Source organism: Paenibacillus sp. ALE3 (genome assembly GCF_054113405.1).
Map to the genome: position 1 here is coordinate 330,172 of NZ_CM134214.1, position 57,671 is coordinate 387,842.

A 57,671-nucleotide genomic window follows, 5' to 3' on the forward strand; every position below is an offset into this window, starting at 1 on the left:
CAACGCTGTTTATGGTGCTGCTTGCGGCGTATAACGTCCTTCTGCATAAATATTCAGGTCAGGAAGACGTGATCGTCGGTACGCCGATTGCCGGAAGGAACCATGGAGATGTGCAGCCGTTGATCGGGATTTTCTTAAACACGCTGGCTATCCGCAGTTATCCGGCTTCGGAGAAGACATTCCTGTCATACCTGAACGAAGTCAAAGAAACGACCCTCCATGCCTTCGAGCATCAAAACTATCCGTTCGAAGAATTGGTGGACAAGGTGCAAGTCACCCGTGATTTAAGCCGCAATCCGCTCTTCGACACGCTGTTTACGATGCAGAATACGGAAAACGAGGAATTTGAGCTGGAAGGGCTTCGCCTGATTCCTTATCCGAGTGCATTGGATACCGCGAAGTTTGATATCAGCTTGGATGTGGGCGAGGAGAACGGCGGCTTGGATTACAGCTTCGAATATGCGACGGCTCTCTACAAAAGGGAGACGATCGAACGGCTGGCGAAACATTACGAGCAGCTGCTCGAAACGATCGTAAGCCGTCCAGATGCGAAGATTGCCGAGCTGAACTTGCTGACGGCAGAGGGAAAAGAGCAAATTCTCGGCGCGTTCAACCCGGCGCAGCCGGAAGCGGCTGCTGCGGCCGCGTTCCATCGGCTGTTTGAGGAACAGGTGGAGCGCACGCCGAAAGCGGAGGCCGTCGTGTACGAGAACGACCGGCTGACGTATGCGGAGCTGAACGAGTGGGCGAACCGCTTGGCGGCTACGCTGCGCGCAAGCGGCATCGGCCGGGAGACGATCGTCGGCATTCTCGCCGAGCGTTCGGTGGACTTGCTGGTGGCCGTGCTGGCCGTCTGGAAAGCGGGCGGGGCGTATGTGCCGCTGGACCCGGATTATCCGGCGGAGCGCGTGCGGTTCATGCTCGAAGACAGTGGAGCGAAGGTACTGCTGACGCAAACGGCGCTGCGAGAGTGTGCTGAAGCCTGGCTTGACGAAGAGGAGCTGGCGCTGGCGGCGGTGCTGTACCTGAACGACGAAGCGTCGTACAGCGAGGAGCGGGCGAATGCGCCGATTGGCTCCGGCATAGTCTCCGGCAAGCTGACGGATGCTGTGGACGACGGCGATGAGAGCCATCAGAATATTGGCACCGACAGCTTCCATGAAGCCCGTCCGGAGGATCTGGCTTACGTGATCTATACGTCGGGAACGACGGGCAAGCCGAAGGGCGTGATGATCGAGCACCGCAGCCTGGTGAACACGGCGGCGGGCTACCGGCGGGAATACCGGTTGGATCAGTTTCCGGTGCGGCTGCTGCAGCTCGCAAGCTTCTCGTTCGACGTGTTCGTGGGAGATATCGCGCGGACGCTGTACAACGGAGGCACGATGGTGATCGTGCCGAAGGACGACCGGATCGATCCGTCTCGTCTGCACCACTGGATTGAGCGGGAACGGGTCACCATCTTCGAATCGACGCCGGCGCTGATCGTGCCGTTCCTGGAGTACGTGCACGAGCAGCAACTGGATATGAGTCGGTTGGAGCTGTTGATCACGAGCTCGGACAGCTGCAGCGTGGCGGATTACCGGACCTTGCAGGAACGCTTCGGCTCGTTGTTCCGGATCATCAACGCATACGGCGTGACGGAAGCGGCGATCGACTCCAGCTTCTACGACGAGGAGCTGGCGAAGCTGCCGCAGACAGGCCATGTGCCGATCGGCAAAGCGTGGCTGAATGCGAAATTCTACATCGTGGACGCGCACCTGAATCCGGTGCCGGTCGGGGTGCTGGGCGAGCTGGTCATCGGCGGAGTCGGAGTGGCGCGCGGGTACTTGAACCGTCCGGAGCTGACGGAAGAGAAGTTCGTAGACAGCCCGTTCGCCGCGGGCGAGCGGTTGTACCGCACGGGAGACTTGGCGCGGTGGATGGAGGACGGGAACGTGGACTTCATCGGCCGGATCGACAACCAGGCGAAAATCCGGGGGTACCGGATCGAGACGGGCGAGATCGAGTCGCAGCTGCTGCGGGTGGAAGGCGTGCGTGAAGCGGTGGTGCTGGTTCGAAGTGACGCGAACGGGCAGAAGGCGCTATGCGCGTATTACACGCCGGATACCGGAGCGGAGCTGGCAGTGAACGATCTGCGCGGCGCGCTGGCGCAGGAGCTGCCGGGGTACATGATCCCGTCGTACTTTGTGGAGATGGAGCGCCTGCCTCTGACGCCGAACGGAAAGATTGACCGGAAGGCGCTGCCGGCGCCAGAAGGGGAAACGGGAAGTGGAACGGAGTACGTCGCACCGCGCAATGAGCTGGAAACGAAGCTGGCGGCGATTTGGCAGGAGGTGCTGGGGCTTGCTAAGGAGATTGGCGTTCACGACAACTTCTTCGACATCGGCGGCCACTCCCTGCGAGCGACGACGCTGGCGGGCAAGGTATTTAAGGAATTAAACGTCAATCTGCCACTGCGCGACGTATTCCGTCACTCGACGATTGCGGCGATGGCCGAGGCGATCGCCCGGATGGAACGGCGGGAGCATGAGGCCATTCCTCAAGCGGAGGAGAGAGAGTACTACCCTCTGTCCTCCGCGCAGAAACGGCTGTTCATTCAGCACACGCTGGATGGAGCGGATCAGCTTTACAACATGCCGGAGTTGGTGCAGGTGGAAGGCGAGTTTGATTTAGACCGGTTGGAAGCAGCCTTGCGGAAATTGATAACACGGCATGAATCGCTGCGCACCGGTTTTGAAATCGTGAAGGGCGAAGCGGTTCAGCGAATTTACCCGCAGGTTGATTTTGCTATCGAGCATCATCAAGCGGATAAAGAGGATGCGGCTCAAATCGAGCAGATCGTCCGCAGCTTCGTTCGTCCGTTTGATCTCGGCAAGCCGCCGCTGCTGCGCGCCGGGGTCATCGAACTGGAGCCGAACTTGCACATTCTCCTTTTCGACATGCACCATATGGTGTCCGACGGCGTATCAATGGCGATTGTGATCGATGAGTTCTCGAGTTTCTACGCCGGGGAAGAACTGCCGCCACTGCGCATTCAATACAAGGATTATGCCGTTTGGCAGCAGTCGAAGGCCCACCGAGAGCGGATCGGGCGGCAGGAAGCTTACTGGCTGCAAACCTTCGAAGGCGAGCTGCCGACGGCGGACCTGCCGATGGACTACGAACGGTCTGCGGCTCGCAGTTATGAAGGCGCCCATCTGGAGTTCGACGTCGAAGCTTCTCTCTCTACGCGGCTGCGCGAATTGGCGGCCGAGCGTGAAAGCACGCTGTTCATGGTGCTGCTTGCGGCTTATACCGTGCTGCTGTCCAAGTACAGCGGGCAGGAGGACTTGGTCGTGGGCACCCCGGTGGCGGGAAGAACGAACGCCGATTTGGAACCGGTCATCGGGATGTTTGTCAATACGCTGGCGATCCGCAATCGTCCGTCGGGCGACAAAACGTTCTTGTCCTACCTGGAAGAAGTGAAGGAAACGGCTTTGGGAGCTTTTGAGAACCAGGATTATCCATTCGAGGAGCTGGTGGAGCGTTTGAATGTGAAGCGGGAGCCGGGCCGCTTTCCGCTGTTCGATGCCGTTTTCGACTTGCAAAATATCGAAGAACGAGACGCCGAGCTGGAAGGGGTCAGCCTGAAGACTTACGAGCTTGACCATTTGGAAGAAGCGAAGTTCGATCTGACGCTGTTTATGTATGAAAACAACGGGGCGCTGAGCGGGGGCTTCTTCTACGCCACCAAGCTGTTCAAAAAAGCGATGATCCGCACCTTGACCGAGGATTACCTGCGGGTACTGTCTCAAATTGCGGAAAATCCACAACTCGAGCTAAGCCGGATTGAATGTCATAAACCGGCGGCAGGCGCAAAAAGTGCCGTCGATACGATCGAATTCGCGTTCTAATCCTACAAGCGCGCCTCCGCCGTCAAATGAAAGCGGCGCGCATCCCAAGGAAGACGGCGAACAACGTCCAAGCCCGTAAACGCGCAGGCCGAAAGCAAGCTTTTTCGGACCTGCGCCGGGGCATGCGGTCACTTCATTTTAGGGGAGATACGAATGAAATCTTTGTTTGAAAAGGAAGAACGATACTGGAGCGGCAAGTTTGACGCCGATGACAGCCTGAGCTTCCTTCCCTACAGTCAATCCTCCAAATTATCCGCCGACGGGGAAGCTGCGGCCGAGCCGGGCTTGCTTCACCGTACTCTGCCGAGCGAACTCTCGGAGAGAATCATTTGCCTCGCCAACGGTTCGGATTTGGCTTTGTACATGATTGTTTTGGCAGGAGTAAAAAGCCTGCTGTTCAAATATACCGGGCGGGACCAAGTGCTGATCGGTATGCCTTCTTATAGCGCAGACCCCGACGGGACTCCGCCGCCGCATGACATCTTGGTGATCAAGACGTCCGTAAGCCGCCAGACTACGCTGAAAACGCTGCTCGGGGGCATCAAAGCCTCCATCGGCGAGGCGCTGGAGCATCAGCACCTGCCTTTTCGGAAAATGGTGGAGCCGCTCCATCTGGACTATACGGGGGACGGCCTCCCGGTCGTCAACACCGTCGCATCCTTCGCCCCGATTCATCCGGAACCGCTGGTTAACCGGGTGGCGGCCGATACGGTTTTTCGCTTCGACCGCCAAAACCACTCCATCGAGCTGGAAATAAGCTTTGATGGGCAGCGGTACGAGCGGGCATTTGTGGAACAGGCGGCCGACCATCTTGTTCGGCTGCTGTCCGTGCTTTTATTTCAGCCGGATCTGGAGCTCGGACAAGCCGATGTGCTGTCCCCAGACGAGAGGGAGACGCTGCTGAAGCGATTTAATGACACCGAAACCGAGTTCGAGCGGGGGAAAACGATTTACGGCTTGTTCGAAGAACAGGCGGAGCTTTACCCGGACAACGTGGCCGCCGTCATGAACGAGCGGCAGCTGACCTACCGCGAGCTGAACGAGCGATCCAACCGCCTTGCGCGGAAGCTGCGGGAGGCGGGAGTAGAAGCGGACCAACTGGTAGCGATTCTGGCCGAACGCTCGCTCGATATGATTGTCGGCATTCTGGCGATTCTCAAAGCGGGCGGAGCATACGTGCCTGTCGATCCCGACTACCCGGAGGAGCGCATCCGCTTCATGATCGAGGATTCGGGCGCGCCGTTATTGCTGATTCAAAAGCATCTGCACGAGAAGACCGACTTCGCAGGAACGCGCCTCGAATTGGACGATTTCGTTTGGGGCGACAGAGGGGCGGACTCCGCCGATGCGCTGGACGCTTCGAACCTGGAGCCGATTTCCGGGCCGGGCAACCTGGCCTATGTTATCTACACGTCGGGAACGACCGGCAGACCGAAAGGAACGCTGATCGAGCATAAGAACGTCGTGCGGCTCCTGTTCAACGACAAGAACCTGTTCGACTTCGGGCCGTCCGACACGTGGACGCTGTTCCACTCGTTCTGCTTCGATTTCTCCGTCTGGGAAATGTACGGAGCGCTGCTGAACGGAGGCAAGCTGGTCATCGTACCGCCGCTCACGGCGAAAAATCCGGCCGATTTCCTGGCGCTGCTGGGCCGCGAACAGGTCACGATTTTGAACCAGACACCAACGTACTTCTATCAGCTGCTGCGTAAGGTCTTGGCGGACCATCCGTACGATCTGCGGATTCGCAACGTTATCTTCGGGGGCGAAGCGCTGAGTCCGCTGCTGCTCAAGGGCTTCAAGACGAAGTACCCGGAGACGAAGCTGATCAATATGTACGGCATTACCGAGACGACGGTTCACGTGACGTATAAGGAAATTACGTGGGTCGAAATAGAGGCGGCGAAGAGCAATATCGGCAAGCCGATCCCGACGCTGAGGGTGTACGTCCTTGATGAAAACCGCCGCCCTGTGCCGATTGGCGTAGCGGGCGAAATGTACGTGGCCGGGGAAGGCCTTGCGAGAGGATACCTGAACCGTCCGGATCTGACGGCGGAGAAGTTCGTCGATTCCCCGTTTGCGGAGGGGGAGAAGCTGTACCGCTCGGGCGACTTGGCGGCTTGGCTGCCGGACGGCAACATCGAATACCTGGGCCGGATCGATCATCAGGTGAAAATCCGCGGGTACCGGATCGAGTTGGACGAAATCGAGACGCAGCTGCTGAAGATCGCCGCCGTGCAAGAAGCCAAGGTGCTCGACCACGACGACGCGAACGGCCATAAGCAGCTTGTCGCTTATTACGTCGCGGAAACGAGGCTGGCGGCGAATGAACTCAAGGAGGAGCTCGCCAAGCAGCTTCCGGGGTATATGATTCCTTCGCACCTCGTGCAGCTTTCGGGGATGCCGCTGACCCCGAACGGGAAAATCGACCGCAAAGCACTGCCCGCGCCGGAGGAAGCCGCGGCTGGAGGAGCGGAATATGTCGCACCGAGAACGCTGCTCGAAATGAAGATCGCACGCGTCTGGCAGGATACGCTTGGCGTTCCGCAGGTCGGCGTAAAGGATAACTTTTTTGAGTTGGGTGGCAATTCGTTAAGTCTGATGAGGCTCGTTCAAGCCGTTTACGATGAAACGGGTATCGAGATACCTTTGAACCGCCAATTTCACAATGTAACAGTTGAAGCCATGGCTTTCGGCGAGTCGGATCTCGGCCTGGATAAAGGGGGAGACTCCTTCATTAAGCTGAATAAAGCAGGAGATCTGAACGTGTTCTGCTTCCCTCCGGGCAGCGGTTTCGGCATCGGTTACCGAGAGCTCGCAAGCAGGCTCGACGGCCGGTTCGTGCTCTACGGCATTGATTTTATCGACGATGCCGTCGATTACGAGGCCATGCTGAACCGTTATGTGGACGAGATCGTCCACATCCAGCCGGAAGGACCTTACGTGCTGCTCGGCTACTGCTTCGGAGGCAACCTGACGTTCGAGGTAGCCAAAACGATGGAGAAAAGAGGGTATTCCGTAACGGACGTGCTCATGGTGGACTCGTGGATTAAGGACACGCTGACGCCTTCCGAAACGTCGGAGAAAGAGCTTGAAGAAATGCTTGCGGATTTCGACGAAGAAGAGAAGGAATTAATGAGCAACCCGCTCGTGCGGGAGCGGGTTCATCGGAAGGTCAAAGCGACCTTGGCGTACGAAGCGCAGCTTATTAATTCCGGTACGATCCCGGCCAGGATTTACGAACTGATTGCGAAGGACAGCGAAGCGTTCCGCCTGGAGCACCAATTGCCTTCCTGGCGGGGGGCAACGACGCAAGCTTACGCCGATTACCGGCTGGAGGGCGCGCACGAGGAATTGCTGGAACTCGCGCGCGTGGAAGAAACGGCCGTTGTCATCCGGGACATCTTAGAGCAAGTCAAGCGGCAGATCGAAGCGGAGGCCGGGGTACTGCATGGAAGCTGACCGCCAGCCGTCTGTTCTAGAACAAGGCACAGCGGCGCCTTCCAAACGCCAAACCGCTTACGCCGCCTGGAAAGCGTTCCGCTGGCTGATGTCCTATGTAAGCCGTCACAAAGGCTGGATGATCGTCGGTGTCTTGTCCGCGATTGCCGCCGCCGTTATTGAGATATGGACGGGAAGTTTGATCGAGCAGCTGACCACCCAGGCCGAGAAGGGGGCGGGGCCAATCGTTCTGCAAATCGTGTACGCGGTCTTTGTGGTCATCTTGATCGGTGTGCCGGCGAAGTTTTTCATGAGCTTCGGCGTGGAGCGAAGCAGCGCCTCTGCGGTGCAGGATATCCGCAACCATGTCATGCGTCATATCGGCAAACTCCCGGTCTCCTATTTGGAAAAGCAGCACTCTGGCGACGTATTGTCGCGGATCAACAACGACCTGCAGCTCATCCAGCAGTTTATGATTCGGGACCTCGCCCAGTGGTTTTATCATCCGCTGTTGTTCATCGGCTGTTTCGCTTATTTGATCTACCTCCAATGGGAGCTGATGCTGTACAGCCTGCTGTTATTTCCTGTAGCGCTGCTGGTTTCCCAATGGATCGGCAAGCAGTTGGAGCGGTTGACGGAGGAAGCCCAGGCGAACATGGGCCGAATGAACGTCAACCTCCAGGATACGCTTGGGGGTATGCCTATTGTAAAAAGCTACCTGCTATCCGGCATGTTGTCTCGCTCCTACCAAGTGCTGCTGCAATTGACGGCCCAAAAAAAGCTGGCCGTGAAAAAGCGGGAGGCCTGGGTCAACCCGCTGCTTTCGACGCTGATGATCAGCCCGATCATTTTCGCCGTCAGTTACGGAAGCTATTTGATCTACAAAGGGCAGCTAGGCGCGGGAGAGCTGATCGCCTTCCTGTACTTGCTGAATCTGTGTCTGGAGCCGCTGGAGCATATTCCCGAGCTCATCACGCGGACGTTCGAAATGGCCGGTGCCCTGAGAAGGGTCTCTGAAATCGTCGAGCAGCCGACCGAAACGGAAAATGGCCGTTCGCTTCTGAAAGCGAGCGCCGCCCCCATCGAGTTTCAGAACGTAACCTTCGGGTATGAGGAGAGCTCCCCGATCCTACGGAATGTTAGCTTCTCGGTGCCGGAAGGGAAGACGATCGCGCTTGTCGGAGCGAGCGGCGGAGGGAAGAGCACGGTGTTTAAGCTTGTATGCGGCTTTTATACGCTTCTGGAGGACCAGGGCGAGATCCGCGTGTTCGGCAGCCTGATCCACGGCGCCGACCCGGAGCAGCTTCGGTCGCATTTTTCCGTGGTAACCCAGGATTCATATTTGTTTAGCGGCACGATCGCTGAAAATATCGGCTACGGGCGGGAAGTAGCGTCGATGGACGAGATTATCGAAGCCGCCAAAGCCGCTCAGGCGCATTCCTTCATTATGCAGCTTGAGGGCGGCTACCAGACATATGTCGGAGAGCGCGGAGGCTTTTTGTCCGGCGGGCAGCGCCAGCGCATTGCAATGGCCCGGGCTTTTCTGAAAGATGCTCCCGTTCTGCTGCTGGACGAGCCAACGTCGGCTCTTGATCCGGAGTCGGAAAGCGCGGTTCAGGAAGCGCTGGGCGTATTGATGAAGCAGAGAACGACGATGGTTATTGCCCACCGGCTTTCTACAGTACAAAACGCCGATGAAATTTGGGTCATGGAACAGGGGAGTATTGTTGAAAAGGGCACTCATGAACAATTGCTGAAGATGAAGGGACTGTACGCCCAGTCGTACTATCAGGAATTTACCGAGTCTGCCGAACGCAGGGAGGTGGCGTACACATGAAAAAGGGCGGATGGCTCTCGCAAGTGAAAGAACTCGGCTACTTGCTGATGTTTATGAACCGCAAGCGCAAAACCCAGTACGCCATTGGCCTGGCCGTGACGGCGCTCACCCAGACATTGTTCCTGATCGCCTTCAGCTTGGTCGTACATAACTTGGTTGATTTCGCCGTGTCCCGAGATACGTCCCTGATGGTGGAAGCCTTTATTATTTTGGGCGCGGCCTTGTTCCTGGAAAATGTGATTTCTCCCTGGTTCATTTACTTATACCAGCGCAGTGTCGAGCTGACTGTGCTGAATATCCGAGAACGTCTTTATGACAAGCTGTGCCGGGTGCGGCCGAGATTCCTGGAGCAGACGCACCATGGGGACTTGCTGTCGCGGGTGAACAACGACGTAACGACCGTTGAGTTTACATTCTCGCAGGTTTACTTCGTTTTGCTGCTTCAAGTTGTCTTTTGCATCGGCTCCATTGTCTCCATGGTGTTGATCGATTGGCGGTTTGCCGGCGTATCCTGCGTCATTCTGCTGCTGTCCTCCGTGGTCAGTCTGAAATTTGCGCGGGATATTCGCGCTTTGTCCGAACAAGGCTTGCAAACGCTCGGTAAAATGACCGAAAAATTCAAAGATTTTATGGGCGGCATTCAAATTGTGAAGCTGTTCCGCATCCGCACGATTTACGGCCAGTACGAGGCGTTGAACGAACAAATGACGCAGACGCTTCGGCAAACCGCGCAGAAGAACGGCATGCAGGCTGCGGTGAATCATTTTATCAGCTACGTCACGTTCTGCGGCATCATCGTCATCGGCAGTCTTCTTTATGCCTACGGACTGATGGGAATGGGAAGTGTCGCCGCCCTGGCGGTTCTGCAAGTGAATCTGACGCACGCCTTGTTGAACTTGGGGATGGTTCTGTCGATGACCCAAAATTCGCTCGCGGGCGCTCACCGGATTCAAGAGGTACTAAGAGAGGAAGAGGAACCGGATCGTTTGGGATCTCCTCACAGCGAGCTCGTGTCGGAGGCTGCGGTGGAGTTTCGCGATGTGGAATTTTCCTATCAGGCGGATAAAAAGGTGCTTGTCGACATCTCCATGCAGGTGTTTCCCGGCCAGGTCGCCGCTATCGTGGGGGCCAGCGGCAGCGGCAAAAGTACGCTGATCAAGCTGCTGCTCGGCTTTTATCCTGTGGACAGCGGAGAAATCCTGCTCCAAGGCAAACCGTTCGGCCATTACACGCTGGACGAAATCCGCAGGCAGATTGCATACGTTCCGCAGGAGCCGTTCTTGTTTACCGGCACGATTGAGGAAAACATCCGCTACGGCAACCCGGATGCAACGGATGAAGAAGTGATCGAAGCGGCCAAAGCAGCGTACGCTCACCATTTCATTCAGGAACTTCCTGAACAGTATAAAACGCCGGTGGGGGAGAGAGGAGCGTCGTTGTCGGGCGGACAAAGGCAGCGAATTGCGATCGCCCGGGCGATTCTCAAAAACGCCCCGATTCTGCTGCTGGACGAAGCGACTTCCGCACTGGATAACGAATCCCAGCATTGGGTACAGCAAGCCCTGAACGTATTGATGAAGGGGCGTACCACCATTCTGATCGCCCACCGTCTCAGCACTGTGGAACATGCGGATTTAATTACCGTCATGAACCAAGGGACGGTCGTCGAGCGGGGCCGCCATCAGGACCTGCTGGCGCTCGGGGGTTATTACGCCCGGCTGTACGGCTAGACCCGCTTTACGGCGGGCGGCTTCCTGCTTGCGAATGCGACAGAGTTTTTTAGTAATCCAAGGTATGACTTTATAACCGGTAGTTACCAGAAAACGTAGACACGAAAAAGGAGGAAGAGTCCGAAGGAGCCGTTCCGGGAGTGGCCTGCGCGGTTCTTCTAAGAGTGACTAAGTGACATCTAGGTACAAAGCCTATCTATAAAGAATCTCTAAACCGGGAGTGTGTCGATGTGAGAGAGAATACCAACGAGAAATATGGATTAACGCAAGCCCAGCGCCGAATATGGTTCATGGAAATTATGAATCCGGGAACGTCCATCACGATGCTTTCCGCGACCTACCAGATTACGGGCGAGATCAACACACAGCTTCTGGAGCAAGCGGCGGCAGAGATCGTCAAAACCTATGACGTTTTCCGAATCCGCATTAGCGGGGATTTGCAAAATCCAACGCAGTGGTTCGAAGAGCCGGAGAATGTCCAAGCTAGGATAAGCCGCCTCGAAATAGGCACAACCGAACAATTCTATGCTTGGGTGAAAGAAGTAAGCGAAAAACCGGCCAGCGTGTTCGACGAACACCTCCACCAATTTACGATTATCCATTTTGCGAACGGCCAAGTATGGCTCAATTTGACGGTAAATCATATTATCGCCGACGGCTTGTCCGTCAATGCTTTGCTGCATGCGGTGATGGAAAAATACCTGGAACTGCGCAAAGGCACCTTCAGCAGTTACCAGGCCCCTTCCTATCTGGATTATATTTCTGCGGAGCGTGAATATGAGCAATCGCAGCGTTATCAAAAAGGCAAGGAATACTGGCTGACGAAGTACAACACTTTGCCTGAAACGACCGGCATTAAATCGTATCCGCCATTCTCGATCGGCAGCGAATCCAATAAACTGGCCATCACTTTGGACGGTTCCCGGTATGAACGCATTCTGGCCTTCAGCGAACAATATCAGGTCAGCTTATATACGTTATTTCTGTCCGCCATGTACGTCTTATTGTACAAGCTGACTGACAGCACCGATGTTCCGGTCGGCACGGTTTTCGCCAATCGCACCAGCAAGAAGGAAAAAGAAACGATCGGCATGTTCGTCAGCACCGTGGCTACGCGGATTCGTCTGAATCCAGACAGGCACGTGCTTTCCTTGATCCAAACGGTTTCCAAGGAAAATACGGCGGATCTGCGGTATCAGAAATACCCTTATAACCAATTGATCCAGGATTTACGCGAACAACACGGCCGCAACGATCTTTCGGGGCTGTTCCGTACGTCTCTGGAATATCTGCCTTTGAAAATCGTGGAGTACGAAGAAATCAAGGTACGCCTGGAGGCTCACTTCGCTAGGCACGAGATGGACGATTTGCTGCTGCGCTTCGACCATATGCTGAATGAAGGCCATGTAATTCTCCATGCTTCCTATCGTACCGGCCTGTTCGAGACGGCTGAGATTGATCGGATTATGGAACAGTATGTAACCGTTCTGGACCAGTTTCTTCAGAATCCCGAACTGCCGGTACGCGAGATTTCTCTGCTGAGCGATGAGGAGAGACACCGCATTCTCAACGTTTTTAACCCGCCGGTTGCAGGGCTTAGCGAGGGAGAAGCGTTTCATCGGTATGTTGAGAAGTTTGCCCGGGAAATTCCAGATCATCCGGCAGTCGTCTACATGGACAAACAGCTGACCTACGGCGAATTGAACGAACGCGCCGAGCGGCTGGCTTCTCTCCTTCGCGAACAGGGCGTGGGAAGGGAGACGATTACGGGGATCTGGGCGGAGCGTTCGGTGGAACTGCTGGTCGGGGTGCTCGCCGTTTGGAAAGCCGGCGGAGCCTATGTACCGCTTGACCCCGATTATCCGGCAGAGCGGATTGAGTACATGCTCAGCGATAGCGATGCATCGGTGCTGCTTACGCAGCGTCATCTGTTGGAGCGGGCCAGAGGTTGGTTGGCCGATGACCGGCTGAAGCTTCAAGCTGTCTATGCCATGGACGATGAACAGATTTATAACGGGGATGCCTTAGCCGTGGAATTTGAATCTGCCGGCAGCGCCCCGCAAGACTTGGCTTATGTGATTTACACCTCGGGTACGACGGGACGCCCGAAAGGCGTCATGATCGAGCACGGTAGTCTCGTGAATACGGCGGATGCGTACCGTCGCGAGTACCGGTTGGATCAGTTTCCGGTGCGGCTGCTGCAGCTGGCCAGCTTCTCGTTTGACGTGTTCGTCGGAGACATCGCGCGGACGCTGTATAACGGAGGCACGATGGTGATTGTGCCGAAGGATGACCGGATTGATCCGAACCTCTTATACGGCTGGATTCGGGACCAAAACATTACGGTATTCGAATCGACGCCTGCGCTCATCCTGCCGTTCATGCAGCATATTTATGAAGAAGGGCTGGACGTTAGCTCCATGCAGTTGCTGATTACCAGCTCGGATGCTTGCAGTGTCACCGATTACCGATTGCTGCAGGAAAGATTCGGCGGACAATTCCGCATCATCAACAGCTATGGCGTTACCGAAGCGGCCATTGACAGCAGTTTTTACGGTGAGCCTCTGGATAAGCTGCCGCCGTCAGGTCATGTGCCGATCGGCAAAGCTTGGCTGAACGCCCGATTTTACATTGTCGATGCCGCATTAAAGCCGGTTCCTGTAGGGGTTCCGGGCGAGCTTGTCATCGGCGGCGCCGGGGTGGCGCGCGGGTACTGGAACCGTCCGGACCTAACCGCCGAGAAGTTTGTGGACAGCCCGTTTGTGCCGGGCGAACGTCTGTACCGGACAGGCGATTTGGCCCGCTGGCTGGAAGACGGCAACGTCGACTTCATCGGCCGGATCGACTATCAGGTGAAAATTCGCGGGTTTCGGATCGAACTCGGCGAAATTGAAACGACCCTGCTGCGTTTCCCGGGCGTCAAGCAGGCTGTGGTGACCGACCGTACGGATGAGCAGGGGCAGAAGTATTTGTGCGGCTACGTGACGGCGGATGCTTCCTTGCAGCTGAGCGATCTGCTGTCCCAATTGAAGCAAGAGCTGCCGGCCCATATGGTCCCGGCCCGGTTGGTGTCTCTAGATAAGCTTCCGCTCACGCCGAACGGCAAAATTGACCGTAAAGCGCTGCCTGAACCGACCGGAGAGGTAGAAGCAGGCCGTGAGTATGTGGCTCCTCGCACAACGCTTGAAACAAGACTTGCTCTCATTTGGCAGCAGGTGCTGGGTATTGCGCGAGTTGGAGTCCAAGACGATTTCTTTGACTTGGGTGGTCATTCCTTGCGGGCCTCCACGCTGGTTTCCAAGATTCGGAAAGAGCTGCAAGTCGAGGTTCCGCTGCGGGAAGTTTTCCGCTACACCACGATCGAACAGCTGGCCCGAAGAATCGGCGGTTTAAGGCAGCAGGAGACGTATGAGATTACAAAGGCGGCTGAGGCCGAGTACTATCCGGTTTCATCCGAGCAAAAGCGTCTGTACGTCCTGCGCCAGCTTGACGGGGCCGAGCGCAGCTACAATATGTCGGCGGCGCTTCTTCTCGAAGGCAAGCTGGACCGCACGCGCGTCGAGCACGCGTTCCGGGCGCTGATTCAGCGCCATGAGACGCTGCGTACCGGGATCGAGCAGGTTCAAGGCGAGCTTGTTCAGCGCATCTATGATGAGGTGGAGTTTGCTGTTGATTATTTCCAGGCGAGCGAGCGGGAAGTGGACCAAGTGGTGGAAGCTTACTATCACCCGTTTGATCTGACCAAACCGCCACTTCTCCGCATCGGCCTGATCGAAGTCGCCGAGGATCGCCACATTCTGCTGTTCGATATGCACCATATCGTCTCGGACGGCATTTCGACAGCGCTGCTCTTCGACGAGTTCAGCCGCCTGTATCGGGGAGAGGAGCTGGCCCCGCTGCGCATTCAATACAAAGATTATGCCGTTTGGCAGCATTCCGAAGCTTACGGGCAGATGCTCCAGCCGCAGAAGGAGTATTGGCTGGAACAGCTGTCGGGCGAGCTGCCGGTCTTGGAGCTACCGACGGACTTCCCGCGGCCTGCGGTGCAAAGCTTTGACGGCCGAACCGTGAAGTTTTATATCGGGAAAGATCGGACGGAGAAGCTGAAAGAGCTGGCGGCACGGACAGGGACGACCCTGTACATGGTGCTGCTGTCGGCTTACACCATCCTTATGCATAAATATTCGGGTCAGGAAGATCTGATCGTAGGAACGCCGATTGCCGGAAGAACGCAGGAAGAAGTGCAGCCGATCGTAGGGATGTTTATCAACACGCTGGCCATTCGCAGCCGTCCGGAACGTTCCAAGCCGTACCTTTCGTACCTGGAAGAAATCAAGGACATCACGCTCGGGGCTTTCGAACACCAAAATTATTTGTTCGAAGACTTGGTAGAAAGTCTTCACATTCCGCGCGCGACCGGCCGGAATCCGCTCTTTGATACGTTCTTCTCCCTCCAAAATACGGAGAACGAGCAAATTGTCATCGAGGGGCTGGAGCAATCGTTTTATCCGCTGGAAAACCGAACATCCAAGTTCGAGCTGCTCCTGGACATTTCGGAGCTGGACGGTCAGCTCGAATGTCGGTTGGAGTACGCTACGGCTTTGTATAAACAGGAGACCGCGGAGCGGTTCGCCAGACATTATGGCAAGCTGCTCGAAACCATCGTAGCAGCGCCGGACGGGGATATTGCCTCGCTGGAAATGCTCACGGAGGAGGAAATCCGCGAGCTGGTGCGCGGTTTCAACGATTCGGAGGCGGACTACCCGCGGCAGCAGACGATTCACGGCTTGTTCGAAGAACAGGCGGAGCTTTACCCGGACAACGTGGCCGCCGTCATGAACGAGCGGCACCTGACCTACCGTGAGCTGAACGAGCGATCCAACCGCCTTGCGCGGAAGCTGCGGGAGACGGGAGTAGAAGAGGACAAACTGGTAGCGATTCTGGCCGAACGCTCGCTCGATATGGTCGTCGGCATTCTGGCGATTCTCAAAGCGGGCGGAGCATACGTGCCTGTCGATCCCGACTACCCGGAGGAGCGCATCCGCTTCATGATCGAGGATTCGGGCGCGTCGCTATTGCTGATTCAAAAGCATCTGCACGAGAAGACCGACTTCGCAGGAACGCGCCTCGAATTGGACGATTTCGTTTGGGGCGACAGAGGGGCGGACTCCGCCGATGCGCTGGACGCTTCGAACCTGGAGCCGATTTCCGGGCCGGGCAACCTGGCCTATGTCATCTACACGTCGGGAACGACCGGCAGACCGAAAGGAACGCTGATCGAGCATAAGAACGTCGTGCGGCTCCTGTTCAACGACAAGAACCTGTTCGACTTCGGGCCGTCCGACACGTGGACGCTGTTCCACTCGTTCTGCTTCGATTTCTCCGTCTGGGAAATGTACGGAGCGCTGCTGTACGGAGGCAAGCTGGTCATCGTACCGCCGCTGACGGCGAAAAATCCGGCCGATTTCCTGGCGCTGCTGGGCCGCGAACAGGTCACGATTTTGAACCAGACGCCAACGTACTTCTACCAGCTGCTGCGTGAGGTCTTGGCGGACCATCCGTACGATCTGCGGATTCGCAACGTCATCTTCGGGGGCGAAGCGCTGAGTCCGCTGCTGCTCAAGGGCTTCAAGACGAAGTACCCGGAGACGAAGCTGATCAATATGTACGGCATTACCGAGACGACGGTTCACGTGACGTATAAGGAAATCACGTGGGTCGAAATGGAGGCGGCGAAGAGCAATATCGGCAAGCCGATCCCGACGCTGAGGGTGTACGTCCTTGATGAAAACCGCCGCCCTGTGCCGATTGGAGTAGCGGGCGAAATGTACGTGGCCGGGGAAGGCCTTGCGAGAGGATACCTGAACCGTCCGGATCTGACGGCGGAGAAGTTCGTCGATTCCCCGTTTGCGGAGGGGGAGAAGCTGTACCGCTCGGGCGACTTGGCGGCTTGGCTGCCGGACGGCAACATCGAATACCTGGGCCGGATCGACCACCAGGTCAAAATCCGCGGGTACCGGATCGAGTTGGACGAAATCGAGACGCAGCTTCTGAACGTCGAGGGCGTGGAAGAAGCGGTGGTGCTCGCCCGTCAGTACGGCGGGGGCGAGAAGGCGCTTGTCGCCTACTTTGTGGCGGACCGGACGCTGACGGTCAGTGAAATGAGAACCTCGCTGGCCCAGGGAATGCCGGGGTACATGATCCCTTCGTACTTCGTGCAGTTGGAGCGCATGCCGCTGACGACCAACGGCAAAGTGGACCGCAAAGCGCTGCCGGAGCCGCAAGGTGGCTTGCAAACGGGCGTCGAATACGTAGCGCCGCGTAACCGGACGGAGTCCCAGCTTGTGAAGATCTGGGAGGAAGTGCTGGGCTACTCCGGCATTGGAGTCTTGGACAATTTCTTCGAGCTCGGCGGCCACTCCTTGCGGGCGACGAACCTTGTCAGCAAGATTCGGAAGGAAATGAACGTCGAACTTCCGCTGCGCGATGTGTTCCGCTGTATGACGGTAGAGTCGATGGCCGGGGCTATTGCCAGCTTGGAAGAAACGCGGCACAGCTCGATTCCGAAAGCGGAAGAGAAAGCGTACTATCCGGTTTCCTCCGCGCAAAAAAGGCTGTACGTCCTGCACCAGCTGGATGGCTCGGAGCTGAATTACAACCTCCCAAGCGCCTTGCAATTGGAAGGGGCTTTGAACGAGGCCAAAGTGGAAAAGGCGCTGACTACTTTGGTGGCCCGGCACGATATGCTGCGCACCGGTTTTGAAATCGTGAATGGGGAGCCGGTTCAGCGTATTCATCCGCTCGTAGCTTTCAAAGTCGAGAAGCTTCAAGCAAGCGAAGATCAGGTTGCGGCCATTCTTGAAGGCTTCATTCAGCCTTTTGACTTGACCCAGCCGCCTTTGCTGCGCGCCCTGCTGATCGAACTGGAAAAAGAGAAATTTCTGCTCGCGCTGGATATTCATCATATTGGTTCCGACGGCCTTTCCATGGACGTGCTGCTGCGCGAATTCGTGCGGCTTTACAATGGGGAGGAATTGCCGGAGCTGCGGATTCAATACAAGGATTACGCCGTTTGGCAGCAATCCGAGGAGCAGCGCCAGCGTATCAAGCGGCAGGAGGAATACTGGCGCGGGGTATTCAGCTCCGAGCTTCCGGTTCTTGAGCTGCCTCTCGACTTCTCCCGCCCGGCCGTTCAGCAGTTTGACGGTCAAACGCTCACGTTTACGCTGGATGCGGAGAAAAGCGAAGCTCTCAAACGGCTTGCCGGCGATTCGGGGGCGACGCTGTACATGCTTCTGCTAGCTGCGTACTCCGTATTGCTTCATAAATACGCGGGACAGGAAGATATAGTGGTTGGCACTCCGATTGCCGCCCGTTCTCACGCCGACCTGCAGCCGATTATCGGCATGTTCGTCAATACGCTGGCCCTTCGCTTGGCCCCGGTGGCGGAGCGGACGTTCCTGGATTACTTGCAGGAAGTGAAGGAAACGACGCTTGGAGCTTACGAGCACCAGGACTATCCGTTCGAGGAGCTGGTGGAAGCTCTTCAGGTGAGCCGGGATTTAAGCCGGAATCCTCTGTTTGACACCATGTTCTCTTTGCAAAAGCACGAAAGCTTGGATTTAACCATGGAAGGCTTGCAATGGTCGCTGTTCGACATCGAGGAAAAGACGGCAAAGTTTGATCTTAGCCTTGATATCGTGGAAGCCGATAACGAGCTGGTTTGCAAGATCGAGTACGCTATCTCGTTGTTTAGACAGGAAACGATGGTACGGCTGGCGGGTCATTACGAGCAGCTTTTGGCGTCGATCCTGGCTCAGCCGGGAGCGCGGATTTCGGATTTGGATATCTTGACGGACAGCGAAAAGCATGATTTGCTGGTCGGGTTTGACGTGTCGTCTTCGGCTCTTGCGAAGCAACCCGCCGCAGAGGGTACAGGTTTGGAAGCGGATGAGTCGTGGAGAGAGAGAACGTTCCACGAGCTGTTCGAGGAGCAGGCGGAGCGCACTCCGGGAGCGCTGGCGGTTGTCTACGAAGACAGCAAGCTGACGTATGCGGAGCTGAACGCCAAAGCGAATCGTCTGGCGTATGCACTGCGGGAGCGCGGGGTGAAGCCGGAGCAGGTGGTCGGCATTCTGGCCGGCCGTTCGGCGGAGCTGTTGATCGGGGTGCTCGCCGTATGGAAAGCGGGTGGCGCTTATGTGCCGCTCGACCCGGACTATCCGGCGGAGCGGATCGAGTATATGCTCGCGGACAGCGGGGCGTCGGTGCTGCTCACGCAGACCCGCCTGCTGGAGCAGGCGGAAGCTTGGTGCAGCGACGGAGCTCTAGTGCTGCAAACGGTGCTTGCGCTTGACGACGCTGCGACGTACAGCCTCGGCGCGTCGGAAGCGGCTGTGGGCGTACAAGCTTTGGGCGAAGCAGGCGCAGAGGCGGAGGCTTTGGCGCAAGCGGAAACGGCTGCTGCCGAAACGTCCGCCACGGCAGAAGCCGAGAAGAACGTACTAGCGGCGGATCTCGCATCGAATCCGGCGAATGTGAACAAGCCGCGCGATTTGGCTTACGTGATCTATACGTCGGGAACGACGGGCAAGCCGAAGGGCGTGATGATCGAGCACCGCAGCCTGGTGAACACGGCGGCGGGCTACCGGCGGGAATACCGCCTGGATCAGTTCCCGATCCGGCTGCTGCAGCTCGCAAGCTTCTCGTTCGACGTGTTCGTCGGCGACATTGCGCGGACGCTATACAACGGCGGCACCATGGTCATCGTGCCGAAGGACGACCGGATTGATCCAACCCGCCTCTACGGCTGGATTCGCGACTACGCCGTGACGGTGTTCGAATCAACTCCGGCGCTGATCGTGCCGTTCATGGAGCATGTGCATGCCGAGGGTCTGGACCTCAGCTCGATGCAGCTGCTGATCACAAGCTCGGATGCGTGCAGCGTAGCGGATTACCACACCTTGCAGGAGCGCTTCGGCTCGCAGTTCCGTATTATTAACAGCTACGGCGTAACGGAAGCGGCGATTGACTCCAGCTTCTATGACGAGCCGCTGAAGAAGCTGCCGAAGACGGGTAGCGTGCCGATCGGCAAAGCTTGGCTGAACGCCAAGTTCTACATCGTGGATGCGAATCTGAAGCCGGTGCCGATCGGGGTGTTGGGCGAGCTGGTTATCAGCGGAGCGGGTGTGGCCCGCGGTTACTTGAATCGCCCGGATTTGACGGCGGAGAAATTCGTAGACAGCCCGTTCGCCGCTGGGGAGCGGCTGTACCGGACGGGCGACCTGGCGCGCTGGATGCCAGACGGCAACGTGGACTTCATCGGCCGGATCGACAACCAGGTGAAAATTCGCGGCTATCGGATCGAGCTTGGTGAAATTGAAGCGGCCATGAAAAATTTTGCCGGCGTGCGTCAAGCGCTTGTCATCGACCGGACGGACGAGCGGGGGCAGAAATATTTGTGCGGGTATGTCGTAGCGGATTCCAGCTTCGATCTGGAAGGGCTTGTGGCCCATCTGGACGCCGCGCTGCCTTCCCATATGGTGCCTTCGCGCATCATGCGCCTGGATCAATTGCCGCTTACGCCGAACGGGAAGATCGACCGTAAAGCGCTGCCTGTACCGGAAGGAAGCATTCGTGCCGAGGCTGCATACACGGCGCCTCGTACTCCTGCCGAGCAAGCACTTGCGTCGGTCTGGCAGTCGGTGCTGGGCGTGGATCAGGTCGGCACGATGGACAATTTCTTTGCGCTCGGCGGCGATTCGATCAAGGCCTTGCAGGTATCGTCCCGTCTTTTGCAAACGGGGTACAAGCTGGTCATGAAAGATTTGTTCCATTACCCGACGATTTCCGCCCTTAGTTTGCAGCTGCAAACGGCGGAGAGAACGGCAAGCCAGGCCGAAGTGACGGGAGAGGTCATCTTGACCCCGATTCAGCGCTGGTTCTTTGAACAAAATCCGGCCGACGTGCATCACAGCAACCAGGCGTTCATGCAGTTCTCCAAGCAAGGCTTTGATGAAGAAGCTTTACGCCAAGCGGTGCGTCAGCTTGTCGTGCATCACGATGCTCTCCGTACGGTTTACCGCCAAACCGAGAACGGCTATACCGCCTGGAACCGCGGCGCCGGGGAGAACGAAGCGCTGTTCGATCTGGAAGTTGCCGATTTCAAGGGAGTCGGCGACGTGAAAGAAGCGGTAGAGGCTAAGGCAAATGACATTCAAGCGAGCATCGATCTGGAAAACGGTCCGCTGGTGAAGCTCGGCTTGTTCCGCTGCGACGACGGCGACCACCTGCTCATCGCGATCCATCACTTGGTCGTAGACGGCGTATCCTGGCGGATTCTGCTTGAGGATTTTGCTGCCGGCTATGAGCAGGCGTTGCAAGGGCAGCCGATCCGTCTGCCGCTCAAAACGGATTCATTCCAAACGTGGGCGAAACAGCTCGCTGATTATGCGAACGGTCCGGCGATGGAAAGCGAGAGAGAGTATTGGCAGCATATCGAGCAATTGACCTATGAGCCGCTTCCGAAAGATTTTGAACAAGGCAGATCCAAGCTGAAGGACAGCGGGCTCGTGACCGTTCGCTGGACGGCGGAGGAAACCGAACAGCTGCTGAAGCAGGCACACCGTGCTTACCATACGGAAATGAATGATTTGCTGCTTGCCGCGCTTGGCCTCGCGATACAAGCTTGGAGCGGCCGGGAACGCGTGCTGGTGAATCTCGAAGGCCACGGCCGGGAAGATATTTTGCCGGATGTGGACATTACGCGCACGGTAGGCTGGTTTACAAGCCAATTCCCTGTCGTTCTGGAGCCGGGTCACGCCCAGGCGCTAGGTCATCAGGTGAAACAGGTTAAAGAAAGCTTGCGCCGCATTCCGAACAAAGGAATCGGCTACGGCATCCTGCGTTATTTGTCGGCGCCGCGTGACGGCGAGCGCTTCGCTTTGGAGCCGGAGATCAGCTTTAACTATTTGGGTCAGTTCGACCAGGATTACGAAAGCAGCGGCTCGCGGCCGTCTCCGTTCAGCCCGGGCTCCGATTCAAGTCCGAATGCAGTGATGGATTATGTCCTCGATATCAACGGTATGGTGTCGGAAGGAGTGCAGGAACTCACGATCCGTTATGGGGAAACCCAATATAAACGGGAAACGGTAGAGCGCCTGGGCACCCTGCTTCATTCGAGCTTGCGTGAAGTCATCAGCCATTGCGTATCGAAAGAGCGGCCGGAGCTTACGCCTAGCGACGTACTGCTTCAAGATGTGACAGTGGAGGAACTGGAGCGGCTGGCCGAACATACGGCGGCGCTCGGCGAACTGGAGAATGTATACACCCTGACTCCGCTGCAAAAAGGGATGTTGTTCCATAGCCTGCTGGATGCCGATTCGGAAGCTTACTTCGAACAGGTGACCTTCGATCTGTACGGAAGCCTGAATGTCGAAGCCTTCACCCAAGGATTGGATACGCTGGTGCAGCGGAATGAGGCGCTGCGGACCAACTTTATTACCGGCTGGAGAGACGAGCCGATTCAAGTGGTATTCCGCGAGCGGAAGTGTGAAGTGTACTTCGAAGATATTCGCTCGGTAAGCGATGAAGACCCGGAGAAGACGATAGCCGATTACATCAGCGCGGATAAAGCGAACAGGTTCGATTTGGCCCGAGGCTCTCTTATGCGCGTGACAGTTTTGCGCACGGGCGACGAGTCCTACCATGTGATCTGGAGTCACCATCACATTTTGATGGACGGCTGGTGCATGTCCTTCATGATCAAGGAAGTGTTCGACACCTACTTCGCGTTCCAGGAGAAGCAGACGCTGGAGCTTCCTCCGGTTACCTCGTACTCCCGGTATATCGAATGGCTGGAAGCTCAAGATGCCGCGAAAGCTTCGCGTTACTGGTCCGAGTATTTGGCGGGTTACGATCAGCAGACCAAGCTGCCCCAGAAGAAAACGCAGCTGAAGCAGGGCCATTTTGAAGCGGCTGAAATCGATGTGGAACTCAGCAAGGAACTGACCGGGCAAATCGAGCGGGTGGCGCGCCAGCAGCAGGTGACGCTCAATACGTTCATGCAGACCGTATGGGGACTGGTTTTGCAGGTATACAACAACAGCGAGGATGTCGTATTCGGCTCCGTCGTATCCGGGCGTCCAGCGGAAATTCCGGGCATCGAAAGCATGATCGGCCTGTTTATTAATACGATCCCGGTCCGTATTCAAGGCAAAGCCGAGGAGACGGTAGCCGATATCTTGAGAAAAACCCAGGATCAAGCGCTGGCATCGGGAGCTTACGAAACGTTCCCGCTGTTCGAAATTCAGTCGCTGAGCGAGCAAAAGCGAGACTTGATCAACCATATCATGGTCTTTGAAAATTATCCGATGGAAGAACAGATTGAGCAGGTCGTCGGCGGAGACCAAGAAGCGCTGAAAATCGCTAATATCCAGTCGCCGGAGCAAACGAACTACGACCTGGACATTACCGTCATTCCGGAAGAGCATATTTTGCTGCGGTTTACGTACAATGCGCTGACGTTCAGAGAGGAAGACATCAGGCTGATCCACGGTCATTTTGCCCAAGCACTGGAGAAGGTTGCGGCTAACCCGAACATCCGCGTGAATCAGTTGGAGCTTTTGACACCGGCGGAAAAAGAGAAAATTCTTGGCGCGTTTAATCCGGCGCAGCCGGAAGCGGCTCCTGCGGCCGCGTTCCATCGGCTGTTTGAGGAACAGGCGGAGCGCACGCCGGAAGAGGCGGCCGTCGTGTACGAGAACGACCGGCTGACGTATGCGGAGCTGAACGAGCGGGCGAACCGCTTGGCGGCTACGCTGCGCGCAAGCGGCATCGGCCGGGAGAAGATCGTCGGCATTCTCGCCGAGCGTTCGGTGGACTTGCTGGTGGCCGTGCTGGCCGTCTGGAAAGCGGGCGGGGCGTATGTGCCGCTGGACCCGGATTATCCGGCGGAGCGCGTGCGGTTCATGCTCGAAGACAGCGGAGCGAAGGTGCTGCTGACGCAAACGGCGCTGCGAGAGCGTGCCGAAGGCTGGCTCGGCGAAGAGGAGCTGGCGCTGGCGGCGGTGCTGTACCTGGACGAAGAAACTTCGTACAGCGAGGAGCGGGCGAATGCGCCGATTGGCTCCGGCATAGTCTCCGGCAAGCTGACGGATGCTGTGGACGACGGCGATGAGAGCCATCAGAATATTGGCACCGACAGCTTCCATGAAGCCCGTCCGGAGGATCTGGCTTACGTGATCTATACGTCGGGAACGACGGGCAAGCCGAAGGGCGTGATGATCGAGCACCGCAGCCTGGTGAACACGGCGGCGGGCTACCGGCGGGAATACCGATTGGATCAGTTCCCGGTGCGGCTGCTGCAGCTCGCAAGCTTCTCATTCGACGTGTTCGTGGGAGATATCGCGCGGACGCTGTACAACGGAGGCACGATGGTGATTGTGCCGAAGGACGACCGGATCGATCCGTCTCGTCTGCACCACTGGATTGAGCGGGAGCAGGTCACCATCTTCGAATCGACGCCGGCGCTGATCGTTCCGTTCCTGGAGTACGTGCACGAGCAGCAACTGGATATGAGCTGGATGGAGCTGTTGATCACGAGCTCGGACAGCTGCAGCGTGGCGGATTACCGGACCTTGCAGGAACGCTTCGGCTCGTTGTTCCGGATCATCAACTCATACGGTGTGACGGAAGCGGCAATCGACTCAAGTTTCTACGACGAGGAGCTGACGAAGCTGCCGCAGACAGGCCATGTGCCGATCGGCAAAGCGTGGCTGAATGCGAAATTCTACATCGTGGACGCGCACCTGAATCCGGTGCCGGTCGGGGTGCTGGGCGAGCTGGTCATCGGCGGAGTCGGAGTGGCGCGCGGGTACTTGAACCGTCCGGAGCTGACGGAAGAGAAGTTCGTAGACAGCCCGTTCGCCGCGGGCGAGCGGTTGTACCGCACGGGAGACTTGGCGCGGTGGATGGAGGACGGGAACGTGGACTTCATCGGCCGGATCGACAACCAGGCGAAAATCCGGGGGTACCGGATTGAGACGGGCGAAGTCGAAGCGAAGCTGCTTAGTGTAGGTGGCGTGAAGGAAGCGGTCGTCGTCGTCAGGGAAGATCAAGAAGGTCAGAAAGCTTTGTGCGCTTATTATACAGCGGAAGAAGGCTTGACGGCGTTGGACCTGAAGCGGGCGATTGCCAGCGAGCTGCCGGGGTACATGATCCCGTCGTACTTCGTGGAGATGGAGCGCCTGCCTCTGACGCCGAACGGAAAGATCGACCGGAAGGCGCTGCCAGCACCGGAAGGGGGAGCAAGCGTAGGCCGCGAATACGTGGTGCCGCGCACCGAACTTGAGGCGAAGCTGGCCGCCATTTGGCAGGATGTGCTTGTTCGGGAGAAGGCGGTAGGCGTAACGGACAACTTCTTCGACCTCGGCGGACACTCCCTGCGGGCGACGACGCTTGTCAGCAAAATGCATAAGGAGCTAGGCGTTGAATTCCCGCTTCGCGACGTATTCCGCTACTCGACGGTTGAGGAAATGGCCGCGGCTATGGAGCGGCTGGAGATCGGCTCGTTCACGGCTATTCCGGCTGCGGAACCTAGCGAGTATTATCCGCTCTCTTCCGCTCAGAAACGTCTCTATATCTTGAACCAGCTGGAAGGAGCCGAGCTGAGCTACAACATACCGGGAGCTATGCTGCTCGAAGGGGAGCTCGACCGGCAGCGGTTTGAAGAAGCGTTCCGCGGGCTCGTAGCTCGTCATGAAACGCTGCGTACCGGCTTTGAGATGGTAAAAGGCGAAGCGGTTCAGCGAATTTACGAAGAAGCCGCCTTCCAGGTGGAATATGTGCAGATCAGCGGGGAGCAGGCGGAAGAAACGGTGCGCCAATTCGTTCGTCCGTTTGATCTAGCGAAGCCGCCACTTCTGCGGGTAGGCCTTGCCGAACTGGCGCCGGACCGGCACATTCTAATGTTCGATACGCATCATATCGTATCCGACGGCGTTTCGATTGACGTACTGATCGAAGAGTTCGTCCGCTTGTACAGCGGGGAACAGTTGGAGCCGCTCCGCATTCAATACAAAGATTATGCGGTATGGCAGCAATCGGACGAGCAGAAAGCTCAGCTTGCCAAGCAGGAAGCCTACTGGCTCGACATGTTCCGCGGAGAGCTGCCGGTTTTGGAATTGCCGACGGACTATCCGCGCCCGTCTATGCAGAGCTACGAGGGCCGCACGCTGCAATTGTTTATGGATAGCGAGAAAAGCGAGGGTCTGAAACGGCTTGCAGCCGAGAACGGCGCAACGCTTTACATGGTTCTGCTTGCTGGTTATACAATATTATTGCATAAGTATACAGGGCAAGAAGACGTGGTGGTCGGTACGCCGATTGCGGGAAGAAATCACAGCGACGTTCAGCCGCTGATCGGGATGTTCGTCAATACTCTGGCCATCCGCAGTTATCCGGCTGCCGGTAAAACGTTCCTTGACTACTTGAAGGAAATCAAGGAGACGACGCTGGGCGCTTTTGAACATCAGAATTATCCGTTTGAGGAACTGGTGGATAAAGTGAACGTAGCTCGCGATTTAAGCCGCAATCCGCTGTTCGATACGATGTTTGCTTTGCAGAATACAGAGAATTTGGAAATCCAGCTTCCCGGACTCCATTTGTCGACGTATGCCAGCGAAGAAATTGTTTCTAAATTCGATCTCAGCTTGGACGTCACGGAGATCGAGGAAGGCTTGGAATATCTGTTTGAATATGCTACTGCTCTTTATAAAACCGAAACGGTGGAGAAATTGGCCGCTCACTACTTGCAGCTGCTTGAATCCATTCTCCGCAACCCGTCGGCGACTATTGCCGAGCTGGGCATTTTGACACCGGCGGAAAAAGAGCAGATTCTCGGCGCGTTTAACCCGGCGCAGCCGGAAGCGGCTCCTGTGGCCGCGTTCCACCGGCTGTTTGAGGAACAGGCGGAGCGCACGCCGGAAGAGGCGGCCGTCGTGTACGAGAACGACCGGCTGACGTATGCGGAGCTGAACGAGTGGGCGAACCGCTTGGCGGCTACGCTGCGCGCAAGCGGCATCGGCCGGGAGACGATCGTCGGCATTCTCGCCGAGCGTTCGGTGGACTTGCTGGTGGCCGTGCTGGCCGTCTGGAAAGCGGGCGGGGCGTATGTGCCGCTCGACCCGGATTATCCGGCGGAGCGCGTGCGGTTCATGCTTGAAGACAGCGGAGCGAAGGTGCTGCTGACGCAAACGCCGCTGCGAGAGCGCGCCGAAGCCTGGCTCGGCGAAGAGGAGCTGGCGCTGGCCACGGTGCTGTACCTGGATGACGAAGCGTCGTACAGCGAGGAGCGGACGAATGCGCCGATTGGCTCGGGCATGGTCTCCGGCAAGCTGACGGATGCTGTGGACGACGGCGATGAGAGCCATCAGCATGTCGGCACCGACAGCTTCCATGAAGCCCGTTCAGAGGACCTGGCGTACGTGATCTATACGTCGGGAACGACGGGCAAGCCGAAGGGCGTGATGATCGAGCACCGCAGCCTGGTGAACACGGCGGCGGGCTACCGGCGGGAATACCGGTTGAACCAGTTCCCGGTGCGGCTGCTGCAGCTCGCAAGCTTCTCGTTTGACGTGTTCGTGGGAGATATTGCGCGGACGCTGTATAACGGTGGCACGATGGTGATTGTGCCGAAGGACGACCGAATCGATCCGTCTCGTCTGCACTACTGGATTGAGCGGGAGCGGGTCACCATCTTCGAATCGACGCCAGCGCTGATCGTTCCGTTCCTGGAGTACGTGCACGAGCAGCAACTGGATATGAGCTGGATGGAGCTGTTGATCACGAGCTCGGACAGCTGCAGCGTGGCGGATTACCGGACCTTGCAGGAACGCTTCGGCTCGTTGTTCCGGATCACCAACGCATACGGTGTGACGGAAGCGGCAATCGACTCAAGTTTCTACGACGAGGAGCTGACGAAGCTGCCGCAGACAGGCCATGTGCCGATCGGCAAAGCGTGGCTGAATGCGAAATTCTACATCGTGGATGCGCACCTGAATCCGGTGCCGGTCGGGGTGCTGGGCGAGCTGGTTATCGGCGGAGTCGGGGTAGCTCGCGGGTACTTGAACCGTCCGGAGCTGACAGAAGAGAAGTTCGTAGACAGCCCGTTCGCCGCGGGCGAGCGGCTGTACCGCACGGGAGACTTGGCGCGGTGGATGGAGGACGGGAACGTGGACTTCATCGGCCGGATCGACAACCAGGCGAAAATCCGGGGGTACCGGATCGAGACGGGCGAAGTCGAGGCGAAGCTGCTGAGTGTAGGTGGCGTGAAGGAAGCGGTCGTCGTCGTCAGGGAAGATCAAGAAGGTCAGAAAGCTTTGTGCGCTTATTATACAGCGGAAGAAGGCTTGACGGCGTTGGACCTGAAGCGGGCGATTGCCAGCGAGCTGCCGGGGTACATGATCCCGTCGTACTTCGTGGAGATGGAGCGCCTGCCTCTGACGCCGAACGGAAAGATCGACCGGAAGGCGCTGCCGGCGCCGGAAGGGGGAGCAAGCGCAGGCCGCGAATATGTGGCGCCGCGCACCGAACTGGAGGCGAAACTGGTCGCCATCTGGCAGGACGTGCTCGGGTCGGTCACGATTGGCGTGACGGACAACTTCTTCGACCTCGGCGGGCACTCCCTGCGGGCGACGACGCTGGTCAGCAAGGTGCACAAGGAGCTGAGCGTGAACCTGCCGCTGCGCGATGTGTTCCGGCACTCGACCATCGAAGCGATGGCCGAAGCGATCAGCCAATTGGAGCGGCAGGAACACCTCTCCATTCCGGTTCTGGATAAGAGGGATTACTATCCGCTTTCCTCCGTGCAAAAACGGCTGTACATCCAGCAGCAGATGGAAGGCGCCGAGCTTAGCTACAACATGTCCGGCATGACGGTTCTCGTCGGGCGCTTGGAACGGAATCAATTCGAGGCGGCGCTCAAAGGATTGATAGCTCGTCACGAAATTTTGCGAACCGGCTTCGAAATGGTCGACGGCGAACCGGTACAACGGATTTATCCGGACTTGAAGTTTGCCGTCGAGTATACGAAAGCGACGGAAAGTGAAACGAAGAGCATCGTAGATGGCTTTGTGCGCGTCTTTGATTTGGAGCGGCCGCCGCTGCTACGTGTGGGCTTAGTCGAATGGGAAGCGGAACGGCATCTGCTCATGCTGGACATTCATCATATCGTCACGGATGGCATGTCGATGGGCATCTTCGTCGAAGAGCTGCTGCGCCTGTATAACGGCGAGACTCTGGAACCGCTTCGGATTCAATACAAGGAATTCGCCGCTTGGCAGCAGTCCGAACCTGTAAAAGAGCGGCTGAAACGTCAGGAAGCCTACTGGCTGGACGTGCTGGAAGGCGAACTGCCGACGCTTGAACTGCCTACGGACTTTGTCAGACCTGCCGCTCGCAGCTTTGAGGGAGATGTGCTGCCTTTCAGCATCGACAAGCAGATGACCGACAGCTTGCAGCGCATCGCCGATGAGAACGGTGCCACCCTTTATATGGTGTTATTGGCGGCCTATTCAATCCTGCTCAGCAAGTACTCGGGACAAGAAGACTTCATTGTAGGCACGCCGGCTTCGGGCCGCACACATGCCGACCTGGAGCCGCTCATCGGAATGTTTGTCAACACTTTGGCGATTCGCCATTATCCGTCCGGGGAGAAGACGTTCCTCGCTTACTTGAACGAAGTCAAAGAAACGATGCTGGGGGCCTACGACCACCAGGATTATCCGTTCGAGGAGCTTGTGAAAAAGCTGCAGGCGCCGCGAGATCAAAGCCGTAATCCTGTATTCGATGTCATGTTTGTTCTGGAAACCAAGGAAGATAACGTTCAAAGCTTCGGGGATATCAAGATCGAATCTTATCCGGAAACTCATACGGTTTCCCAATTTGATCTTACCTTGGTCATTTCGTTGCTGGATGAGGGAATGAACGGGCAGTTTGAATATGCAACCAAGTTGTTTACGCGCAATCTGATCGACAATTTCGCTCAGGACCTGCTCGTGATCATCACCCAAATTTGCGAACAGCCTTCGGTGCTGTTGAAGGATATTTCCCTGAACGGGCAATCCGAACAGGAGCAAGATGTGCTAGAGGCCATTGATATTATTTTCTAATCCCTTACCCGGTTTGGGTGTATGCCGTATTTCTCTCGGTACACATCCTGCCGGGTGTTTTTTTTCCAAATGAAAGGGAAAAAGGCGTACGCTATAGCAAACTTAAAGCTCTAAATATAATTTTTAAAAACCTAAATTTTTTCAAGTTGTGGTTTAAAATGCACTGCTACTCGCGCAGATAACTAGAGCGTTTACGCCAAGTGAGGGCATCGCGGCCAAAGAATTCTATATTCCTGTCGTTCGTTTCATGCAGCCCACGGAGTGAAAGAACTGTAGGCCAAATCCAAGATGGCATGCACACATCATGAGCCGCTACGCTAGCGCTGCACTATTTTAAAACTTAGGGAAATCTAAACATAGTAAAGTTTAATATTTAATTTGCCAAGTGGTTGTGTGATCACTATTATTATATAATTTTACATATAAAGGAGGTGAAAGTAAGAAAACACGGAATATGGTTCACATGAGTGATGCACTGCAACAGAGAATCGACCGACAAGCAGGTGTAGAATGCAAATATAAAAGTTGTAGGAGGTAAAGTATGTTTAAGTTTAGTAAGAAAATGTTAACGGTAGTTCTTGCAGCTTCCATGAGTTTTGGAGTGTTTGCAACAACCTCAAGTGCAGCGACAGACTACTGGCAAAATTGGACCGATGGCGGCGGGACGGTCAATGCTGTTAATGGATCAGGCGGTAATTACAGCGTAACATGGAAGGATACCGGGAATTTTGTTGTCGGCAAAGGCTGGACTACTGGATCGCCCAACAGAACGATTAACTACAATGCCGGTGTCTGGGCGCCTTCCGGTAATGGATATTTGGCTCTCTACGGGTGGACGAGAAACGCACTCATCGAATATTACGTCGTTGATAGCTGGGGTACTTATCGACCTACCGGAACGTATAAAGGTACAGTGACCAGTGATGGGGGCACATATGACATCTACACAACAATGCGATACGACGCACCTTCCATTGAAGGCCAAAAAACGACGTTTATTCAGTACTGGAGTGTTCGACAGACGAAGAGACCGACCGGGGGCAACTCCACGATCACTTTCAGCAATCACGTGAAGGCATGGGCGAGCAAAGGAATGCATCTGGGGAACAACTGGTCTTACCAGGTGTTAGCAACAGAAGGATATCAGAGTAGTGGGAGCTCTAACGTAACGGTGTGGTAACCACTCAACTGCAAACTGTTCAACGAACGGGAGCGATTGGCATTTCTTCACGGGGAAAGCAGGATGAGGGCTTAAAACCGTATTACAACATAAACAAGGAAATAAAGCCGGAGACAAATACTTATCTGGAAACTGTATACGAAAACCCAACGAGTTAGAAATTTGTGATATTTCTGGCAATGTAAGGGAATGGTATTGGGATTGTTACGGAGACTAAAGGGATGCGGAGTTAATGAAACAGCGACAGTTGAGGACGAGTTCTCGTCTACGGCTGTCGCTGTTTTATGTATGGGTTAACATAATACTCAAGGTTGTCGAAATGGTGAGGAGAGGGTATAGTTTATATGTATGTATTTTGTTCGGGAAGAGGTTCATATGGCAACAATTCACGATGTGGCGTTAAAAGCGGGCGTGTCGGTCACTACAGTATCCCGTGTAATGAATAACCGGGGCTATATCAGCGAAACTACACGCAAAAAAGTGTTCGATGCAATGGAAGAGCTTAATTATCAACCGAATGAAATAGCACGATCCCTGCTACGCAAGCAGTCCAATATTATCGGTCTTATTATTCCCAATGTCTCGCATCCTTTCTTTAGTGAGCTTGCTAATCAGGTGGAGTACTACGCCTATCAGCAGGGGTGCAAGGTTCTACTCTGCAATTCACATATGGATCCCGTGAAGGAAAAAGTGTATATCGATATGTTGAAACGAAACCGGGTAGACGGCATCATTATGGGGAGTCATACCCTAGAGGTAGAAGAGTACCGACATTTGAATTCACCGATTGTGACATTTGACAGGCAGATTGACCCGTATATTCCGTACATATCTTCGGACAATTATCGCGGAGGCGAGCTGGCCACGGAGCTGCTCATTCGCAAAGGGTGCCGGAAAATTGCACATATATGTGGAAATCTGGAGCTGAACATGCTGTCCAATGAGCGGACTAAAGCATTCAAAGATGTTGTGGACAGGCATAGTATCGAGCATGTGATCGTTCAAACGGACTTGAATGTGTTCGACCAAAAGGAGTACGAGCGCATGATCTCCAAACTCGTTCATGAACATCCGGATGTGGATGGGGTGTTTGCTACAAGCGATATTATTGCCGCTTTTGCATTGAAAGAATATATCCGCGCCGGACGGCATGTGCCGGAGAATGTGCGTATTGTAGGCTTTGATGACGTAAGCGCTGCTTCCTGGCTGACGCCTGAACTTACATCGGTAAGACAGCCGATTGCAGAGATCGGCAGGCTGGCGGTCGAGCTGATTCGTAAGCAGGCAGAGGGCGAGCAGGTACAGCCTGTCAATCTGCTGCCTGTTGAATTGATTGAGCGTGCAACGACTTGAATGAAATCTGTTCCTTTAACAAGGGGAACAGATTTTTTTTAAAAGAATGTTAAAGGTTTAACATGTCAAACGATTGACAGAGCTTGAATCTTTGACATATAATCCGTTTGTAAGCGTTTTATTTAAGAGTACAGCAGCCATTATAGAAATAGGGGGATGACAACAGTGAGGAATTTCAAAAGAGTTCAATGGATGGTAATGCTGCTTCTTTTGGTTATGGTGGTGTCTGCATGTGGCGGCTCCGGAGGAGGAAGTAATTTGGCTTCTGGAGGGGGATCAGCGGATGCGGGAAATGTGAAAATTACACTTTTGAACTCTAAAGGTGAAATCCTTTCACAACTGGAGGATGCCTCCAAGGCGTTCCAGAAAGATAATCCCGGCATCACTGTTGAAATCCAGCCGGTTCCGACCGGTGGCTCGCCTTTTGAGCGTGCCTCTGCATTGTATGCATCCGGAAACCCGCCAACCATGACCATGCTAGATACAGGTGATGTGGAGAAATTCAAGGACCGTATCCTCGACTTAAGCGGAGAGAAGTGGAATAAGGACATTGTTGAAAACGCTACCACAGCTACGACGGTTGACGGTAAAAATTACGCGTTTCCGCTGGCTGTTGAAGGCTACGGATTCATTTATAACAAAGCGGTTGTTGATAAAGCGGTAGGCGGAAGCTTCGATCCCACCACAATTAAAACTCGAAATGACCTTGAAAAACTGTTTCAACAAATCGAGGCATCCGGGAAGAAAGCATTGGTGATTTCACCAATGGACTGGTCCCTAGGCGCTCATTATTTGCCTCTAGCATATGCAGGCCAGAACAAAGACATGGCTGAAGTGGACAAATTCATAGCATCACTGAAAGCGGGCCAGGCTAACTTGGCTACCAATCCAGTATTTAACGGACTTATGGATACATTCGACGTCATGATGAAATACAATATCGATCAGGCTTCCCCACTGGCAGGAGCTTATGAGCGTGGACCGGAGCTGCTCGGCAAAGGCGAGGTTGGCATTTGGTTCATGGGCAACTGGGCATGGCCGCAAATCAGCGGTTTTGATACGGCTAACAAAGAATATGGTTTCTTGCCTGTACCCATCAGCAACAATGCCGATGACTATGGCAATCAGGAAATTTCATCTGCTGTTTCCAAACGTATTGTCATTGACAAGGAGAAGAGTACGCCGGAGCAACAAGAGGCGGCGAAGAAGTTCTTGAACTGGATCGTCTATGATGCGAAAGGTCAGGATTTCCTCGTGAACAAAGCGAACATTATCCCGGCGTTCAAAAATATTACACTGCCTGCGGCCGATCCACTTGGCAAATCCATTCAGGATTATATTGCAAAAGGCAAGTCAGAGCAGTCGATGAGCTTGCTGCCTGCCGACCACTGGTCTAAGCTAGGATCTTCCATGCAAAAATATCTGGCGAAGCAGGGCGATCGCGCAACACTGGCTAAGGAAATCGAAGACTACTGGAAAACCGTAAAATAAGGCTTATTGTCAAATTACCCGGAAATAGAGAGAGAAATCCGAAACAAAGAGAGGGATCACCATGATTGCGGAAAAAGGAGTATGGAACCGGCTACGGACACGGCTGCTGTTCACCGGGCCAACCTTGTTTGCCTTCATAACGGTAATGATCATTCCATTTTTGTACGGCATTTATTTGACGTTCACAAACTGGGATGGTATTTCCACGACACTATCGCTGGTTGGCATCCAAAACTATCTGGCCGTTTTTCGGGATATTGAGTTTTGGAAATCGTTCGCCTTGACGCTCAAATATGTATTTTATACCGTTGTTCTTATCAATGTTATCGCTTTTATGCTGGCTTATGTGCTGACTAAAGGGTTAAAAGGACAGAGCATTTTCCGGGCAGGATTTTTCCTGCCCAACCTTGTCGGCGGCATTGTACTCGGTTTTATATGGCAGTTTATCTTCAACAACGTGCTTGTCTATTTGGGACAACATGCCGACATTCAGGCGCTCAGCACGACTTGGCTGGCTGATCCTGACAAAGCGTTCTGGACACTCGTGATTGTAACCGTGTGGCAGAACGCGGGTTACATGATGGTCATTTATATTGCAGGATTGACGGGTGTACCGAATGATATTATGGAGGCTGCAAGCATTGATGGGGCGAACAGCTGGACCAGACTGCGGAAAATGGTGCTGCCCTTGATGGTTCCTTCTTTCATCGTATGTATATTTTTGTCCCTGCAGCGTGGGTTTATGGTCTATGACGTCAACCTCGCGCTCACGAAAGGCGGACCGTTCAGTAGTACTCAAATGGTGTCGATGCATGTGTATGAAAAGGCATTCCTTTCCCGTGATTATGGTGTGGGACAGGCAGAAGCATTCGTGCTGTTCCTGATGGTTGCTCTCATCACTCTGCTTCAGGTTTATTTTAGTAAGAAGTTGGAGGTGGAGGCGTAATGGCAAGCAAAAAAATCGCTTCCTCCATGATCAAATTCATTGTGCTGACAGTGATACTCATATTGTTCATCGTACCGTTCGTCTTTCTGCTGATCAATTCGTTTAAGGAAAACATGGCCATTACCTCGAATCCGTTATCGCTTCCAGAGAGCTTCAATATGGCCAACTATACGAATGCATTCGATAAAATGAATTATTTCGCTGCCTTCACCAACTCATTGGTTATAACAGTGTTAAGTGTCTTGTTCATCTCACTGTTCGCGGCGATGACGGCTCATTATTTTGTCAGAAACAACACCAAGTTCAACCAATATACATTTATGCTGATGGTAGCTTCCATGATCATCCCATTCCAGGCCATCATGATTCCATTGGTGAAAATTTACGGCTCACTTGATCTACTGAACAGCAAGTGGTCGCTGATTTACATGTATATCGGTTTTGGCAGCTCGCTGGCTGTTTTCATTTATCATGGATTCGTAAAGAGTATTCCGAAGGAACTGGAGGAAGCGGCGCTAATTGACGGCTGCACACGGATTCAGACATTCTTCAGGATCGTGTTTCCGGTATTGATGCCCACGACGGCCACTATTTCCATTCTCAATGTACTGTGGATCTGGAATGATTTTCTGCTGCCTTCCCTCATTCTGGTCGATCCTGAGCAGAGGACACTTCCGTTGTCCACGTACAACTTTTATGGAACCTATACAGTGGATTATGGTCCATTGATGGCAAGTTTGGTACTGACGATATTTCCGATCATTATCATCTATTTGTTCGCCCAAAAGTACATTATTCAGGGTGTTATGCAAGGTTCGATTAAATAACTGTAGGAGTAGGATGCCTTATCAAACATACTAGAGTATATACGAGAGAGAATGCAGATCAATTTATTTCCCAATCCAGGCATATGCTGCGGCCGGATTATCGGCTGAACTACCATTTAATGGCTGAATTTGGCTGGATGAATGACCCGAACGGTTTCATTCAATATAACGGGCAGTATCACTTGTTCTATCAACATTACCCGTATAAATCGGTGTGGGGACCGATGCACTGGGGACACGCAGTCAGCCGCGATCTTATGAAGTGGGACTATCTGCCGGTCGCTTTGGCTCCGGACGGTGAGTTCGACCGGGACGGCTGCTTCTCCGGCAGTGCGGTTGAGCAGGACGGTAAGCTTGTCCTGATGTATACCGGACATGTTGTAACCGGGCCTGACAAGGATCAGGATTACAAGCAGTCACAGGGAATTGCAGTATCGGAAGACGGGGTGACATTCGAAAAGTGGGAGGGCAATCCGGTCATCGGTTATGACGCCATACCGGACAGGGTCAGCCGCAAAGATTTCCGTGATCCTAAGGTGTTCAGGCACGAAGATCAATACTACGTCGTTCTTGGCTCTAATGATGCCCAAGGGAACGGGCTTGTACTGCTTTACCGATCTGAAGACCTGAGAAACTGGACGTATGTCAATGTGCTGGCTGTGAGTGACGGACGCTACGGCGATAATTGGGAGTGTCCGGATTTGTTCCCGCTTGGCGGTCGGCACGTATTCATGCTGTCTCCACAGCGCATGCCTGCTCAGGGAGAAGCATACCGTAATCTGCATTCCACCATGTACGGTATAGGTGATTTCAATGCGGAGGCTGGAACATTTACGGCAGAGCAGTATGCTCAGGTAGATCACGGATTCGATTTCTATGCCCCGCAGTCAACCTTGGATGAACAAGGGCGGCGGATTATCATCGGATGGATGGATATGTGGGAGTCGGAGATGCCAACCCAGCAGGGACACCACTGGGCTGGTGCGATGAGTCTTCCGCGGGAAGCGGTGATCGACCACGACAGATTGCTGTTCCGTCCGCTTGAAGAGGTGGAAAATTACCGATCCAATCTGTTCGAACAGCGGGATATCTTGCTGACAGGCGAGCAGATCATGGAGACGTTCGGAGATAGCTACGAACTGAAGGCGGTATTTGAGTTCGAGGCTGGTAACACTGATGAATTCGGCTTGAAGCTGCGGGTGGGCGGCGAAGAGGAGACTGTACTCTCGTATCGTCCCGATGACGGTCTGTTCCATTTTAACCGTGAGCGTGCAGGTATCGGACCGGGCGGAGAGAGAAGAGTGCATTTAGACTTACAAGAGGGACGCCTGGAGCTTCGGGTTTTCGTCGATAAGAGCTCTGTGGAAATATTCATCGGCGATGGTGAATATGTTCTCACCGGAAGAGTGTATCCCGGAATGGAATCAACAGGTATTCGTGCGTTTGCGAGCGGAAAATGTACGATTGTCTCGTTCCAGAAGTGGGATATCCTCGCATAGAATCGCACCACAAACAGGAACCTGACCGTGGATGGTCAGATTCCTGTTTTTTTGTGGCCATTTTGCTCGTGTGATTTTAGGCGCGCTTATGTTGCAGATAAGCATCAAGATAAGCATCAATTTTTGCGAGAGCTTCTTTGGTACCGCCGGATTGCTGGAAGCTGTCATTTATTTTTTGTACGCCCTCTTTATACGCTGCGTTTGACATGACCTCATGTACGCCATCTCTTAACGTTTGTGTATTGATTTGATCCTTAGTTATTCGATAGCCAGCTTGAAGTTCCGTTAACCGCTGCGCGACCATAGGCTGATCCTTGTCCTGAGGCAGCACGACCAAGGGTACATTAAAGTGAATTCCTTCATTCACGCTGTTCATTCCACCATGAGTAATAAATACATCTGAATGACGTAATACCTCCAATTGAGGTACATAGGGTGAGATGATAAAGTGCTCAGGGGCCGGGTTAATTTTGGTAAAGTCAGCTTTCTCGCCAGCTGCAATCACAACGATGCCTTCAAAATCGGAAAAAGCCTCAATGCAGATGTTAAAAAAGTCTTCAGTATTGTCCAGAACAGTTCCCATCGAAATATACAAAACCTTTTTATCCTGTAGTCTGTCCAGCGGGAATGAATTTTCTCCTTTACGCTCCGGAAAGCTGGGACCAATAAAAAGATGCTCATCCCCAAATTGTTCACCATTCGGTTGAAAATATTTACTCGTATACACAACATTCAAAGCCCCTGAATTGTTCATAAATTGAACCATCTCTTTGGGAGCAACACCGAATCTTTCCTTCATGAGATGCAGTGAAGTCGTGACTTGTTCATCAGGCTGAAACGGTACTTTAGCGTCGGAGCGAAAGAGATTGGCAGCCATCTGATGATTTGAAATGAGAAAAGATGGGGATGAAGAGATGCCTGGAATATTCAAATAATCTCTCACTAATTCACCGGCTCCAAATCGGTCATAGTACACCAAGTCAAATTGAATACGCTCGGACAGCTCCTGGATGATGGCTAAGATGTCCATCGAAGTCTGGATATGAATATTCAAAAATGCGTTCAGTCCTACCGGAGTGTTGGTATCAATGGAAGCAGTCCTGACCAGATCAGGATGCAGGTGAACCTTCGCTCCAACTGCTTCGAGTCTATTCTTGTATTTCTCAGTTGTAATGTAATGAACCTGGTCCCCTCGTGCTGCAAAGGCTTGCGTGATCCCTAGCGTGGGGTTTACATGTCCTTCTGCCGGAAAATTAACCATTAATACGTTTAACATCCATCCTTGCTCCTTTCCTTCTCTTTCATTTAAGATGCAGTTTTAACTGAATCTCTCAATCCATAATAACAATAATATTTATTTTTTCAAATGATATCCTTTCATAAAAATGCGCCAACACAATTCTAAACAATAAGGACAAGGGCTTGTTGGCATGAAATGTGTATAACAAATATTTACCTCGTGCATAGTAAAGACGAACCTATATAGCGAGGGAGGTTTTTTCTAAATGAATGTTCAAAGAGCACAAGAAATAGCGTCCTCTCCCATCATGGCAAATGTGTTGTGCGATGGGTTACCCATCTATATTCAGCATGTGAACGAACAACGTGAGACGGCACGGATCTACGCGCTGAACAACCCGGAAGAGGAACGGGAAGTGCCTTTGTACGCGTTAACAGAACGAGATCAGACCCTTGAATAGAAAGGAGCGACATGAAAAATGAAACCGAACCAACAGAAAGAGATTGAGGCAGATCGTTTGAACTTTCGTGATCAGACGGATGATGTGGTCAGAGAAGTACCGGCCACCACGGATGCCAGCGAAGCTGTTGCAGCAATGACTTCACATATCAATAAATATGATGTGCCAGATGAGTTGGAAGAAGAATAGAGAGTGGTCAAGCGCGCACAGGATAACCTGCTGCGTGCTTTTTATATGACGCCATAATGGATAGTATCGAACAAAAAGTACTCAATGCCCAAACGTACAAGTGAAACTGCCCATGTGTACGTTTTTTTCCTTTCGTTTTTTTGTAAAATGATATATAAATGATTTTTGTTCAAACGAAATAGACCAGGCCGTCATAGCGGCATATCTTAATAAGTTGAAAAGCTGAATTCAGAATTGTAGGAGGGAATTATGAACGATGCATCTAATGTTCAGGTTCAAAATCTAAATCCGGAAACAAGTGAGAGTAAAAGTGGAGGTGAAGTTGAGAACAAGGATATTTCAAAAATATTAACGATCATATGGGTTTTTATAATTTATAGTGAGTCTGTCATTCTTCAACATTTGTTCGGTGGTTTAAATCTGCTGCAAAGTTCTTTGTTCACTATAATTATCATATTGCACATCCTCTTGTACCTGCATGCTCATCGAGTGGCAAAATATTTTTCATGGGCTTATTTTGTGATACAAGGGGGCTTGATCTTTGCAAGTGCATTTCTTCTACCTGAAAGTTTCTCCATTGTACTAGTGGGTTTAATGCCCGTTTTGGTGGGTCAGAGTATAGGTATTTATTATAAGCCGCTGAAGGTCATTCTTGTATTTTTGATCTCCTACGTTCTTTTTTGTGTGGCTGTGGTCTCTCACAATGACGGCAGGCAATTTGTGCTGTTCATCCCGCTATTTTTTCTAATTGTCGTTGTTATAGTTGCTTATGCGGTTCTTTTTCTCAAACAAGTCAAGGCACGAATCCGCACACAAAATGTTCTGAAAGAGCTCGAAATTGCACATCAAAAGGTGGAAGAACTTACAATTGCCAATGAACGACAACGCATGGCCCGTGATCTGCATGATACGCTGGCTCAAGGGCTTGCTGGGCTAATCATGCAGCTGGAAGCCATTGACGCTCATCTGAGCAAAGGAAGTACGCAAAGAGCCCAAGAGATTGTCCAACAATCGATGTCACAAGTACGGAGGACATTGTCTGATTCAAGGCGAGCCATAGACAATCTGCGTTCGAAAACGATCTCGGAAGTTGATTTTGCAGAAGCAGTGGAGGAAGAAATACAGCGATTTACAATGGCTACGAGCATTCGTGTCATACGCAACATCAAAATTAAAGCTTCAGTCCCCAGACTGCTGTTCGAGCATGGACTGTTTATTATAAGCGAATGTTTAACCAATGTAGCGAAGCATTCACATGCGAATACCGTATGGATTAATATCTTAGATAACGAAGGCAAGATTAAAATTGAGATTCGTGATGATGGAAAAGGATTTGATACGAATATTATTGCCAAGCAAACAGGACATTACGGAATAATAGGGATACATGAACGTGTACGGATGCTGGGTGGAAACATAAATATCAACAGTATATTGCAAGCAGGTACAGCTATAAAAATAGAGGCGCCTCTTACTAAAGGAGACCTATCATGAAATACAAGATTTTAATCGTCGACGATCATTGGGTCGTTAGAGAAGGGTTAAAGCTGGTGTTGGAGACCAATGACAGCTATGAAGTTATTGGTGAGGCCGGAGAAGGTGCAACTGCTCTTAAACTGATCGAGGAGCTTCAACCGGATGTCATATTGCTAGATTTATATATGCCACAAATGAGTGGTTTGGAAACAATGAAAGCCCTCAGAGAAAAACAAAATGAAACGCCTGTCATTATCCTGACTACGTATAATGAAGATGATTTAATGATTAAGGGACTTTCTTTGGGGGCAAAAGGATATTTGTTAAAAGATACCAGCCGGGAAAACCTGTTTCGCACGATTGAGTCAGCGCTAAGGGGCGAAACACTGCTCCAGCCAGAAATCACAGCAAGGGTGTTCGCTGCAACGAATAAGAAAGAAGCCAAGCCAGAGCCGCACGAAAGCAGCTTAGTTCTTACGGATAAGGAAAGGCATATATTAAAGTCTGTTGCACACGGTTTTAAAAGCAAGGAAATAGCATTTGATATGGGGATTTCCGAGCGTACCGTCAAAGCGCATTTGACGAATATTTATAACAAGCTTGGTGTTGATTCCAGATCCGAAGCCGTTGCCGTTTCGTTGGAACGTGGTATTTTACAGCTTTAGAGATGTTAACTGAATATATGTTATCTCATTGCCCAGTCGTACATAAGGTGCTTGCCCCTTTGTACGATTTTTTTGTGTGTTCATTGTTATAACATGAAACAAGAAATGAATAAAGCCTACATGACCCACGGGTTGCTGATAGCACCTTTAGAAGAGAGAATCAGGGAGGATGACATGAAGTTGAAGAGAAAAGGAATCAGGATCATGATTACAGGGATTGCATTAGCTATAGTAGCTTCCGGTTGCTCCAGTGCAACGGAGAACTCTGTAACACAAGCAAGTCACCCGGTAAAAGTAGAGAAGCTTGTAATGAAACCTTTGGCCAATGATTTTAATTTGGCAGGAACATTGCAGGCAAGTAATGAAGCTAGTGTTTCCTTTGAAGCGGATGGACGTATATTGAACACTATGGTGGAGGTAGGGGACTCCGTAGAAAAAGGGAGCGTCCTTGCGAAGTTGGATACATCTGCTTACCAGTTGCAGCTGGATCGGGCCAAGGCAACCATGGAGAAGGCAAAGGCTGGTCTTAGTCAAGCGGAGGCTTCTGTTCAATCAGCACAGGCGGGTATTCATAGTTCACAATCCCAGGTCGATGCGGCCCAATCGAAATTGCAGGAATTGAACAATGGCGCCAAAAAGCAGGAAATTGCCCAGTCACAAAATGCTGTTACTGCGGCCACCAATGCTTACAATAAGAAAAAGGCGGATGCTGCACGGACGCAAAGTCTGTTCCAGGCAGGTGCAGCATCATTGTCGGAAAATGAGAACGCACAGCTGGAGTTAACGAATGCACAAAAAAGTCTAAGTGACGCACAAGAGCAGTTGTCTCTCTTGCTTGCAGGCGCCTCGCAGGAACAACGTACCCAGGCTTCAGCTGGTGTAGAGCAGGCCAGAGCAGGGCTGGAGACCGCTATGGCTACGAAGCAGCAAGGGCTAGCCAGTAAAGCTCAGGCGCAGGCTACCTACGAGGATGCATTGGCTGCTTATGAACAGTCATCCTTGTCACTTAAAAAAGCTACTTTAACCTCCCCGATCGCTGGCGTAGTCATTGAAAAAAAGGTGTCTGATGGTCAACTGGGCTCCAGTGGGAGTGAGGCATTCGTCGTCGGGAATATCAAGACCTTAAAAGTACTTCTTCCCGTACCGGACAGCGAAATCTTATCATGGAAGAAAAACCAAAAAGTAAATATATCACTCTATAATGAAATTAGAACAGGGACCGTTACTCAGATCTACCCATCAACGAATGCGAAAACGGGCAGTATTAATGTGGAAGTCAGCCTGCCTAACCCTGAACTGGATTGGAAACCTGGACAAGTCATCAGCGCATCTAAAAGTGTGAATCAAGCGGAAGCCTTGTTAGTGCCTGTAGAATCCGTGATTAGCACGGGAAGTGACCCTTATATTTTTAAAGCTGTGAATGGTAAGGCCGTTAAAACCACAATTAAAGTGGGAAAAGTAACGAATAATCAATTCGAAGTTCTCTCCGGACTACAGGCAGGCGATCAAATTGTTACACAAGGAGCAGGAACCTTGTTTAATGGCGATTTAATTGGGAATGATGTGCTTGGGAAATCGGAGGAGTCATCCGAATGATTAAATATATCGTTAAAAAACAGAAAATTACGCTCATTTTCTTTGGTATGTGCATACTGCTAGGGCTCTTTAATTTTACATCGTTGCCCAAACAGGAGCAGCCTGATGTTATTCCTATGTCAGCCAGTGTTACAACCATCTATCCGGGTGCCTCACCTGAAAGAATCGAGCAAACCATTACTAAGATCATGGAACAGAAAATTAAAGCTGTACAAGGTGTCAAAACGATTTCCTCTACTTCATCGAAAGGCCAATCCAGTATTATTATAGAAGCTTTGAATGATGCGGATCCGACAAAAGTATGGGCTGATCTTCGTACGAAGGTGCAGGATGCACAATCCGAGCTTCCAGACGATGCGATGCAGCCTATAATCAATGATAGCATGACTAGCTCTTTCATTGGTTCATATGCGATCACCTCTGATAAGGTTGAGGATTTATACTCATTAAATGAATTAATGAACAAATGGAAAGATCAATTAAAAACAGTCCCTGGTATTTCGCAGGTTAATATTCAAGGAATACCTGAGCAAGAGGTACGAGTTAGCTTAGACACGCAAAAGATGCAACAATATAACATCTCCTGGGAGCAGGTTGTTCAAGCGATCAAGGATGAGAATGACAGAGTGCCTACAGGAAGTATGGATTTCAATGAGCGTACTTATCAGCTGACAGTGAATGCCTCAACGGATCCATCGATTCTAAATAACGTCCAGATTTCAAGCAATGACGATGGATTTCCGATATCTCTGAAGGATATAGGTACTGCCTCACTTGTTTTTAAAAAAGCAGCTAGTTATACGTATGTGAATACCAAGCCTGCTATTTCGATCAGTGTAAGCGGAGATATAGGAACAGATGTGCCAACGGTATCCAAAGCAACAACAGCCAAAATCAATCAACTTGCGAGCAGTTTGCCGAAGAATGTACATTTTGAGCTGCTTTTTGCCCAAAATGATCGAGTGAGTGAAATATTTGGAAACCTGACCAAAGAGATGATTATCGCTATTTTATCGGTTATTGTGATATGTACTTTAGGCTTGAATTTGCTAACTTCTGCATTTGTGGCGTTGGCCATTCCTGTTTCCATCGCCATCGGCTTTATTTTCTTGCCCATGACAGGAACTACGCTGAATCAAATTTCAGTCATCGGACTCATCATCGTGCTAGGGATATTGGTTGATGATGCCGTCGTGGTCAATGACAACATTGAACGCCGACGCTCTGAATTTGGGGAAAATGCTACGGAGGCAGCTATTAAAGGAACCAAAGAGGTATCCTTATCGATCATTACAGCTACGCTAGCTACGGTTGCAGCATTTGCTCCGTTGTTATTCCTGCCGGGTAATATCGGAGACTTTATTAAACCGATCCCTACCGTTATTTCGTTAACGATGCTAGCTTCCATGATTATGTCGTTAACAATTATTCCTATTTTTCGTCAATGGTATGATCAACGCCGTAAAGGGAAACAGAGTAACCAAGCAGTTAAGCCGCCCGGGCTTCTGGGTCATCAAATCCAGTCTCTATCCAATGTGTACTCTAAAAACTGGATGCCAAGAATACTGCAACGCCCGCTTTTAACAGCGCTGATTGGTCTTATGATTGGTACGGCAGCTTATGGATTACTTGCGGTTGTTCCCATTCAATTATTCCCAGAATCCGACCAGGCGGATGCCACGATCAGCGTAACGATGCCGGAAGGAACATCGTTACAGGCAACCAATCGGGTAATTAACGAGATTGGGCTGTGGGTCAAAAAACAACCAGAGACAGAGCGGCTGTCGGCAACGGCGGGTGGAGGAGCGCCTCAGATGTACAGCGATGTTGCAGGCGGTCACGGCTCTGGGGGAGCGGTCAACGGTCAACTTGCTGTCGTTGGAAACGAGGGACTATTCGATCTCCAGAAAACAGTGGATAGCTGGACTCATACGTTGCAAGCCAAATATCCATCTGCATTGATCAGCATTCGGGTTCCTCAATTAGGTATTCCGGTCGGCAGTGCGGTGTCTATCCGGATGAAGGGAGAAGACATTGATAAACTGCAAAACATGACAGCTAAAGTCAAAGAAATGGTTGCGGGTACCCCCGGAGCTGTAGACGTGACCGATAATATGGGGATGCAAAGCTATAATCTGAATTTCCAAGTCAACCCACAAGCCTTGGATAAATATCGGGTTAGCTATTCCAATTTGACGCGTACTCTGCTGTTAATGGGTGACGGGGTCAATGTAACGGATTTTGATACAGGTAAGGAATTGCTGGATATAAATATCTACATGAATAAACCAAACGATGATCCTGAGGTATTGTTCCAACAATTAAGTGTAACCAATGCGGCAAAAGAGCAAATTCCATTATCCCAGTTAGTCACGATGAAACCGGACTTTTCCATTCAGCAAATCCACCGTTATGATTTGGAACGGACGGTAACGATTTCAGCCAATGCGAATGGGCGTACAGCTACAGAACTCACTAATGACATCCGTAGCAAACTAACCCATACACAGTTTGAATCAGGCTACACCTGGGAGATGGGAGGAGAAACATCCGCGCAATCCGATATTTTTACAGATTTGGGCAAATTAGCTATTATCGTTGTTTTTCTCATCCTGCTCTTGATCACGATGCAGTTTTACTCCGTCTCCACACCGCTTATTATCATGACCACTGTGTATCTGGCAGCGGCAGGCGGAATTCTTGGAAGCTTTATTTCAGGCATGCCAATTGGATTCATGAGTATTATGGGGATCATTTCACTGGCTGGTATCGTCGTGCGCAACGGTATTGTGTTGATAGAGTTTATTGAAGATGCGCGGCGTGAAGGAGCTGAACTGACAGACGCGATCCTTATGGCATGTTCTGCCCGTTTCCGTCCGATCTTGCTTACTTCGCTAACTGCGATTGTGGGGATGATCCCTATCGCCACCATAGGAGAAATTCTCTTCAAACCGTTGGCAACGACCATTATCTTTGGCCTGATCTTTTCGACCATTTTAACCTTGTTTGTCGTTCCGACGCTGTATATGGTCGTAGCTCATCTGAAGCTGAAGCGGAAGCAGAAGCAGGAAAAGTCTATAAACACCGATAGCTCATTGACCTTGTAGGTAAATACAGAAAACAATATACTTCAATATTTCTTTTAGAATAGGGATCGTATATGAGGCGAAGGTCTTCATGTACGATCTTTTTATTTGTTGACATAGTCAACAAATATCAGTACTATAATTGTTGCAAAAGTCCACTAAATAGGGGGAGTTATGGTCAATATAGATGCTAATATCATAGCGGATATGAGGCGTTTTAATCGGTTCTATACGAATTTACTTGGTGTTTTAGATAGACATGTGCTGGATAGCGGATATTCCTTTACCGAGGCACGTGTCATTATAGAGATCGGGTTGATCGAGCCATGTATTGCGAATACGCTGGTCGAATCTCTTAAAATTGATCGCAGCTATATGAGCAGGATCATTGCTAAATTTTGCAAAGAGGGCTTTCTTGTTAAGGAAAATTCAACGGTGGATAATAGAACAAATCTAATTCGTCTGACACCTAAAGGAAAAACGTTCTACAACCAATTGAATGAAAGGTCTGATGAGCAAATTCTAAGATTAGTTCAAGGACTTTCAGAAATAGAGATTGAAGAATTACATGCTTCTATGTTGTTAATTCAGAAGAAATTGGATATTTCGGAGAGGATACAGAATGATACGATTTGAATGCGACTATACCGAAGGTGCCCATGAACGTATATTACAGCGACTACTGGAAACGAATGAGGAACAAACGCCAGGCTATGGTATGGACGATCATTGTGAAAAAGCCAGAGCTTATATTAAAAAGGCGTGTGACTCCGAAAATGCGGATGTACACTTTTTGGTTGGAGGTACACAGACCAATACAACGGTCATTTCTTCGATTTTGCGTCCGCATCAAGGTGTGATTGCGGCAACTTCTGGACATATTGCTGTGCATGAGACCGGAGCAATTGAGGCTATTGGACATAAAGTACTGACATTGCCAAGCGAGGATGGGAAAATCCGGGGTGAGCAGGTAAAGGAACTATACGACGCTCACTGGAGTGATTCTGCTCCTGAGCATTGTGTACAACCCGGGATGGTTTATATTTCTCAACCGACCGAGAATGGAACGATCTATAGCCGATCGGAGCTGGAAGTGTTAAGTAAAGTCTGTCGTGAATATGGTTTACCGCTGTTTATAGATGGAGCCCGCTTAGGCTATGGTTTGGTTGCAGAGGATAGCGATGTATCATTAGCAGATATAGCAAAGCTGTGCGATGTGTTTTATATTGGCGGCACTAAAATTGGAGCAATGATGGGCGAAGCCGTCGTTATCCTAAATGATGCCTTGAAACAAGATTTCAGATACATGATCAAGCAAAAAGGAGGGCTGCTGGCTAAGGGGAGAATGTTAGGCATTCAGTTTGAAACACTGTTTGAAGACGGTTTATACTTTGAGATTTCCAAACATGCCATAGATATGGCCATGTTGCTGCAAAAAGGATTATCCGAGCAAGGTTTTTCTTTCCAATATCATTCAACAACCAATCAGCAGTTTCCGATTTTATCAGATCGTATATTACAGGCATTGAGCGAAAAATATACTTACTCCTTTTGGGAAAAGGTTGATGATACCCATACTGCTGTACGATTCTGCACCAGTTGGGCCACAAAGAAAGAAAATATTGAAATGCTGCTACAGGATATTAAAGCATTACAATAAAGGTCATGGATAAACGATAAATATCATCTTGAAGTTGTAGAATGGATTATGGAATAGGCCATACTTCGTTGCGCACATGGCAGCGAAGTATGGCTTTTTTGTTGTGTAATTTACCTAGTCCAAGTGGCTTGTCTTTAGTTCCATGAAAGAGCAAGCAGATATAAAAATGGAAAAACAAGACAAGAGTGGATGTATAAAATTAACGCCTAATTATTTACACTGAATACCTATCGAACCTGTTTACGGTATTGAAGAGGGGAGAGTCCGGTTATTTTTTTAAAGATTTTATTAAAATGGGAGGCATGACCGAAGCCGACATCCTCCGCAATGTGCTGGATTTTGTCTTTGGTGGTTCGCAGTCTGGTTTGAGCCGCCCTGACCCTCACGACGCGGATGTACTCGCTGAAATGAAAGCCAGTCAATTTTAGAAAGATGCGGCTTAGGTAAGCCGGACTAATAAAAAAGCAGGCGGCCACTTGTTCGAGAGTTAACGGCTCATTGAAATGGTCTTGAATAAAAGACGAAATTTCTGTGATTTTCTGATGCATGGGATGAGAAGAAACAAGTTCACTACGCTCGGCCGCTTCCGATCGGTGTACCAGGATAAGCATTTCCAGCAGCAAATGCTGTACACAACGGTCATGCAGAGGCTGCTTATTCCTACATTCGGTATTCATTTGCAGGAACAGCCGTTCAACTTCGACTTGTTCTCTAGCCGGTAAGCGAAGCAACGCGGATTGCTGATACGGCGGTAGATCCAGAATGTCACGATCCTGCGGTGGGAGAAACGTCGGAGAAAAATGAATCAAAATGCGTTCTGTTTCCTCCAATTGTGTACTGGCGGTAGAGTGTAAGTCATGAGGGAGGATGAATATCAGATCGCCCTTGCGAGCGGTGTATACCTTGCCGTTCATAAAATAGATGCGTTCGCCCTGCAGCAAAAAATACAGCTCATAGTTCTCATGAACATGAGGTCTGGGCATAACTGTGAAGCCGGTACGGTAGATGTGATGAATGGAGAATTGTTGTTCTCCGATGACATATTTGTCTTCCTTCATTTCATTCATGTGCTTCTTCCTTTGCAAATTAAGATAAGTAAGCGCATTCATATATCCATAGTATATATGACACCTGCCCACGGTAAAAGCAGAAAAGATTGATGAAAGGAGGTGAAAACACTTCTGAATGTCTCGGATCATTCTTTTATAAAAGTATGCGCTGGTGTGAAAGAAAATCTTAGGGAGGAAACAGAATATGAGCAAGCAGCGTACATGGAGAAAGGTGCTATGTAATGTGGTTGTGGGTTCATTGTTGTTGACCTTGTGCCCACCACTGATTCAAGCAGAGACTGCGGTAGGGACAGAGATGGCAAAAGTAGAAAAAATAGCGACGAATATTCCGGCGTTTCCGGGGGCTGAAGGTGGCGGTAAATATGTTACCGGTGGACGCGGAGGTGAAGTTTACGAAGTTACCACGCTGGAGGATTACGGCAAAGGTGAGCAGATGATCCCCGGATCTCTTCGTGCAGCGGTCAGCTCCGATAATCGGACGGTCGTATTCCGGGTGGGCGGAACCATTCATCTTAAGGAGCCACTTAAAATCCTGGGCAACAACCTGACGGTTGCGGGTCAGACAGCTCCTGGCGATGGTATAACTGTAAGCGATTACACGACAGGGATTGATGCAGACAACGTTATTCTCCGTTACCTGCGTTTTCGATTAACCGACCGTTACCCCACCGAGGATGACGCATTAGGATCCAGATATCATAAAAACATTATGATTGATCACTGTTCCTTTAGCTGGTCTGTGGATGAGGTGCTGAGTCTTTACGATAACGTAAATACGACGGTACAATGGTCCATTGCGTCCGAAAGTATGCTAATGACCACGCACCAAAAAGGTCGCCACGGCTATGGCGGCATATGGGGTGGTCGAAATTCCACCTATCATCATAACTTGTTGGCACACAATGCAAGCCGCAACCCGCGTTTCCCAACCGATAAAAAACAAATCGACGCTGTGGAAATGACCAATAATGTCATTTATAACTGGGGATTTTTCTCTTCCTATGGCGGCGGTGAAGGATCGTATAATGTGCTGAATAACTATTATAAGTATGGCCCCAACACATATAAGGATGTTCGCGGTCAAATCTTTGTAGACGTGGGTAGTAAAAAATATAAAACACGCATCTATATTGGTGGCAACTACATGTACGGCAACGAATCGGTTACTAAGGACAACTGGCAGCTTGGAACATCCATTGGATCGATTATTGATCCTTCCACTCGTTTGGCAGAGCCGATTGAAGTCAGAGGGGAATACGACAACGGGATTTCACCGGATGCGTATGGTCCATATCAAGCGACAGATGCACAGACCGCATACACTGAGGTGCTTGCCGGTTCAGGAGCCACGCTGCCAAGAAGAGATGCGGTGGACGCCCGCATTATGAATGATGTGAAGAATGGAACGGGTGCGTTTATCAATTCTCCGCGTGAGGTAGGATGGATTTACGATGATTATAGCGTAACCAACACGGAGCTTACTGACAGTGATCATGATGGTATGCCGGATGAATGGGAACGCGCCCATGGGCTGGACCCCAAAAATGCAGACGACCGCAACGGTCAGGAGCTTGCCGGCACAGGCGAGTATGCTCATTTTGCCAAGGGCTATACGAATCTGGAAGTCTATTTAAATGATCTCATTGAGAAGCTGTCCAATGGAAGTGGGGTAGATAATCCGGAGGCCGTCGTTCAGGTGTCGGATGAAGGCGGACGTTCGCTGAAGCATAACGATATTTTGGAAGCCGGACGTGATGCGACCATAACTGCAACGGCCAAGGACCAAGATGGCATTGCCCACGTTGAATTTATCATTGACGGCAAACTTGCTGGAAAAGTAGAGGATGCGCCTTATCAAATCAGCTGGAATCATGTGACGGACGGCACCCATTACATTATTGCACGGGTGACAGACCGCAAGGGAACTGCTGCATTTTCCAATCCTGTCACTATCCACGTCAACACGACTGTACCAACGGGAAGCTGGCTCAGCGAAGAGGTTGGCTCTGAGGGCAACGATGGCTATATCAAAGGGCATACTCAGGTATTAAAAGAAGATGCAAACGGCAGCAGCATACGACTAAAATCAGCGGGGGACATTGACGGTCAGGCTGATCTTTTCCATTATGCTTATCAGAAATGGGAGGGGGATGGTGAAATTACAGCCCGTGTGGAGAAGATTACTCCTGTGGATGATAATGCCGAAGCAGGTGTAATGATTCGTGAATCACTGAAGCCTGGATCAAAAATGGCCTTTATGTCTTTATCATTTGTTAAATATGGTAAACAGGGGACTCTTATTAGTCGTGATCAAACAGATGGTAAAACCAAGCGCGCGTCAATGGAAACATTTATTACAACGCCATATTCGGTTCGTCTGGTGAGACAAGGGCAAAAGCTGACCGGATGGATATCCGCCGATGGTCTAACAAATTGGGATAAAGTGGGTGAAGCAGTCGTGGACTTTCCAGAGAATCAACCCTTACTGTTCGGGCTAGCTACCGATGCATCCAAACAACAAAACGATGTATGGAATTACAATACGTCGGAATTCAGCAATGTTAAGGTCCGCAAGCTAACAGACTCAGGAGGAACCTCTCCCACTAGTGTGGTTGTATCGACCTATGGCCCTGCTGACTATACATCTCTCCAGGCAGCTATTGATGCAGTCCCTGACAACAGCAACACAAGGACTATTATCCATCTCAAAAACGGTACCTACCGTGAAAAAATAAAGGTGAATTCCTCCAAAAAAAATCTGAGCATTATCGGAGAAGATCGGGACAAAACGATCATTGCTTTTGATGATACAGCCAAGACCATAGTGGACGGGAAAGAATTAGGAACGAGCAACAGCTATACCATGCGTGTGCAAAGTCCTGACTTTGTGATGGAAAATGTGACGGTCGCCAACACAGAAGGGACCGGGCAGGTGCAGGCTGTAGCGTTATATGCCGAAGGTGATCGTGGCAAGTATCATAATGTCAAAATTACCGGCCTACAGGATACTTTGCTCGTAAACCGTGGCAGACAGTATTTTAAGGACAGCTACATCAGTGGCAGTGTAGATTTTATATTTGGCAATGCCCCTGCCGTGTTTGATAACTCGATCATACACAGCCTGCGTGCCGGATACGTGACAGCCGCTTCAACGGAAGAGAACCAGCCAGGTTTTGTATTTATTCAGTGTCGTCTGACAACTGAAGCTGGCTTGACAGGCAAGGTGGATCTTGGGCGACCATGGCGTCCTTACGCACATGTTACTTTTTTGAAAACCTATATGGATGACCATATCAAGCCGGGTGGTTGGAACAATTGGGGTAAGGAATCCAATGAGCAGACCGCAAGATTTGGAGAGTTCGACAACTTTGGACCAGGTGCAGGAAGTAGCGGGCGTGTACCTTGGGCCAAACAGCTTACAGCTGACGAAGCAAACCAGTACACTGTTGAAGCTGTTCTGAGCGGGACAGATCATTGGAATTGGCGTCTATAAATTTGATGTTCAATAGATAAGCGGGGGGATACGCTTTAAGCGTTTCCTCCGCTTATGTGCGTGTTTGTAAGCAAACTTGGATGTGGTACATACATAATCTAAAATTGAAACCATTTGTTATTATGGTAAATATTTTATATATTGAATATGAGATGTATTTTTAGGCGCATAACAGGTGGTAATAAACTCGAGGCTAATGTACATCTTGTTCGTAATCATCATGAAAAACCCTACAATTATTTTTAGTTGAACATATTATTATGTTGGAGGTGTAGGATGGCACGTGTGTTGGTTATGATCACGCCTGCTGAAGGCCATGTTAATCCGTCCTTAGGATTAGTGAAGCAGCTGGTTGACAGAGGTGAAGAAGTGGATTATGTGTGTTCAGAGGAATTTGGTACGAGAATTCAACAAACGGGAGCAAACCTGATCACCTATTCATTTAGTGTGGATGCATTTATTCATAATCCTGTATTAAAGCCGGCTGAATATAAACATCATTATCAATTCGTGAATATGATCGTTAAAGGTTTGATTGAACCGATTATTCCAAAGGTTATGAAAGCAATTGAAAATAAGGTGTATGATTATTTGATTTATGACTATTTAATGGGTTGGGGAGGCAAAATTATAGCAGAGAGACTGGGAATACCATCGGTATGCACGGTCTGTTCGTTTGCTTTCGTAGAGCCTCTGGGATCTGATCAAGGCTGGGATGATCATGATATAAAAGTGAGAGAGCTTTATGATGACACCATGAAAGTAGTACATCAATTAGCTGAGGAGTTTCAGGTTTCCGTTCCCGCTATTGATGAACTCGATTCACATTCCCACAGCCTAAAGGTCGTGTATACAAGCCGTTATTTTCAACCGCAAGCTGAAAAGCTGGATGATAGTTATATTTTTGCAGGTCCATCTATTGTACCTCGTAAAGATGCACCTTCTTTTCCGTTCGAACAGCTTCGTGCTTTGTATCCGCAGGTTGTTTATATATCATTGGGAACCATTCTTAATAGAGATTTGGAATTTTACAAGCTTTGCTTTGAAGCATTTCGTGATTTGCCTGTGCAATTTGTACTTTCATCAGGCCAATTTGCGGAGATGGAGATATTGGCGGATAGTATCCCGGACAATTTTATGATCAAGTCCTATATTCCGCAGTTGGAAATGCTCCAGCGTGTAGATGCATTTATCACACATGGGGGAATGAACAGTGCAAGCGAAGCCTTGTATTACAACGTGCCAATGGTTCTGGTTCCCATGACATCGGATCAGCCGCTTGTGGCCAATCGGGTTCAAGAGCTGGGAGCAGGGATTGCTGTGAATAAAAATGAGCTTACACCCGATATCTTAAAAGCTGCTTTGCTAGAGGTATTAAATCAAGCCATCTATAAACAACAGGCTCATGTAGTTGGCCAATCACTACGTCAGGCTGGCGGCTATACGTATGCGGCAGATGCAATTATGAGTCGTTTCTCTACTATAGGAAAATAGGATGCGAGAAAAATAGGGTGCGTGTGCGGAGGCTTACGATGTAACCAATCTGGACCATGCATGGCATGATAGCATAACAAAGCAGCACGTAAACGGACTTCAGGTTCTCGTCCAGATTACGTGCTGATTTTTGTATTGGTGCTGTCCTATAGACTGTGATTTCTTTCTTGTAGAGCAGCCGAGTTGTCAAACTCTAATTTTTTTGAAATCGCGAGCAGACCAAGGCAACAGAGAATCAGGAATAAACATACCCAATAGGAGTTTCGATAACCCATCCATTGAGCGAACAATCCGCCCATCAAGCTCCCCGCCAGTCTTCCGATTGTTGTTGCATTGGAATACAGTGTCGAGGCATATCCGGGCAGAGATGGCAATAGATCCTGCATATAGCTGATACCAATGGCTGATATCACTGCAACAAAGAAGGCTAGAAGAAGCTGTCCCACGAATAGCTGCCACATCTCCGTAGACATAAGGACGAGGAGATAATAGACAACGCCTGTTAGAGCCCCCAAAAATATAAGCAAACGGTTGGAGTATTTGGCTGCTAGTACACCCAGCATGAGCATCAAGGGTATCTCTAAGATTGCGCAAATACTGGATACTAGGGCAACGTCATTCGTGTCACCTTTTAAATTGTGGATGATGAACAAGGAAATGTTCAAACTATTCATCCAGTGAGACGTATAAAGCAGAGTAAGAACTAGAAAAGGAATCAGAATTTTAATATTTTTATGTAATGTAATGTGATGAAGTGAAAGTTGATCCTTATTTTTAGCTTGAACAGGAGGCTGCTTGATAAAAAAGAATAGAAGAACGGCAATAAGTACAAAAATAGAGGTCGTACCGACAAAAATACCTTTAAAGCTCGTATGTGCAATCAAGAAGGAACCAAAGAGCGGTCCGGTAATAAAGCCAAGAGAAAACATAGAACGAAGCGTTGAATTCGCAAAGGCATGATCCGCAGATTTACTGCGATCTACCGCCTCACGTGCACTGGCAAATAACTGTGGCATCCCAGGGGCGCCAATCGCCGTAAAGACAGTCATATAAATAAAAAGCACATAAAAATTTTGGATTACAAGATATCCAGCAAAGGCTACAGCATTAAATAACGTACAAATCACTAAAATTTGTTTGCGATCTAACCCGGTATCGGAGCGTTTGGCAATAAGGGAGCTTATCCATATACCACAAATCAAAGTCACCGCTGTAAACACACCAAAGGTTCCAACAGATACGCCAAGTGTACTTGTAAAATATACAGCTAAAAAAGGTGCACTTATAGAAATAGCCATGCCTTGCAATAACATACAGATCATAAATAGCGGGTAGTTAGGGATAAAGAAAAGATTTTGAATACGCTTTAGCATTTCATTTTTACACCCCTTTAGATTTAGAAGCAGAACTTACATACCTATCCAACCAAAACTATATATGACTTTAGCATAATTTGTATATTTACATTGTATAAAATATTATAAGTTATTTTCACTGAAGCGATCTATGAACTGCTTGATCAGTTCATTCAATGTTCCAGCGGCCTTCGTAGGAAGGCGGTGATCGGCTTTTTTAATGAAAACAAGCTCACTCTTCGGTAATTGCTGATGCAATATGTTGGCATAAGGATGAAAGTGTTTATCCTCTTCACCATAAACGAGCAGGACAGGAAGATGGATTTCCCCGAGCCGTGAGGTACAGTTGTATTTCAAGCTGTAACGATAATATTGTTGGACATTCCCGGGATGGCTCTGCTTCGCATCGTTGAATAACTTACGGAACAAAGGTAGCTGTTTCGTTTGTGACCAAGCAATCGAAAGCGCAATCGTACCAACTGCGCCGATTTTGGAAAGAGCAATGCCCCAAGAAATTTTGTTTCTTAGGCGCCAATCGTTTACTTCCGACATTCCACTAATAACAATGCCTCCCCATGCCCGATCTGGATAAGTCAGGAGGAATTCAAGTACTATCGAGCCACCGGTAGAATATCCACACAAAAATACTTTATCCAAGCTCATCCGGTCCATCAAATGCTTAATATCCTGGGCGATGAGAGGGTAAGTAACCGTTTGTTCGGAAGGCTGACTTTTACCGTGTCCTCTGATATCAAAAGCTACAGTTCGAAAATCGGGCGATAGTCCTTGGATTTGGTATGTGAAATTTAAACTTGTGAGTACTGGAGGGTGGATAAATAGGATGGCCATTCCTTCACCGGAATCAATATAGTGCATCGAGTATCCGTTTATGCTTGTAGTAGTCATTGTTATTTTCCCCTCCCATTGAAGATTTTGGTTTTACTGAAAAAAACAACTCGTGATATAAAAAACATTTTCGGAATCGTTTTAAGACCCTACAATCATAATCCTGATCTCTAAACAATTGAATATATTCTTTTTCATTACGAATATACTCTCCGTTGTCGTACCATTTCATAAACCAGTTACATAGCGGTTTTTTCTTGGATAAACATGGTTCCATAACGACAATGGTTCCGTTAGGCTTTAGGATTCTTTGGAATTCCTTCATGTAGCTAGATATTTCATCCGAAGAAATGTGGTGTAATACAGCGATAATAAGTATGTAGTCGAACGACTCATTACCAAATGGTAAATTATTACTATTAAACACTTGAAATGCATGGTGGCTATATAATCGCTTTGCATAATCAATTCGTTGGGCGTCAGGATCAATTCCAACATAATACAACGGGTTAAACATGGAGCAATTTGCCCCAGTACCACAGCCAAAATCCAGTACAGTTTGGCTTTCAAATGAAAAATGGGAATGCACATGATCATGGATATATTTTTTAGTAAACCACTTTGGACGGACAAACCAATGATACAGTCTAGGTGAGAACGGGATGTTAATGGGAGTTCACCAGCTTTCTAATTATTCGAGTCACTAGAAGTAATTTGGCATATTAGATTAAAAAAATTCATTTCGGAATAATTTTATTTAGTGTAAGCAAAAATAAAAAAATCAAGGGAATTGTGTTTTTCAAAGAAAGGGATACACAAATGGGAATAAAGTATAAAATCACGATTGTACTAGTGCTAAGTTTAAGTTTACTAATCGTCGGTTGCAGGGCGGACTCCAGTCAACAGCTAAATCAACAAAGCATCAAGTCCCATATCCCAGTGAATAATAAGGCCAAACCGGTCATATTCATCATGATTGATTCTTTAATGGATAAGCCTTTGCAAAAAGCAATTAAAGAAGGCCGTGCACCCGCAATGCGATTTCTCCTTCATCAAGGGCAATATTTCCCGCAGGTAGTAAGCTCATTTCCGACGATGTCTGTAACAATCGACAGTACATTATTAACGGGAACGTATGCAGACCAACATCATGTGCCCGGACTTGTGTGGTACAGCGACTCAAGGAAACGCATGATTTTCTATGGAAATGGTGCCAAGGAAGCCCTAAAGATAGACCAACTGCAAGTATTTTTAGATGCCATTTACCAATTAAACCAAGTTCATCTGAACAAAAAAACGAAAACCATCCATGAGGAATTGGCTGACAAAGGGAAAGAATCCGCGTCCATCAATGCTATTGTTTTTAGAGGAAGAACGAAGCATGCCCTCAAAGTGCCTGACTTCATAGCGAATAGTAGTAGAGTGCCAGAACAAATGATAGTCACAGGACCTAAATGGTTATCCTATGCAGCTCTGGCACAATTGAATCCGAAAAATAACTGGAATACTCCTGTGTGGAAAAAATTCGGGATGAACGACGAATTTTCCGCAAAAGATACTGCTTTTCTAATAAACCAGAAACAACTTCCAGACGTAACCATCACATACTTTCCTGAGAATGATAATTTGGCGCATAGAAAGGGCCCGACTCAACTGAAGGGAATCGAAAAAGCGG

The 57,671-nt window shown here is 50.7% G+C and carries 28 protein-coding genes (2 of these 28 only partly in view); 23 read left to right on the top strand and 5 right to left on the bottom strand.

The window, feature by feature from the left end; all coding sequences use genetic code 11:
• From ACXHJ2_RS01525 to ACXHJ2_RS01580, 12 genes are all read left to right on the top strand, one after another.
• A protein-coding gene (locus tag ACXHJ2_RS01525; RefSeq protein ID WP_457874506.1) for an amino acid adenylation domain-containing protein crosses the window boundary here: on the top strand, positions 1 to 3,893 show its 3' portion. It extends 11,104 nt beyond the left edge of the window; 3,893 of the gene's 14,997 nt are visible here — the last part of the coding sequence; the start codon falls outside the window, past its left edge; it ends in the stop codon at positions 3,891 to 3,893.
• 153 nt (positions 3,894 to 4,046) lie between these two features.
• Positions 4,047 to 7,355: a non-ribosomal peptide synthetase gene (locus tag ACXHJ2_RS01530; RefSeq protein ID WP_457874507.1), complete on the top strand. Its 3,309-nt coding sequence runs from the start codon at positions 4,047 to 4,049 to the stop codon at positions 7,353 to 7,355.
• Positions 7,345 to 9,171: an ABC transporter ATP-binding protein gene (locus tag ACXHJ2_RS01535; RefSeq protein WP_165084662.1), complete on the top strand. Its 1,827-nt coding sequence runs from the start codon at positions 7,345 to 7,347 to the stop codon at positions 9,169 to 9,171. Before ACXHJ2_RS01530 ends, ACXHJ2_RS01535 begins: the two co-directional genes overlap by 11 nt.
• Positions 9,168 to 10,901, top strand: coding sequence for an ABC transporter ATP-binding protein (locus ACXHJ2_RS01540; RefSeq protein WP_013373222.1), 1,734 nt, complete (start codon positions 9,168 to 9,170; stop codon positions 10,899 to 10,901). Before ACXHJ2_RS01535 ends, ACXHJ2_RS01540 begins: the two co-directional genes overlap by 4 nt.
• Positions 10,902 to 11,131: 230 nt before the next feature.
• Complete coding sequence (locus tag ACXHJ2_RS01545) at positions 11,132 to 30,070, top strand: non-ribosomal peptide synthase/polyketide synthase (protein ID WP_457874508.1); 18,939 nt, start codon at positions 11,132 to 11,134, stop codon at positions 30,068 to 30,070.
• A gap of 541 nt (positions 30,071 to 30,611) precedes the next feature.
• Positions 30,612 to 31,250 carry a glycoside hydrolase family 11 protein gene (locus ACXHJ2_RS01550; protein ID WP_013373220.1) on the top strand — a complete coding sequence of 213 codons (639 nt, stop codon included), beginning with the start codon at positions 30,612 to 30,614 and terminating at the stop codon, positions 31,248 to 31,250.
• 136 nt (positions 31,251 to 31,386) lie between these two features.
• A complete protein-coding gene (locus tag ACXHJ2_RS01555) occupies positions 31,387 to 31,467 on the top strand; it encodes an SUMF1/EgtB/PvdO family nonheme iron enzyme (protein ID WP_165082670.1) in 81 nt (26 codons plus the stop codon).
• 131 nt (positions 31,468 to 31,598) lie between these two features.
• The gene (locus ACXHJ2_RS01560; protein WP_081275952.1) at positions 31,599 to 32,603 is read left to right on the top strand and encodes a LacI family DNA-binding transcriptional regulator; all 1,005 of its coding nucleotides are present in this window, start codon (positions 31,599 to 31,601) and stop codon (positions 32,601 to 32,603) included.
• A 165-nt stretch (positions 32,604 to 32,768) separates the two neighbouring features.
• Complete coding sequence (locus tag ACXHJ2_RS01565; RefSeq protein WP_165082660.1) at positions 32,769 to 34,094, top strand: ABC transporter substrate-binding protein; 1,326 nt, start codon at positions 32,769 to 32,771, stop codon at positions 34,092 to 34,094.
• A gap of 61 nt (positions 34,095 to 34,155) precedes the next feature.
• Entirely contained in the window at positions 34,156 to 35,040 is an 885-nt protein-coding gene (locus tag ACXHJ2_RS01570; RefSeq protein ID WP_013373216.1) for a carbohydrate ABC transporter permease, read from the top strand.
• The gene (locus tag ACXHJ2_RS01575) at positions 35,040 to 35,867 is read left to right on the top strand and encodes a carbohydrate ABC transporter permease (protein ID WP_040102804.1); all 828 of its coding nucleotides are present in this window, start codon (positions 35,040 to 35,042) and stop codon (positions 35,865 to 35,867) included. Before ACXHJ2_RS01570 ends, ACXHJ2_RS01575 begins: the two co-directional genes overlap by 1 nt.
• An 83-nt stretch (positions 35,868 to 35,950) precedes the next feature.
• The gene (locus ACXHJ2_RS01580) at positions 35,951 to 37,366 is read left to right on the top strand and encodes a glycoside hydrolase family 32 protein (RefSeq protein ID WP_165082658.1); all 1,416 of its coding nucleotides are present in this window, start codon (positions 35,951 to 35,953) and stop codon (positions 37,364 to 37,366) included.
• Positions 37,367 to 37,442: 76 nt separating this feature from the next.
• Here ACXHJ2_RS01580 and ACXHJ2_RS01585 read toward each other — a convergent pair whose 3' ends face one another.
• Positions 37,443 to 38,642, bottom strand: a complete 1,200-nt coding sequence (locus tag ACXHJ2_RS01585) for a macrolide family glycosyltransferase (RefSeq protein WP_165082656.1) — start codon at positions 38,640 to 38,642, stop codon at positions 37,443 to 37,445.
• Between the two features lie 229 nt (positions 38,643 to 38,871).
• On the opposite strand from ACXHJ2_RS01585, the gene ACXHJ2_RS01590 reads away from it, so the two are divergent.
• The 8 genes from ACXHJ2_RS01590 (at position 38,872) to ACXHJ2_RS01625 (ending at position 47,738) form a co-directional block, all read left to right on the top strand.
• Positions 38,872 to 39,066 (top strand): H-type small acid-soluble spore protein, encoded by a 195-nt coding sequence (locus tag ACXHJ2_RS01590; protein WP_013373211.1) that lies wholly within the window; start codon positions 38,872 to 38,874, stop codon positions 39,064 to 39,066.
• Positions 39,067 to 39,084: 18 nt separating this feature from the next.
• Positions 39,085 to 39,255 carry a hypothetical protein gene (locus tag ACXHJ2_RS01595; protein ID WP_013373210.1) on the top strand — a complete coding sequence of 57 codons (171 nt, stop codon included), beginning with the start codon at positions 39,085 to 39,087 and terminating at the stop codon, positions 39,253 to 39,255.
• A gap of 249 nt (positions 39,256 to 39,504) precedes the next feature.
• On the top strand, positions 39,505 to 40,749 hold the full coding sequence (locus ACXHJ2_RS01600) for a sensor histidine kinase (protein WP_165082654.1): 1,245 nt from the start codon (positions 39,505 to 39,507) through the stop codon (positions 40,747 to 40,749).
• Positions 40,746 to 41,396, top strand: a complete 651-nt coding sequence (locus ACXHJ2_RS01605; protein ID WP_165082652.1) for a response regulator — start codon at positions 40,746 to 40,748, stop codon at positions 41,394 to 41,396. The genes ACXHJ2_RS01600 and ACXHJ2_RS01605 overlap by 4 nt, the downstream gene beginning before the upstream one ends.
• Positions 41,397 to 41,570: 174 nt before the next feature.
• A complete protein-coding gene (locus ACXHJ2_RS01610) occupies positions 41,571 to 42,992 on the top strand; it encodes an efflux RND transporter periplasmic adaptor subunit (RefSeq protein ID WP_165082650.1) in 1,422 nt (473 codons plus the stop codon).
• Positions 42,989 to 46,099, top strand: a complete 3,111-nt coding sequence (locus ACXHJ2_RS01615; RefSeq protein WP_165082648.1) for an efflux RND transporter permease subunit — start codon at positions 42,989 to 42,991, stop codon at positions 46,097 to 46,099. Before ACXHJ2_RS01610 ends, ACXHJ2_RS01615 begins: the two co-directional genes overlap by 4 nt.
• Positions 46,100 to 46,252: 153 nt before the next feature.
• Positions 46,253 to 46,714, top strand: coding sequence for a MarR family winged helix-turn-helix transcriptional regulator (locus tag ACXHJ2_RS01620; RefSeq protein ID WP_013373204.1), 462 nt, complete (start codon positions 46,253 to 46,255; stop codon positions 46,712 to 46,714).
• Positions 46,701 to 47,738, top strand: coding sequence for a threonine aldolase family protein (locus ACXHJ2_RS01625; protein WP_165082646.1), 1,038 nt, complete (start codon positions 46,701 to 46,703; stop codon positions 47,736 to 47,738). Before ACXHJ2_RS01620 ends, ACXHJ2_RS01625 begins: the two co-directional genes overlap by 14 nt.
• Positions 47,739 to 47,965: 227 nt before the next feature.
• Here the strand turns inward: ACXHJ2_RS01625 and ACXHJ2_RS01630 are convergent, their stop codons facing one another.
• A complete protein-coding gene (locus tag ACXHJ2_RS01630) occupies positions 47,966 to 48,805 on the bottom strand; it encodes a helix-turn-helix transcriptional regulator (RefSeq protein ID WP_165082644.1) in 840 nt (279 codons plus the stop codon).
• A 187-nt stretch (positions 48,806 to 48,992) separates the two neighbouring features.
• Between ACXHJ2_RS01630 and ACXHJ2_RS01635 the strand changes: the two genes are divergently transcribed.
• Entirely contained in the window at positions 48,993 to 52,301 is a 3,309-nt protein-coding gene (locus ACXHJ2_RS01635) for a pectinesterase family protein (protein ID WP_165082642.1), read from the top strand.
• Positions 52,302 to 52,577: 276 nt separating this feature from the next.
• Complete coding sequence (locus tag ACXHJ2_RS01640; protein WP_165082640.1) at positions 52,578 to 53,795, top strand: macrolide family glycosyltransferase; 1,218 nt, start codon at positions 52,578 to 52,580, stop codon at positions 53,793 to 53,795.
• A gap of 146 nt (positions 53,796 to 53,941) precedes the next feature.
• Here ACXHJ2_RS01640 and ACXHJ2_RS01645 read toward each other — a convergent pair whose 3' ends face one another.
• The 3 genes from ACXHJ2_RS01645 to ACXHJ2_RS01655 all read right to left on the bottom strand — a co-directional run bounded on the left by ACXHJ2_RS01645 (position 53,942) and on the right by ACXHJ2_RS01655 (position 56,666).
• Complete coding sequence (locus ACXHJ2_RS01645) at positions 53,942 to 55,168, bottom strand: sugar efflux transporter (RefSeq protein WP_165082638.1); 1,227 nt, start codon at positions 55,166 to 55,168, stop codon at positions 53,942 to 53,944.
• 105 nt (positions 55,169 to 55,273) lie between these two features.
• Entirely contained in the window at positions 55,274 to 56,056 is a 783-nt protein-coding gene (locus ACXHJ2_RS01650; protein ID WP_165082636.1) for an alpha/beta fold hydrolase, read from the bottom strand.
• The gene (locus ACXHJ2_RS01655; RefSeq protein ID WP_457874867.1) at positions 56,013 to 56,666 is read right to left on the bottom strand and encodes a class I SAM-dependent methyltransferase; all 654 of its coding nucleotides are present in this window, start codon (positions 56,664 to 56,666) and stop codon (positions 56,013 to 56,015) included. Before ACXHJ2_RS01655 ends, ACXHJ2_RS01650 begins: the two co-directional genes overlap by 44 nt.
• Positions 56,667 to 56,815: 149 nt before the next feature.
• Here ACXHJ2_RS01655 and ACXHJ2_RS01660 point away from each other — a divergent pair, with 149 nt between their 5' ends.
• Positions 56,816 to 57,671, top strand: partial view of an alkaline phosphatase family protein gene (locus tag ACXHJ2_RS01660; protein WP_165082634.1) — the 5' portion only. 734 nt of this gene lie beyond the right edge of the window; the window shows 856 of its 1,590 coding nt (coding positions 1-856); it begins with the start codon at positions 56,816 to 56,818; its stop codon lies beyond the right edge, outside the window.

What these genes read in the sequence shown, in the direction of transcription:
- ACXHJ2_RS01625 (WP_165082646.1), top strand. Translation starts at nt 46,701, where the DNA reads ATGATACGATTTGAATGCGACTATACCGAAGGTGCCCATGAACGTATA.
- ACXHJ2_RS01550 (WP_013373220.1), top strand. Translation starts at nt 30,612, where the DNA reads ATGTTTAAGTTTAGTAAGAAAATGTTAACGGTAGTTCTTGCAGCTTCC.
- ACXHJ2_RS01645 (WP_165082638.1), bottom strand. Translation starts at nt 55,168, where the DNA reads ATGCTAAAGCGTATTCAAAATCTTTTCTTTATCCCTAACTACCCGCTA.
- ACXHJ2_RS01610 (WP_165082650.1), top strand. Translation starts at nt 41,571, where the DNA reads ATGAAGTTGAAGAGAAAAGGAATCAGGATCATGATTACAGGGATTGCA.
- ACXHJ2_RS01570 (WP_013373216.1), top strand. Translation starts at nt 34,156, where the DNA reads ATGATTGCGGAAAAAGGAGTATGGAACCGGCTACGGACACGGCTGCTG.
- ACXHJ2_RS01585 (WP_165082656.1), bottom strand. Translation starts at nt 38,642, where the DNA reads ATGTTAAACGTATTAATGGTTAATTTTCCGGCAGAAGGACATGTAAAC.
- ACXHJ2_RS01530 (WP_457874507.1), top strand. Translation starts at nt 4,047, where the DNA reads ATGAAATCTTTGTTTGAAAAGGAAGAACGATACTGGAGCGGCAAGTTT.
- ACXHJ2_RS01540 (WP_013373222.1), top strand. Translation starts at nt 9,168, where the DNA reads ATGAAAAAGGGCGGATGGCTCTCGCAAGTGAAAGAACTCGGCTACTTG.
- ACXHJ2_RS01600 (WP_165082654.1), top strand. Translation starts at nt 39,505, where the DNA reads ATGAACGATGCATCTAATGTTCAGGTTCAAAATCTAAATCCGGAAACA.
- ACXHJ2_RS01620 (WP_013373204.1), top strand. Translation starts at nt 46,253, where the DNA reads ATGGTCAATATAGATGCTAATATCATAGCGGATATGAGGCGTTTTAAT.
- ACXHJ2_RS01590 (WP_013373211.1), top strand. Translation starts at nt 38,872, where the DNA reads ATGAATGTTCAAAGAGCACAAGAAATAGCGTCCTCTCCCATCATGGCA.
- ACXHJ2_RS01575 (WP_040102804.1), top strand. Translation starts at nt 35,040, where the DNA reads ATGGCAAGCAAAAAAATCGCTTCCTCCATGATCAAATTCATTGTGCTG.
- ACXHJ2_RS01595 (WP_013373210.1), top strand. Translation starts at nt 39,085, where the DNA reads ATGAAACCGAACCAACAGAAAGAGATTGAGGCAGATCGTTTGAACTTT.
- ACXHJ2_RS01640 (WP_165082640.1), top strand. Translation starts at nt 52,578, where the DNA reads ATGGCACGTGTGTTGGTTATGATCACGCCTGCTGAAGGCCATGTTAAT.
- ACXHJ2_RS01560 (WP_081275952.1), top strand. Translation starts at nt 31,599, where the DNA reads ATGTATTTTGTTCGGGAAGAGGTTCATATGGCAACAATTCACGATGTG.
- ACXHJ2_RS01615 (WP_165082648.1), top strand. Translation starts at nt 42,989, where the DNA reads ATGATTAAATATATCGTTAAAAAACAGAAAATTACGCTCATTTTCTTT.
- ACXHJ2_RS01535 (WP_165084662.1), top strand. Translation starts at nt 7,345, where the DNA reads ATGGAAGCTGACCGCCAGCCGTCTGTTCTAGAACAAGGCACAGCGGCG.
- ACXHJ2_RS01635 (WP_165082642.1), top strand. Translation starts at nt 48,993, where the DNA reads ATGAGCAAGCAGCGTACATGGAGAAAGGTGCTATGTAATGTGGTTGTG.
- ACXHJ2_RS01630 (WP_165082644.1), bottom strand. Translation starts at nt 48,805, where the DNA reads ATGAATGAAATGAAGGAAGACAAATATGTCATCGGAGAACAACAATTC.
- ACXHJ2_RS01650 (WP_165082636.1), bottom strand. Translation starts at nt 56,056, where the DNA reads ATGACTACTACAAGCATAAACGGATACTCGATGCACTATATTGATTCC.
- ACXHJ2_RS01605 (WP_165082652.1), top strand. Translation starts at nt 40,746, where the DNA reads ATGAAATACAAGATTTTAATCGTCGACGATCATTGGGTCGTTAGAGAA.
- ACXHJ2_RS01580 (WP_165082658.1), top strand. Translation starts at nt 35,951, where the DNA reads ATGCTGCGGCCGGATTATCGGCTGAACTACCATTTAATGGCTGAATTT.